Source organism: Piscibacillus salipiscarius JCM 13188 (genome assembly GCF_001311865.1).
GTDB classification, from domain to species: Bacteria; Bacillota; Bacilli; order Bacillales; family Alkalibacillaceae; genus Piscibacillus; species Piscibacillus salipiscarius.
The window spans coordinates 230010-271005 of record NZ_BBCD01000001.1 but is presented as its reverse complement, the minus strand read 5'-3'; the positions used below and the strand labels follow the sequence as shown (position 1 = coordinate 271005).

The following is a 40996-nucleotide window of genomic DNA, read 5'->3' as shown; positions in this document are numbered from 1 at the left end:
TAAATTTTTGTGTTAAACTTTATAATTCCTGCCTCTTTAGCAGAATTAAATAAAATGACTACTAATGGACCTAAGAAAAAGCCTAAAAAGCCAATTAATTGTAACCCTAAGAACATGGCAATATGTAGGTAATGGAGAAAGCCCTATGTGATGTCCCATTACCTTAGGTTCAATTGTACGTCTAATAGCAAGTAAAATGATAGCCAGTACTGCTAATTTCGTTCCTAGTACAAGATCTCCTGTTATAAACATATATAACGACCATGGTCCGAGGATTATAATTGAACCAATAATTGGTATTAAATCTACTAACCAAATAATGATCGACATAATAAATGCAACTTCAGGAGTAATGAGTAATAAACCAATTAGTGAGACAGTAAAGATGATTAGACTTACTAAAAACTGCGCTTTAAGAAAGCCCAATAAAACGTAAGACATTCGAGCGTTCATAAATTTAAATTTCTCTTGTGTTTGTTCAGTCATCATTCCATAAAACTTATTCCTTAAATTAGGTAAATCGAGCATAAACAAGAATAATGCAATTAAATAGACTAGTAAACTTATAAGAAAGTCAGGTATTTTCATAAAAATCTGTGTAATACTTTCAATATAATTATAGTCTTGTAATGTTTGACCATAAGTAGTCAAATTTTCAGTTACACGCTTTTCGACTGAATTTATGAACTCATCTGGCCATTCTTCAGTAAATGCATCGAACTTAGTTCTAAAATCTGTTAATTCAGATTCGACATCGCTTATGTATGACGGGATATTTTCTGTAAGTTTTATAACTTGCCCAACGACTTTGGTAGTTGTGTAAGTACCAATTGTTGCAAGGATTAATATAAATATTAAAAAACAATAGTGACCGAGATTTTTTCTAGAAATACCAAACGCCTAGTGTTAAATCGGACTAATGGGTTTAATATTAATGCCGTTAAGAATGCAAGAATCAGCGGGACTGAAATTGGTAAGATAAAGTAGGCTAGTACTAAGAGTAGTAATATATAAAGAGCTATGGTCCATTGTCGTTTTTGTAATATTTTTGAACAATTAAGCCTAGTCCCCTTTCGCACTAAAATGTTATAGGAAGGGCTGTAAATATAGACAGCCCTTCAAACATCTTTACTTAGCTTCTTCTTCGATAAACTGTTTCAATTGTTCATCCACTTTTGAAAGAATACGTTCAGCTTTTTCAACTACATTCTTTGGAAACCCTTCTTCTTCTCCGTATTCCACACCATGAGGGTAGTGATGCTTACCTAATAGTGGTGTAAGAATTTTAATAACTGCTTTACCTGAATCAACATCGCCTTCAATGGCATAGCCGCTAACACGAAGGTAGTACGTGATATTTTTTTCAGGAGCGTTCATTTTTAAATCATATGTGACGCGTTCATAGTCCCATTGACCCGCTAAAACAAAACCATTTCTTTCCATGATATATGTTAATGGTTGGAGGTCTAATACAGTGTTTTCAATATTATTGTTTTCTAATTTCATTTCCTTCACCTCTACAATAAGTTTCATTAAATTTATCATATTATGAAACCGTCAATTAATCAATTATTTCTAAGTAAATATCGTTAATGTGTAACATTTTATTCAAATATTTAAGTGAATATTTAATGAACACATTTTAATACCCCTAATTATAATAGTATTAGCAGGATCTTTATGTATTAAAAGGGGTGATGAAAGTATGTACCATTTAGATTTACCTGAGGAAGTACGTGAGTTCAAAAATTCGTTCAAACAAGACAAGGCCTTGTTAATGATGTTAGACGTGGTAAATATAATTGGCAAGAATTGTACGATCGCTGGCATGCTAACGGAGAAAGCGATCCATTATGGAATGAATACGAACCAACCGAACCAGACGATAGTAAATCACCTTCAACTGGTAAATTTTCGAACCTATTTGACCTTGTATCTAAACTCGATATTGATCAAGTTGAAAAACAAGTTAGTAATCTATCCAAGACGATAGATCAAGTTCAAGGGTTCTTAAAAAACAAAGCAACCAGAGACCTTATCATCATTATAACCAAAGAAAAACGTTTCTTTTAACATGCAAATTCGATATTGGTAATCTCACCTTCATTTTGGTAAGATAAGTATATGGAGGTGAGTACATGCTCGCTAATATAGAAGTTATTGAAGCACTAGAGCAAGCTGAGAAACTTGGTAAAATGATTACAGAGTCAGAAGACTTTAAAGTATATAAGAATAGAAAAAAGCTTTATACGAAGACCGTGATGCGGTAAAGCTCATGGATGATTTTTCTAAGATGAAGGAACATTATGATGATGTCCAAAGGTTTGGTCGATACCACCCTGATTATAGTAAAATCATGAAAGAGATTAGGGAACAGAAGCGTGACCTAGATATGCATGATACCGTTGCGATTTATAAACAATCTGAAACGCAACTTCAAACCTTGTTAGATGATGTATCGGAAATTATCGCTCAATCAATTAGTCCAAACATAAAAGCACCTAGAGACGGAATAGCCCTAAAAGATAGTGGTTCTGGTTGTGGCTGTGGATCTGGCGGCTCATGTGGTTGCCAAGCCTCTTAATCAAGTAAGGAATGAGGTAGTACTTATGATAACTAAACGCCAAGGAATCGTTGTATGGATCAAACATCCCAAATACGTAAAAAGGCTTCGAAGATATGGACATCTGATTTATGCATCAAGGAAACTGAAGTATGTTTTAATTTACGTTAATCAAGAAGAGCTTGAAGAAGTGACTGAACAAATTAATCGTTTAAACTTTGTCAAAAGGATTGATTTGTCTCATAAGCCATTTGTCGATACAGTTTATCAAAAGAAGTCTCCAATTATAGAGGAAGAGACGGATTATGAAATAAAAGCGTTTACTAAAAAACTGAAGCTGATCAGCTTCAGTTTTTTATTTATAATGTGGTGGAACCAGGCAATGCTCGTTATTTAATAATATGATTTAATCTTAAAACGGCAATCAGTTGTTGATAATAGAGTTCAATTTCATGATAAGTATCTGACGGTGGAACGACTAATTCAATAATGGGCTGGTTCAGTCGTTCACTAATTTCCTTAAAGGCATCAAAACGTACATTAGGCGAATCCTCATTTGGTTTTAGAATGCCTTCTAAACAAATATAAATCGGCTGAAAGTTCCCTTGATTTGTAGGCTTAAATACTGCCGCAATGGAAGTGCGTTCTTCTTCATTTTTGATTGTATGAAAGGCCAATAGGTTTTGAACTCGTTCCGGCATAGCTTCAATTAATGTGAACAACTCATAAAGATCCCCGTAACCTTCACCAAGTTTTATAAATCGCTGTGTCATGTTCATACCTCCTCAAATTCCCACTTAAATGTAGCATGTTTCATTAATTTTGTGAATTAAGATAGTCATGCTTGCATCGTTTTGATAAAATAGTAGTCGACTTGTGTAGAATTTTAAAATGAATAAAAAGTGGTTTTTTCTTCAATCTAACGAATTAAAGAAAACCACACTCTCCGTATTCTAACAGAGAGAGTACAAAAAGGGAGAGGAGAAACCGGAAGAAGGTCTTATGGGGAATGATAAGACTTTCTCCGAGTCGAACGGATTCCTCTTAAATTCCGTTCTAGAAGCTATTATTGCCAATAGAGGGTAAACTATACATTAAAATTTAAAAAAAGTTGGTGATCGTCGTTGAGAGTTATTGCAGGAACACTTAAGGGTCATCCAATTCAAGCAGTGCCTAGTAAAAAAACTAGACCCACAACTGACAAAATTAAGGAAGCATTATTTCAAATCATTGGGCCCTTTTTTGAAGGCGGACGGGCCTTAGATTTATTTGCTGGCAGTGGCAATTTAGGAATTGAGGCAATTAGTAGAGGGATGGAATGGGTCACATTTGTTGACCATCAATATCATGCCATTCAAACGATTAAAAGTAATGTCAAAGACCTTGACATTGAGAAGCATTGTGAAATATTTAGAAATGATGCGTTTAGGGCTATTAAAGCTGCAGGAAAGAGAGATAAAACTTATCACTACATATTTTTAGACCCGCCATATCAAAAAGCAGGTTTTAAGGATATATTAATTGAATTAGATGAACACCAATTGATGGAAGATGGTTGTTTAATCATTTGTGAACACACACAGGATGAGAAATTGCCAGATTCTTTTGAAAGATTTACAATGTTAAGGCAAGATGAATATGGTTCTTTAACTGAACTGACAATATATCGATATGATAAGGGGGATGGGAATGCCTAAAACAGCTATTTGTCCAGGGAGCTTTGACCCAATTACATATGGTCATTTAGATATTATTAGAAGAGGAGCTAAAATCTTTGATCACGTCATTGTAGCAGTCTTTAATAACCAATCTAAATCACCACTATTCTCAGTAGGAGAAAGGTTAGCATTAATTGAAGAGGCCACTAAAGACTTACCTAATGTGTCTTGTGATGTAAGTCAGGGATTACTAGTCGATTATGCAAAAAATAAGCATGTAGATGTAATTTTAAGAGGTTTAAGAGCTGTAAGTGATTTTGAATATGAAATGCAAATTACATCGATGAACCGTAAGTTAAATGAAGATATTGAAACTTTTTTATGATGACAAATAATCAGTACTCTTTCTTAAGTTCAAGTATTGTTAAAGAAGCTGCAAAATATGAATCTGATGTATCAGATTTAGTTCCAGAAAATGTGGCTAAGGCTTTGAAAGAGAAATATCAATCCTAAATGAAAGCCCATAAATTCTGTTTTATGGGCTTTTTTATTTTAAGACTTTCTTAAGCGTGATAATAGATACAAACAGCCAATGACTAATGCTGATAGTGAGATTAAGTAACCATATTGTTCAAGCCAATACCATATATCATACCAGAAGTATTGCTGAGAAATGTTACCCTCTGAATCAACTGTAATATCATGTGGAGAAAATGCGTTTCGATTTAAGTACAACGGTTTAAACAGGGCGATTGTTAACCAAATGGAGAATATAATGTGTAATAGACGGGCGAAAAATATGGTGCGAATTTTATGTCAGTTGTTGATAAAATGCTTGCGACCTGTGCTTGAATAGAAAAACCATTAAACGCAAGAATGGCACTGACAAAAATTAATTGGATTAATAACGTTAAATTATCGGTTTGTGAAATCATTTGAGCACCTAGTGTAATTTCAAATAGACCTGCAATAAAAGGTAAAGATAAAGATTCGGGTATTTGAAATAAACCAAATAACTGGGCTAATGCGGCCCCAACGTAATGGGTGATACCTGTAAGAAATAGTAATTTATTTATGACTGAAAATAATATTATAAATCCACCGACTACAACTAAAGTTTGAATAGAAGAAGACACAGCTTGTCCTAATACATGACCTAAAGGTTCATTCTTTTTAAGTCGTTCGTGATGGAGAGTATTCCAAGCTCTTTTAATAAAAGATTGTCTCTCGTCATCATGTTTCGGTTTGGAACGCTCTTCATTATATTTATAAAATCTCATGCAAACCCAACTAAAATTGCTCCGACATAATGGCTTGCTGCAAGTAATAATCCAGTTTTAGGATCATGAAAAAAGCCTATTGAAATCGCTCCAAAAATAAATAAAGGGTTGGATGCGTTTGTGAAAGAAACTAAACGCTCTGCTTCTGTTTTGGTAAGCACGTCTTCTTGCCTTAACCTTGCCGTAATTTTAGCACCAGAAGGATAACCACTAGCCAATCCCATTCCAAGTACGACTCCTCCTGACCCCGGTATATTAAAGAGAGGTCGCATGAGAGGCTCTAAAACCATTCCAATTACTTTAACTACTCCAAAAGCTAATAATAATTCTGCTATAATAAAAAAAGGAAGCAAGGAAGGGAATACAATTTCAAACCATAAGTTCAACCCTCTTATGGATGCTTCTAGGGATTCATCTGGAAATGTGATCACAGCAAATGCTAAAAATATCGTGCTCATTGAATAAAAGATTGTCCTAATCTTATTTAACACTTGTATTCCTCCTATAGCATTCCTAGCTGTACGAATAGACCATCGCATAGTAAAATAAATGATAAAGAAAACAGATTGTTTCTTTACACTATACGCGAACAGGTCGAGTATATATGCATAGTAGATTATTAATTTTGACAGGAGGCAATACATGAGCCGGCCAAAAATAGGGTTAGCACTTGGGTCAGGAGGAGCAAGGGGCTTCTCGCATTTAGGCGTAATCAAAGTCCTTGAACAACACCAAATTCCTATCGATTATATTGCTGGTAGCAGTATGGGGGCGTTGGTAGGAGCTTTTTATGGTGCTGGACAATCCGTTGATCAAAATGTATCAATTGGCCTTAACTTTCAAACGTAAATATTTTATGGATATCATGGTACCTAAAATGGGTTTAATACAAGGTGAACGAATTAAGTCTTATATTAAAATGTTTACATATAATAAACGATTAGAGGAGTTTAAAACACCTGTGTCAATCGTTGCTACAGATATTTATTCAGGGGAGAAAGTTATTTTTAACGAAGGTGATGCAGCCTCAGCTGTTCGTGCGAGTATATCAATTCCGGGTGTATTCGTACCGGAGAAAATTAATGATCGGTTATTAGTAGATGGGGGCGTCATTGATCGAATTCCTGTTTCTGTTGTTAAGGATATGGGAGCAGATATCGTTATTGCAGTAGACTGTTCAAAATTTGAACAAAATACAGAAGTGTATTCAATATACGATATTATAATGCAGAGCATTGATATCATGCAAAATGAAATTACAAATTACAGAATGGTCGATGCAGATATTGTCATGAGACCTGAAGTTTATTCTTATAGTTCTCGTAACTATTCTCAAATTAAAGAAATAATTGAAAAAGGTGAAGAAGAAGCGGAGAAGCATATTCAGTCGATCAAAAAAGCTATAGAGGATTGGAAGGGTCTTAATGCAAATTAACCGTAAACAATTAATATTATATGCATTTATATTATTAGCAGTTATATTTTTATCAAGTTATAAATTAGATTATTATATATATCAACCCGGTGGGATTTATGCTTTAAATGATGTAGTTGAAGTTGAAAATCGATTTGATAGTGAAGGAGAGCTTCATTTAGTTACCGTTCGAGGCGGACAAGCAACACCTATTTATTATTTATGGGCCAAAATAAGACCTTATTATGAAATTTATGATTTAGAAAAAATAAGACCTGAGGGAATCAGTCAAGAAGAATATATGGATACTCAGCTTCATATTATGGAATCTTCACAAGAAGCAGCGACGGTTTGTAGCTTACCAAGCTGCAGGTAGAGATATTAACATTGAATATAAAGGTGTGTATGTCATGGGTGTAGTGGATGGCATGCCTGCAGATGGAGCTCTAAAACCTGGAGATCAAATTTTAGCAATCAATGATCAGCCAGTTGAGTCATCTCAAGATATTCTTGATTTGATTTCTTCATATCAAAAGGGGATCAAATTCAAGCTAATATCATTAGGAACGACCAAGAAAGAACCGTATCCTTTGATTTAGGAACCTTTCCCAATGAACCAGATCGGGTTGGGATGGGTATATCTCTAGTGACTGATCGTGATGTGACAGTTAATCCAGAAGTAGAATTTGATAGCGGTAGTATAGGTGGTCCGAGTGCAGGGCTTATGATGTCACTAGAAATTTATGATCAACTTACTTCTGAAGATATTACTAAAGGTTATCAAATAGCTGGTACTGGTGAAATTGATTACGAAGGAAATGTTTCAAGAATAGGTGGTATTGATAAAAAGTTGTAGCTGCAGATGATGAAGGGGCAGACATATTTTTTGCACCTAATGAAGACGGAATAAAAGGCTCTAATTATGAAGTGGCAAAACAAACAGCTGAAGAAATCGGAACTAGCATGAAGGTTGTTCCCGTTGATAATTTTCAAGATGCAGTTAACTATCTAGAAAATATCGACCCTAAATAGACATTAGCTTAAGAGGGTGGGACAGAAGAAAGATAACTTATTAAAAAACGAATATTGAGTGTTATTTTGACGCAGCTAAAAATGAAGACGAATATTAGGGATTGATCTCTCCTCTAATATTCGTCTTCTTCTAGATTAATACATACTTTGTCCCAGCCTCTTTGTTTCCCTATATAATAATTGGCCCTGTTAATTCTTGTTTTTTCAGTTGTTGTTTAACCTTTGGTGAGTGAGGAATATAATAAGCATCGGTAGCTTTTTCTTCTAGTACTAACATGGGGTGCTTAAGTTCTTGAATGTTTGAAATTAGAGGTACATTCATATCTTTTTTAATCGTCTGTATGTACTCTCTACCTTTTTGGTTCATACCAAGAATTCTAGTGTAAGGAGCTTGCTTCATTTCACTGTATTTCTCAAGATCTTCTTTAGTTGTATTTGTTAAGAGATGTACAAACATACGCTGTAATCTTGTCCATGTATAACGTTTGGTTTTAAGGAGTGTCATCCAACTGTGGAAATCTGTTGCTTCTTGAACCGTTTGTTTTAAACGATATTCTAAACCTTCAATGACACCTTGTATTTGTCTTAGCTCCTGGTGACTCTTTGTTTGTACTAGTAATTGTAAATAAGGGAAATATAATTCCCAATCATGCCAGTTAGATGTTAGATTTAAATATTCTTTTAGGTGCTCAATCGTTTCAACTGGTAAAGCTTTATAAGCTGAATCTGTAATTGATCTGTCTTTTATGATTTCTTTACGAATACTCGTTGCGCTCGCAATCTCATGTTCAATCTTTTCATCGTGGTAGCCGCTTTTAGTTCGTTTAATTGTTTCAGGTTGAATAGTTGAACCCAATTCTTTAATTGCCTTAACATAACTGAAACCTAAAATATTATTAGGCTGTCCAAGGTCAATTTCTCCTGTTGCTAAATCGATGGTTTGATACGCTTTTTTGCTAGCTTGTGGGAAAGATAGCCCTTGATCTAGTTGTTTATGAAGCTCGTCTGTAAAATGGCTTTTATAGTTTTGATAGTGGTCATATCCTTCTAAGAAAGGCTGAATATTACCAGCTTCACTTCCAAAACACACATAGTCGACATTTAGTTCCGATAATGTTAAAATGGCGCCTCTAGCAAATAAATCAGCATATTGAACTGCAAATGCAAAGGGAAGTTCAACGACGAGATCAACACCACGATTTAGAGCTGCTTTGGTTCTATGGAATTTATCGATGATAGCCGGTTCACCGCGCTGAAGAAATGAACTACTCATCACGGCTATCATAATATCTGCGTTTGTTTTTTCTTTAGATTGCTCGACATGATATACATGTCCATTATGGAATGGGTTATATTCAACAATTAGCCCACATGCTTTCATTTAAAACACCGCCTAAAATTCTTTGATAATTCTAATTTAGAAGGATTAGATGATAAAATCAAGCAGATTTTGATTAAAATAGTTGGTGTTAAGAAAAAATATTGACAAAAGGTTCATTTCCTTTTACAATAACTCTTGTTGCCTTGAGGTGATATTATGAAATTTTCCTTACAAAAAATAAAACGAGAAGCTCCATATGATTTTGAAGATACGGTTAACGTAGATGAATTAGAACGTATGGAAAACGATATTAGGAATATTACAGATGTAAATGTGAAAGGTGACGTATCGGTCCGTAGTGAAACGTATACATTTCGTTACACCATCAAAGGGACGATGACATTACCTTGCGCAAGAACTTTAGTTGATGTTCCGTATGAATTTTCGGTTCAAGCTATTGATCAGTTTACTACGAGTGAATATCAAGCTCAAAATGATGAAGATATTCATTTTATTGATCAAGAAGTGCTTGACTTAATGCCTTATATCAAGGAAAATATTTTATTGGAAGTTCCTTTAAGAGTGTATAGTGATGAGGCAACGATGGATAATATCGTTTCTGAAGGAAGCGGTTGGGATCTTCTTCAAGAAGATGAACATTTAGACTTAAAAGCTAAACACGAAGAAGAAGAACAAGAGAAGGTAGACCCTCGTTTATCTTCATTAAAAATTTTGATGACAAAAAAGATTAATGTAAATATCCCTATAAATTGGGATTACTTTAAGGGAGGTGTAACACATGGCAGTACCAAAGAGAAGAACTTCTAAAAAAGTTAAACGCCAACGTCGTACGCATAAAATTACATGTACCTGGTATGGTAGAATGTTCAAATTGCGGTGAATATACAAAACCTCACCACGTATGTAAATCATGTGGTCACTATGATGGTAAAGAGGTAGTTGAGAAGTAAGGAAGAGATGTCTCATCATTGAGGCATCTTTTTTTTATATTAATAATTAAGGAGAGAATTCAATGGCTGAAAGTTCACTTTATATTGACCCAAAACAGTACGCAGTCATTACATTAAATCGTCCACACAAGTTAAACTCTATTTCTAAAAATACAATTAAAGAGCTGGACAATCACCTGACTGAAGTGACTAATCGTCATGACCTTAAATTCTTAATCATCACTGGTAACGGAGAGAAAGCATTTTGTTCTGGTGGAGATCTAAACGATTTTCATGGAGAGATGTCTGAACAAGAAGCTTATAAGACATTGAAGCCTATGCAAGAAATAATATACAAATTAGCCACTTTACATATTCCAACCATTGCATGGCTAAATGGCTTAGCAAGAGGTGGTGGTCTCGAACTGGCTTCTGCATGCGATTTCAGATTTGCTACACCTAATGCTGACTTCGGCTTTATTCAAGGAAAATTAGGAATAGCAACTGGCTGGGGCGGTGGTACCCTTTTGTATGAACGTATAAACTCTAATCATGCTTTTCAATGGATGATTGAATCAGATATCAAAACAACTAGTGAACTGTTAACGATAGGATTTTTTCAGAAGGAAATAAATGACTTAACCATTTCTGAGAATCATGAAGCCCTGAAGCCATACATTGATCGTAGTGTTGAACAAATGAGACATTGGAAAAAACAAAGGCTGAATTTCATGGAACTTAATTTAATGAAAAAAGAATGGAAGATGAAGTGAGAACTTGTAGTAAGCTTTGGGTTTCAGATGAGCATAAAAGGGCCGTCAAGCAATTTTTATCTAAAAAATAATATACAAATCCTTCTAACCTCTTAATGACTTGCATAGAGTATTATTAAAGTTAATAGAGTTAAGGGGTGTATAGTGATGTCAACGAGGCAGGATGCATGGACGAAAGATGAAGATTTACTTCTAGCTGAGACAGTATTACGTTATATACGAGAAGGTAAAACGCAAATGAAAGCTTTTGAGGAAGTCGGAGAACGGTTATCAAGAACCCCTCAGGCTTGTGGGTTCAGGTGGAATGCAAACTTAAGAAAACAATACAGGCAAGCTATTGATTTAGCAAAACAAAGTCGTAAGAAGCTCAATGATTCTACGGGTTCACTCCCTTCATACCCAAAAATGAAAGCTTTTGATGAAGTGATTAATCAATTAGAGCAGCTCAAAGGTGTTTACTATACTCAAGGCGAAACATCGAAACATAAAAGTTTAGATCCAGAACATACGCAATTGAAACAACAGATTGAACGATATGAACGAATCATCGATGATATATATAACAAGATTAGTGAAGTTAAAAGTAAACAACATAAATAAAAACAATCTTCCATCTAATTTTAAAGATGGAAGATTGTTTTTGTGTATAGGAATTTAATTTGCTTGTTACTCTTCACTAACTTTTTCATCCACACCATCAGGCATCCATATAAATGGGTTTTGACCTAAGTCACGTTCCATATCATAATTGGCAGGCTGAAAACCCATCTTTTCCCAGAACCCTTGGGAATTAATACGAGCATTAGTCTTGATCGGTAGTCCAAAGCTTTTAGCAAAATCAACTAGTTTTTTACCAAAACCCTTGTGACGATAGTTCTCCAATACTTCTAATTTCCATAGTTCTAAATAGTCTTGTTTAGGGTCAAAATAGTAATCATATTTTTGATCGACTTGATATAAGCTCATTCTAGCAACTAAAGAGTTACCATAATAAATACCAAAAACGGGGATTCACTGTTGTTTTCGATCATATTGTGTTGCAAATCTTCTAACATTGATAATTCTTGAATACCATATTCTTTAAACTTTTTAAATTCTTCTAACGTTTTAAAGTTGATTAATAAACGTTCTACCTCGCCTAACATATCTATAAGCCCCCTTATTCATGCTCAATTTTATTATAATATAAATAGGTGGTGTTGAAAATGGAAGCCCTTTAATAATAGTAAGATCAATTTTAAAGGGACATTTAACAATTTTCTGATAAAATAGATAGTATTGAATCTAATGCGGAGTGAATGTAATGGATATTGGTATTATTGGTTTAGGTGCCGTTGGGTTATTCATTTCATCTAAATTGTCTGAACGTCACGATGTAACGGGTTATGTGAGAAACCAAAAGCAGCTAAATGAAATAAGAGAGAATGGTATTCAAATTAATAAAGATCGCTATCAAATTCGTGTTAAAACCATTGAAAGACTGCAGAAACATGACTTGATTATTATCTGTGTCAAACAACCACATTTAGCATACCTAATGCCTATATTAAATAGCTTAGATAAAACGTGTCTATTATTTATTCAAAATGGTTTAAGCCATATACAAATGATTCAAGAACTGAATCATTTTATTATGTTGGGAGTGTGTGAACACGGCGTCTCAAAGGTCAATTCTCATCAAGTTCAATTAAATGGGCTAGGTCAGATTAAAGTGGGTGATTTCCAAGAGCATAATGATGCGAAGCATATTCAACATCAACTATACGCTTCCGATTTTCCTGTTTTTATGATGATGACATCATTCAAACTATGAACGAAAAAGTGATTGTAAATAGCGTTATTAATCCACTTACAGCGTTGTTTGATATAGAGAATGGACAAGTAATCACCAATCCATATTTAAAGAAAATAGCTTATCAACTGTCTAAGGAAGCTTCTGAAGTGCTTGAGATGAACTGCGAAAAGTCCTGGGAAAAGGTGCAGGAAGTTGCTCATAATACAAAGAATAATGTTTCATCAATGTTAGTCGATATAAGGATGAAGCGAACGACTGAAATCGAGTCTATAAATGGATACATTGTGAAACAATCCAAGATTGACGTTCCGACTCAGTCAAATATGTACCATTTAATTAAAGCTAAAGAAATTAATCATTAAAGGAGAGCGTAATGGATTTTTTATCGACACTTATTGCTATACTGGCAACTTTTCCTTATATAACGTTTTATTCTTTTTATAATTATGAAAAAAGTGACGCGGCAGGCAACCAGATCAACTAAATTTGCTGCAGATTTATCAAACTTATTCTTCCTTATAGCAGTTAATGCTATTTTATTTAATTTACTTAATCGGTCTTTTATAGTGTATTTCTTGTTATTGTTTATGCTAGGTGTCATAGTTGTCATCACGATGCAATGGCGTAAAGAACTAGAAATCAACATTATGAGGGCCGTAAGAGTTGTTTGGAGAGCAGGATTTATCATTTTAGTTATTACTTACACCATATTATTACCAATTGGAATCTACATAACTTATTTATAATAAAACATATGAAGTGAAAATGCATGGAATATTCGATACAATAACATACGGAATGAACTAGTGAGCTCGTAAAAGGAAGGTATTAGTCTATGAAATGTCATTCAATTGAACTTAATAATCAATCATCTCTAATAAAAGATTACCGTAATCGTGAAGAAAGCATTTATACTCATTTTCATTATGATCCATATCATTTACAGAATTTCAAAAAACGCTATGAATATTTAATGAGTCAAAATTATCAGCGTGACCAGTTAGCAGATGTCTTGTTAGAGCAGAACGAAAAATGGGGTTTAACTGACGAAATAAAAACAAATAGAAGCTATTCGAAATTCGGACTCTGTTGTTGTTATAGGAGGACAACAAGCGGGAATTTTAACAGGTCCTTTATATACGATTAATAAAATTGTGTCTATTTTACTTCAAGCAAAGGAACAAGAAGAATTTTTAGGTAAGCCTGTTGTTCCGGTGTTTTGGATTGCGGGTGAAGATCACGATTTTGAGGAAATTAATCATATTTTTGCCTATCAAAATTCAAGGTTTAAAAAGCTAAAACTTCAGTCCAATTCACCTGAGAAGACACCAGTTTCAAGCCGGAAAATTGATGTAACTGAATTAAATAACTGGCTAGATGAGGTATTCTCGACATTAAATGAAACATCTTATTCTAAAGAATTATATCAATTAATCAAATCTTCTTATAGTCATGATGATTCCTATGTTGATTTTTTGCGAAATTAATTAACCAATTGTTCCACCAATACGGTCTAGTGCTAGTGGATTCAAATGATTCAAAGTTACGTGAAATAGAGAAAGATTATTTTAAGAAGATCGTATCTAAGCAGAAAGCTATAGCAACATCCGTTGTAAACGAACTTGATGAGTTAAATCGCCAAGGTTATCAAATCAATTTAGATGCAACTACAGAAGATGGACACATCTTTTACCACTTAAATGGTGAAAGGCTGTTACTTGAAGTTGTAGATGGTATATGGAGATCAAAGGATGACTTGGTGTCTTTTGGCACTGATGAGTTGTTATCCGAGATTGATCATCATCCGGAGAGATTTAGTAACAATGTTGTGACCAGACCTATGATGCAAGAGATGGTCTTTCCTGTATTATCGTTTATAGGTGGGCCAGGTGAGATTGGCTACTGGTCAGCTTTAAAGCCAGCATTTGAAGAGGTTGATTTGCAATTTCCAATCATTACACCGCGTCTTTCCATTACATTTTTAGATTCTAAACATAAACAATGGTTAGAACGATTTGGTATTGATATAAGCCAAGTAATTAATGAAGGAACTAATTGGTATAAAATGAACTGGCTAAAGAGACAAACTTCTTCACCTATAGAGGAAATGATTAATCAAGTCAGTCAAGATATTGATACGCTTCACCAACCGGTAAGGGAAGTAGCTTATGAGATCCAAGATGATTTGGGTTCATATGCTGATTCAAATTTGAAAATTATTAAATCAGAACTAAACAAATTAGAAAAACGTATGATGAAAGTAGTCAATGATCAACACAAGCATACAATCGCTCAATTTGAGGAGTTAAATGCTTATTATTACCCTGAGTGTGGTCTCCAAGAAAGAATGTGGAACATCATCCACTTTATGAATGAATTTGGGTTAGAATTACCCAACTTATTAATGAGCACTCCACGAAGATGGGAACAAGATCATTTAGTTGTTGAAATTTAACCACTTGTTCACCACCATCTACCACCTATCAAATTTATAGCTAAAAACCCTGTATTAAAGCATATCCAGAAAGTTTCTGGATATGCTTTTTTAATTTTTTTAGAAAAAATAGTGAAATGATGTGGTAGATAGTGGGGGAATGTGGTAAACTAAATGAAAAGTGGGGCGAAGTCTATGTTCATGGGTGAATTTCAACATAATATAGATACAAAAGGACGAATCATTGTGCCTGCGAAATTTCGTGACGGGCTTGGTGAATCGTTTGTTTTAACACGTGGCTTAGACAACTGTCTATTCGCTTACCCACAAGAAGAATGGCGAGTTTTAGAAGAGAAATTAAAAAAATTACCTTTAACGAAAAAGACGCCCGAGCATTCACACGCTTCTTCTTTTCTGGAGCGGTTGAATGTGAGATTGACAAACAAGGGCGAATTAACATTCCAGCACCACTTAGAAAATTTGCAGATTTAGACAAGGAATGTATCGTCATCGGTGTTTCAAACCGAATTGAATTATGGGCTAAAGAAAAATGGACAGACTATGTGGAAGAATCAGAAGAATCCTTTGCAGACATTGCAGAGAACTTAATGGATTTTGATATTTAAGGCAAAGGGGTGCCGGCATGTTTGAGCACTACAGTGTACTAAATGATGAAGCAATCAAGGGGTTAGACATCAAAGAAAATGGAGTTTATGTGGATTGTACACTTGGGGGAGCAGGACACTCTAGTCAAATTGCAAAACATTTATCTTCAGAGGGAAGGTTAATTGCGTTTGACCAAGATCTTAAAGCAATTAATTATGCCAAACAAGTACTGTCCGATTATGAAGATCGTATTACTTTGGTTCATGACAATTTTGCCAACTTAAGTGAGGCCTTAATTGAATTAGGGGTAGAACATGTTGATGGAATTTTATTTGATTTAGGAGTTTCATCACCCCAATTAGATGAAGCTGAACGTGGATTTAGTTATCAACACGATGCGCCATTAGACATGAGAATGAATCAAGAAAACACGTTAAGTGCTTATGAAGTTGTCAATGAATGGGCATTTGAAGATTTAGTTAGAATTTTTACAAGGTACGGGGAAGAGAAGTTTTCAAAACAAATTGCGAGAAAGATTGAGAAAGCTCGAAGCGCACAACCAATTAAAACGACATATGAATTGGTTGATTTAATTAAAGAAGGTATACCGGCTTTTGCAAGAAGAAAAGGTGGACATCCAGCAAAGAGAGTATTTCAAGCAATTCGAATTGCTGTTAACGATGAATTAGCTGTATTTGAAAAAGCTTTAGATCAAGCGGCAAGACAAGTAAGTATTGGTGGTCGAATCGCTGTTATTACCTTTCATTCTTTAGAGGATCGTATTTGTAAACAATCAATGAAAAAATGGAGTTCTAGTCCTCCAATACCTAAAGATCTTCCAGTAATGCCGGATGAGGTTGAACCACCTTTTAAACTGATTACACGCAAACCAATTGTACCTAGCGAAGATGAGCTTGAAGAAAATAGACGATCGAGATCTGCAAAACTAAGAATTGTTGAGAAAGTAAAAGAATGGGAAGATCAATATTCAATGACTCAGAGGAGGAATTAAACAATGGCGGCAGAACAAATAAGAAAGTATTCAATGATTCCTGATAAAACAACAGAACAACAAAGCCCAAGACCTAAAAAGCAACGTTCTGTTAAAAAGGCTTGGTTTACAAAAGGTGAAAAGTTTCTTTATACAACTGGACTCGTGATTATTGCTATGACAATGATTTTGTGGTTCAGTATTCTTCTTCACTTGATTCAGTCAATCGAGATATTCAGAGAGTCGATTCGAATATTGCGCAGGTCGAGGTTGAAAACAATGCACTGCAAGCAGAGGTAAAAGAACTGAGCAAACCTAGTCGAATCTTAGCTGAAGCAGAGAAGCACGGACTAAGTATAAAGAATTCAAATGTAAAACAAGCGACTCAAACAAACTAAGGGTGTTAAGTCCATGAAAAACTTAAATTACAAAAATGTGATGTCGTTTTTAGTCATATCCTTATTTACGTTAATTTTTCTATTTTTAATCGGCCGTTTTACTTACATCCAGATCACTGGTGAAGTACAATCGGTCGATTTACTTGATTATGCAGAAAAATTTCGTAACACAAGTAGCGTGATGGAAGCAGAGCGTGGTGAAATTTATGACCAAACAGGTATGGTCTTAGCTGGTAATAAAACAGTTTATAATATGTATGCTGTCTTAAGTGAAGAGTATTCCACAAATTCATCAGTTAATTTACATGTTGATGATTTGGAAAAGACAGCCAATCAATTAGCACCAGTTATCGGGATGGAACAAAGCCGTATGCTAGAAATACTTCAAAAAGGAAAGGAAACTGATTCTTTTCAGGTTGAATTTGGACGTTATAGTAAAGGGTTAACAAAAGAAGAAAAAGAAAAAATTGAAAAATTAGACCTGCCAGGAATCTATTTTAATCAAGATACAGAACGTTATTACCCAAATGGTGTATTTGCATCCCGTGTAATTGGGTTTACAGATCAAAAGCTTAATGAGGAAGAGAATAAATATGAAACGATCGGAGCATATGGTGTTGAAAGACGTTATGAGGATCAATTAAGTGGTGAAGATGGTTTTATTAGATCACAACAGGATAAATTTGGATTTAAATTATTAAATGCTGAAGAGCATATTAAACAGCCAGTACATGGAAACAATGTCTACTTAACGATTGATCAAAAGATCCAAACGTTTTAGAAGATGCTATGACGTCTGTTCAAGAAGAATATAATCCAAAACGTATTGTGGCAGCTGTTATGAACCCTCAAACAGGTGAAGTGTTAGCGATGAGTAACAGACCAACTTTTAACCCGAATACTAGAGATGATATTAAGAATTGGTACAATGATGTCATTTCGACTCCTTTCGAACCAGGTTCTACGATGAAAATCTTTACCCTTGCATCGGCGATTGAAGAAGGCGTATATAACGGTCAAGCGACGTATGAATCTGGTAGGTGGAGAATTAATGAAAATTACGATTATATCTCAGACCACAACTATGGAAGAGGATGGGGGACAATTACATATAATCAAGGTGTCCAACATTCTTCTAACGTTGCTTTTGCAAGAATCTTATGGGAACAATTAGGCCCTGAAACGTATTTAGATTATATGTCTAAGTTTCACTTAGATCAGGCAACTGAAATCGATTTAGAAGGTGAAGTAGTCGGTCAATTATCTTACAATTATCCTAGAGAACAGATTAACACTGCAATAGGACAGGGTTCTACTTTTACACCGATTCAAATCATGAAAGGTGCAACGGCCATTGCCAATGAGGGTGAAATGGTTAAGCCTTACGTGACTGAGAAAATAACAAGTCCTGATAGTAAAAAAACCATCTATAAGGCTGAACCTGAAGTGGTTGGAAAACCAATATCAAAGGATACGGCTAAGCAAGTTAGAAATATTCTAGAAACGGTCATCACATCTGAGGACGGAACTGGCCAGGAATATAAACTAGATGGTTATACTTCGTTCGGTAAAACCGGTACAGCTCAGGTGCCATCCCCTAGTGGTGGCTATAAACAAGGTGTCGGAAAATATGTATATTCATTTATAGGAATGGCACCAAAAGACAATCCAAAATTGATGATGTATGTTGCAGTTGAAGAACCAGAAGTTGAGTATAGCTACATGGGATCTGATGCAACGTCATATATTTATAAAACAGTCATGAACAATAGTTTAAATTACCTTGAAATTGAACCTGATCAGAAATCTCAAGATGTCACAAAGCCGGTTAAGTTAACTGACATCTATGAACGTGACGCTAATCAGGTGGTCAGTGAACTAAAGAAAAAAGGGTTAAATGTCACTGTACTAGGAAATGGTGAGAAGATTGTTGATTCAGTTCCTAAACAAAATAAATCAGTCTACCCGAATAAGCGTGTTATTTTAAAAACAAATGGTGAACTGACGATGCCAAATATTACAGGGTGGACACTAAGGGATGTCTTATCATTAGTTGAGCTCGTTGGGATGAGATTAGATTACGTTGGTGAAGGGTTTGTCACAAAACAAAACTTATCGGTTGGGTCTGAAATTTCCGATGAAAGCAGATTGGTGATCGAACTACAGCCTCAACAAAATCCGAATGATGAAGACAGCAAAGAAAACGGATCGAATGAGCCTAACAATGAAGAAAATGATGAACAATAGAATAGATTGATTATTGAAACAGTGGTCTAAATAAAGACGTTTTTTTCATAGTTTTAATACAAGCATAGATGTAAAGGAGAATGCTATCTTGAGACGAATTGCTGCTATTACTGTGAAAAACGTTTGATCACTGTTTTTTATTGATTGCTGTATACTTTTTGATTATGGTAGGAAGGCTTGCATATGTTCAGTTAGTATCTAGTGCAGACATTTTAGAAAAAGCTGAAGAACTATGGAGCAGAGATATCCCGCTATATGCAGAACGTGGTAAAATACTTGATCGTAATGGTGAAGTGTTAGTGGACAACCAGCTAGCGCCTACCTTAGTTGTCGTTCCAAGGCAAATTGAGAATCCAGAAGAGGTTGCTAAAAACTATCTGAAATCATTTCGATTTCAAAAGAAAAAGCTTTGAAACACTTAACAAAGGTCGCATCAGTAGAAATCATTCATCCTGAAGGAAGAAAATTAACTGATGAACAAGCTAACGAAATTAGAATGCTAAATGAACCAGGTGTTTATTTAGCACAGGATTCAAAACGGTCATACCCATATGACGAACAGCTAGCACATGTATTAGGATTTACCGGGATTGATAATCAGGGCTTAATGGGGTTAGAAGCTAGCTATAATGAACAATTAAGCGGAGACAATGGGGCTCTATCATTCTTCTCAGATGCAAAAGGAAGACGGCTAAATCAATTATCTAATCGTTATAGCCCTCCTGAAGATGGGCAGCATCTTTCACTGACGATAGATGCTGAAATTCAAGCCATTGTTGAACGAGAATTAGATATAGCTGAAGCTAAATATAATCCAGATGGTGCCCTAGCAATTGTAATGGACCCAAATAATGCTGAAATATTGGCTATGTCGAGTCGCCCTAATTTTCATCCCGCTAATTATCAATCTGTATCACCAGAGATATACAACCGAAACTTACCTGTTTTTAGTACGTATGAACCAGGTTCGACGTTTAAAATTGTTACTCTAGCATCTGCATTAGAAGAGAACTTAATCGATTTAGATAAAGATACCTACTATGATTCAGGGCATGTTAAAGTAGCTGGTGCACGCATTCGCTGCTGGCATAGTGGGGGGCATGGAAGTCAAACATATTTAGAAGTCGTTAAAAATTCATGCAACCCCGGATTTGTTAACTTAGGTCAGATGCTAGGCGAAGAAAGATTGTTCACCTACATTCGAGAGTTTGGGTTTGGGCAAAAACAGGAATTGATTTACAGGGTGAAAGTAAGGGTATTCTATTCAAAGAAGAGCAAATTGGCCCTGTTGAGCTTGCTACTTCAGCTTTCGGTCAAGGCGTATCCGTAACACCGATTCAGCAAATTACTGCTGTTGCTGCTGCCATTAACGGCGGTTATTTATACGAACCTTATGTGGTCAAAGGTTTAGTTGATCCTGTAACAGGGGAAGAAACTGAAACTAGAGAACCTACACTTAAAGAACAAATTATTAGTGAAGAAACATCTAAAGAGGTTCGTAGAGCGTTAGAGACAGTCGTTGCCAAAGGGACAGGTCGGGGTGCATACTTAGATGGCTATCGGGTAGGCGGTAAGACAGGGACAGCTCAAAAGGTTGGGCCTAATGGTCGTTATCTAGAAAACAACCATATTGTATCATTTATTGGATTTGCACCAGCGGATGATCCACAGTATTTAGTCTATATCGCTGTTGATAATCCTAAAAACACGGTTCAATTCGGTGGTGTTGTATCAAGTCCAATTGGGGGTAAAGTATTAGGAGATATATTAAACGTTAAAGGCATTGAAAACGAGATGGTGGACTTGAAAAGAATATCAATGGCCAGATGCACCAAAGGTTAAAGTTCCAGGTCTAGTTGGGGAAAAAGTCAAAGATATTCGAAGTGCATTATATGATTTAAGGTTAGATGTGCATGGAGAAGGTGATACGGTTATCTCGCAATCACCTGAACCTGGTGTAAAAGTAGATTCAGGTTCTACCATTAGAGTATTTCTAGGAGAATCTGATTAATTCAATTCTTTCATTCTTATCCAAGCTTAAGTCTGCTATAATATTGTTGTAATTTATATTTCTAAAGGTAGGAGATCCTATGCAATTAACAGGACTAATAGACAAATTAAACATCTATAAAACTGAAGACGAACTAAATCATTTAACAATATCTAACATAGAACAAGATTCGAGAAAAGTTAGAGATAACACTTTATTGTTTGTATTAAAGGTGCCCAGGTAGATGGGCACCATTTTATAGCAGATGCAGAAGCTAATGGAGCATGTGCTATTGTTGCAGAAAATTATGTTGAAACTAATTTACCAGTATTTATGTTCCAAGTACTACTAAAGCACTTGCTATATTAGCAGATCAATTTTACGGAAGTCCTAGTCAGAGATTAAACATTATAGGTATTACTGGAACAAACGGGAAAACAACTACCACGTATCTTTTAGATGACATTTTTAAAGAATTTGGTCATAAAACAGCCATTATTGGTACGATTGATATGAAAATAGGTAACCAGACTTATCCTTTAAATAACACAACCCCTGATAGTTTGTTCCTTCATAAACATCTCAATCTGATGAATGAAGAGAATGTCGATACAGTTATTATGGAAGCCTCTTCACATGCCTTACACCAAGGACGTGTTCATGGTGTTCAATTTGACACGGTTGTGTTTACAAACCTAACTCAAGATCATTTAGATTACCACTTAAATATGAATGATTATGCTTATGCAAAATCATTATTATTCTCTCAACTTGGTAATGATTACACTGATAATAAAAATTGCTGTAATTAATGCGGACGATCATTACTCTGAAGTCATGTCCAATGCATCAGCTTTTCCATATATACCTTATGGTCTAGCAGATGATGCTTTTATAAAGGCTACTAATCTTGATTTACAGGCAGATGCTTCTACTTTTGTAATAGAGACGCCTAAAGAGGCAATTCATGTTGAGTCTAAACTAACCGGGAAATTTAATGTGTATAACATATTGGCAGCTGTTTCCGTTGCTTATCACTACCAAATACCGAAAGAACAAATTCAAACTGCTCTAAGAAAGATTGGAGGAGTTCCTGGGCGTTTAGAGAAAGTAGAAATCGGCCAGAACTTTACTGTCATAGTGGATTATGCTCATACTCCAGATTCGTTAGAAAATGTATTACAAACATTAAATGAAATTAAAGAGAACAGGATTATTACAGTGGTAGGATGCGGTGGAGATCGTGATCGTTCTAAGAGACCGAAGATGGCAGATGCGGCTATAAAATATAGTCAGCTATCTTTATTTACCTCAGACAACCCAAGAACTGAGGATCCTAAAAATATTCTTAAAGATATGACTGGCCATTTGAAAGGCGATGAATTTAAAGTCATTATTGATCGTCAAGAAGCTATTAAAGAAGCCATTTGGTCAGCACAAAAAGGTGACATTATACTTATCGCAGGAAAAGGGCATGAGACTTATCAAGAAGTTAATGGTGAAAAGCGACATTTTGATGACCGTGAAGTTGCAAAACAATTTATAGAAGAACGGCAGAAGGAGTCTTAAAGGTATATGGAGAAATTTGATTTAAACTTTCTAGCATCTATATTTCCAAACCATACTGATTATGAAAATAAAGAGATTTATACGATATTTAGAGATAGCCGTGAAAAAGTTCAGCAAGGGTTATTTATCCCAATTGTTGGTGAACGATTTGATTCTCATGAGTTTATTTCACAAGCGATTGAAAATGGTGCCGTAGCGATTTTATCAAGTCGAACTGAACTTACACAGATTCCAGAGGGCTTCCCAGTTTTTATGTGGACGATACGATTGAAGCGCTTCAAACATTAGCCAATCATTATCGTCATCTCGTTAATCCAATTGTAGTCGGGATTACGGGTTCTAACGGTAAAACAACAACTAAAGAAATTGTCGCGAGCTGTTTAGCTGCGAAATATAACGTGTGGAAGACCATAGGTAACTTAAATAATCATATTGGTCTTCCTTTGACTGTTTTAAGTATGGATCGAAACTGTGATGTTCTCGTAGCTGAAATGGGAATGAGTGGATTTGGAGAAATTGAATTATTATCTAAAATCGTTGAACCAGATTTTGGTATTATAACTAATATTGGTGAATCCCATATTGAGCATTTGGGAAGTAGAGAAGGCATTGCGAAAGCGAAGTCTGAAATCACTTGTGGTTTTAAAGAAAACAGTGTCTTTATCTATGACGGTGATGAGCCATTATTAAAAACAATTGAACCAAGACCTTTTAAAGAGATTACTTGCGGATTTTCAAAAGACCTTGACTATGTGATTGATGATATTAATCAGCACAATGACCAAACATCTTTTAGCATCAACAGTGAAGCATTAACAATTCCTTTACTTGGAAACACCAGGCAAAGAACGCCTCATTTGCATATGCATTATGTAAGGAGTTAAAAATCGATGTATCTAGCATTAAACAGCAGCTTAACCAGCTTGAATTACCTTCCATGCGATTTGAGAAGATGGATGCATTGAATGGTTCTACAATCATTAATGATGCTTATAATGCATCCGCAACCTCGATGATTGCCTCTATTGATGTTCTTAAAAACATGAATTATAATAAAAAATTGTGGTTTTGGGAGACATCTTAGAATTAGGTGATTTCTCTAAAGAAGATCATAAAAGGGTTGGTCAATCAATTGATTCGTCTATTGACGAGGTTTTAACGTATGGTGAAGAAAGCAAATATATTCTTGATGGATTAACAGATAACTTTGCGGGGAAATCAAAGCACTTCATAAATCAAGAAGAATTAATTGATGATTTAAAACAAGAGCTAGATGAAAACACCATTGTATTGTTTAAAGCGTCAAGAGGAATTAAATTAGAAGAGGTTGTTAATCAGCTAGTTTAGTGAATTAGAAGGGAAGGGAAGACCATGTTACCACAATCTGTATTACTCATCACTATTGGTATTGCGTTTCTATTCTCTGTACTTATATCTCCAGTTTTAATCCCTTTCTTAAAGCGATTAAAGTTCGGACAAAGTATTAGGGAAGAGGGACCTGAATCACACCAATCTAAATCAGGCACTCCAACTATGGGTGGTGTGCTGATTATTGTATCGATTATCTTCACATCTTTATTTATGATTTGGAGATATGAAGGAACTGAGCTCTCAAGTGAATTTTTTATTTTACTATTTGTTTTAATCGGTTACGGATTAATAGGATTTTTAGATGATTTTATAAAAATTATTAAAAAGCGCAATTTAGGTTTGACATCTAAACAGAAAATGCTGTTTCAAATCTTTATCGCAGTTGTTGTGTATATTGTATTGCATAACCATGGCTACAATACTGCTGTAAGCATTCCAGGTACTGACTTTTCCATGGAATTTGGCTGGTTTTATAGTGTCTTTTACTAGTCATGTTAGTTGGTGCATCTAACGCTGTTAACTTAACAGATGGTTTAGATGGCTTAGTTGCTGGTACAGCATCTATCGCTTTTGCAACATTTGCAATTATTGGTACTTACCAGCACGTTGAACCTGAAATCACTATTTTTTCACTTTCTGTTGTAGGTGCTTTACTAGGTTTCTTGGTGTTTAATAGCCACCCAGCAAAAGTGTTTATGGGAGATACAGGTTCCTTATCAATTGGGGCAATTCTTGCAACCGTTGCTATACTAATGAAGTTAGAGCTACTTTTAGTAATCATCGGTGGTGTATTTGTCATTGAAACAATATCTGTAATGTTACAAGTGACTTATTTCAAATTAACTGGTGGGAAAAGAATCTTTAAAATGACCCCATTGCACCATCACTTTGAACTAACAGGATGGTCTGAATGGCGTGTTGTTGTAACATTTTGGTTCGTGGGTTTTATTTGCGCAGGCCTAGGCTTATTTATTGAGGTGTGGATGTAGTGAAAATATTATCGAATTTTCCTTATCAAAAAGTATTAGTACTTGGGCTGGCTAAAAGCGGAGAAGCAGCCGCGCAATTGTTACTGGATAGCCAAGTACCTTTTAGAATAAATGATCTTACAAAACTAGAAGATAATGAAATCGCACAAAATTCAACTCTGAAGGTGTCGAAGTCATTACTGGTAGTCATCCTTTTGAGGTGTTAGATGGTATTGATTTAGTTATAAAAAAATCCTGGCATTCCATACGATCATGTGATTGTTGAAGAAGCGATTAGAAGAAATATACCGGTAATAACAGAAATTGAGCTATCTTATTACTTAATCGATGGGCCAATCATAGCCATTACTGGTTCAATGGTAAAACGACTACGACTACATTAACTTATGAGCTGTTAAAAGCTGGTGGTTTAGATCCATTAATTGCAGGAAACATTGGGAAAGTAGCAACCAATGTTGCAAGACAACAAAAAGATAAGCAGCCCGTTGTAATGGAGCTATCTTCATTTCAGCTTAAAGCAATCGAAGACTTTAAGCCTGATATTGGTGTGTTGATCAATATTACTGAAGCTCATTTGGATTATCACAAAACAATGGATGATTACGTTAGTTCTAAATTAAATATAACGAAGCATCAAAGTCAAGATGATGTGCTCATTTATAACGCTGATGACGATATCATTAAGGATGGTATTAAACAATCAGAAGCACAATTAACTCCATTTTCAGTTTCAGGTCTTAATCAACATGGACTATATGTTTCTGAAGGTACAATTTATGAGCGGCAAGATCCAATTGTAAAACGGGAGGATATAGCATTACCAGGCGACCATAATTTAGAAAATGTGTTAGTTGGTATAGCTATAGCTAAGCGATTTGCCATTTCAAATCAAAAAATCAAATCTGTTTTAAAAACATTTACAGGTGTTAAACACCGATTACAATATGTAGATACAATCAATGACCGGCAAATATTTAATGATTCAAAAGCGACGAACATACAGGCTACACTTAAGGCCATCAATGCGTTTAATCAACCAATTGTACTAATTGCAGGTGGTTTAGACCGAGGCGTTGAGTTTGATGAGCTCATCCAGTCTTTTAAAAATGTGAAAGGTTGTATTGCTTATGGTCAATCTGCTGATAAAATGTGTGAAGCAGCCATAAGACAAGACTTTCATTCAATATACAAAGTAGACAATTTACAGAAAGCTACTAATAAAGCTTATGAGATTAGTGAACGTGGAGATATTATTTTATTTTCTCCAGCGTGCGCTAGCTGGGATCAGTTTAAATCGTTTGAAGAACGTGGAGACATGTTTATTCAATTGGTGCATAAGCTTTATTAGGGGCTTGTCTACCAATAGCCCCGACTTCATTAAAGGAGTAGGGGTGTTTTTCGTGAATAAAAAAAGTTGAATCTCATATTGATTACGTTTTGTTAACAGCTGTGTTAATTCTATTGCTTATTGGTGTACTAATGGTTTATAGTTCATCATCAGTATGGTCCGATTATAAAATGGGTGATTCCTTTTTATTTAAAGCGACAATTATTATTTGCTTTAATTGGTCTAATCGGAATATGGGTTATGATCAAAATCCCGTATTTTAAATTTGTCAATATGGCTATTACGATTTATATAGCTTGCATCCTATTGCTAATCGCTTTATTTATTCCAGGCGTAGGATTAGTTCGAGGGGGAGCGAATAGTTGGATTGGCGTTGGAGCATTTAGTATTCAGCCAAGTGAATTCATGAAGCTAGGTTTAATATTACTATTCGCTAAAATACTTCCTAAAAAACAACATGATCTCCCTTTTCTTTTTAAAGGTTTCTTCCCTATGTTAGGTCTGATTGTTTTTCCATTTGGATTAATTATGCTACAACCTGATTTAGGGACAGGATTAGTGCTAGTACTTACAGGTATGCTTTTACTTTTTATATCTGGCGCTAAAATAAGCCACTTTGTTAATTTAGCTGTCATAGGTTTAGTTGCCCTTGCAGGTTTAATTATATCCGCCCCTTATCGAATTAATAGAATTGAAGCATTCTTAAATCCTTGGGAAGATCCACTGGGAGATGGTTTCCAGATTATACAATCGCTTTACGCAATAGGCCCAGGTGGTTTAATGGGATTGGGATTCGGGAATAGTATGCAGAAGTATTTTTATTTACCAGAGCCTCAAACTGATTTTATTTTTGCTGTTATTGCAGAAGAGCTTGGCTTGATTGGTGGAGCATTTATTTTGTTTTTATTCTTTGTTGTCGTGTGGCGTGGTATATTAATAGCCATTCATTCTCAAGATTTATCTGCTTCACTAATAGCATTCGGGATTACCTCTATGATTATGGTTCAAGTCATGATCAACATCAGTGTTGTTATTGGTCTAATACCTGTTACAGGAATTACCCTACCACTGCTTAGTTATGGTGGGTCTTCTTTAACCTTAACATTGGTCTCAATCGGCATATTGTTAAATATAAGCCGTTATGCGACAATAAAGTAGGGAAAGCCAAGTAAGTAGAAGATATTTAAAGGATGGTCGTGCTATGCAACATATTGTAGATAAATTAAATGAAAAAGAAGTAGGGAAAGTTTCTTTAGATGAACCTTTAAAAAACATACAACCATTAAGATTGGCGGACCGGCAGATTTGTTCATCCAGCCCAAATCTATTGATGGTTTAAAAGACGCTTTAAAAATACTTAAAGAGAATAATATTCCAATTAGTGTCATTGGACGTGGGTCTAATCTATTGATCCCAGATGAAGGTATTCGCGGTGCAGTTATTCAATTTGGTAAGGGATTAGATCATCTAGAAGTAGACGGAGACCAAATAAAAGTAGGTGGAGGCTACCCACTCGTTAGACTTGCCGCAATTATTAGTCGTGATGAATTAAGCGGCTTTGAATTTGCTGGCGGAATTCCTGGTAGTGTCGGCGGTGCTGTGTATATGAACGCAGGAGCTCATGGTTCAGATATTTCAAAGGTTCTTGTTAAAGCTCATATTTTATTTGAAGATGGCACGACAGAATGGCTATCAAATGAAGAAATGAAATTTAATTATCGAAAATCTGTACTTCAAGATGAGCGTAAAGGCTTCTGTATAGAAGCTATTTTTCAGCTTGAGAAAGGCCATAAAGAGGATATATTAGCCGAATTAAAAAAACATAAGGATTACAGAAGAGAAACTCAGCCATGGGATTACCCTTGCGCAGGTAGTATTTTTAGAAACCCTTTACCAAACCATGCAGGGAAGCTAGTCGAAGATTTAGGACTTAAAGGCTTTCAAATTGGAGGCGCAAAAATTTCAGAGATGCATGGTAATTATTGTTAATGAAGATGACGCTTCTTACAAGGATGTGATGGAGCTCATTCAGCATATTAAAACACAAGTTAAGGAAAATTATGACATTGATATGGTGACAGAAGTCGAAATTCTTTAAATTAAGCAAAATTACCTTATATTAATATCGCTATATTATGCTATAATGTAGTAATAGAATCTATTTTATTAAGGGGAAGCTTTTTGAATGGCAGAAAAAAGTCGTTTCGATCGAAGAACGGATTCCTCAATTAAAACAACTAAGAAAACGCAAAGCAAATCGGCGGTTCTTTACTTATTTAACGTTGATTCTGCTTTTAATCCTAGTTATTGTTTATTTACAATCACCTCTTAGTCACATTAAAACTATTGACGTTCAAGAAAATCGAGTGATTTCAGATGAAGAAATCATTAGCATAAGTGGCTTGTCTATGGATCAATCGTTCTGGTCAATTGACCAGAGTCAGATTGTTCATGATATTGAATCACACCAAGAAATTAGTGACGTCAAAGTGGAGCGTAATTGGTATAATCAAGTCACAATCATCATCAATGAATTTGAAAGAGTAGGATATGTTAAATCTAATAATCTATTTAAACCAATTTTAGAGAACGGAAAAGTCTTAAAAGACACAGAATTAAAAATTCCTAAAGGAGACGCTCCTGTTCTCCACGGCTTTTCCGAGGATGATCGGTTAAGCCGTTTAACAAAGCAATTAGCGGAATTAGATTCTGCAGTTGTTCAATTAATCTCTGAAATCTACTCAGACCCTTCAGATACAAATGAGGATCGTATTAGATTATATACAACAGATGGATTTGAAGTAGTTGCTTCAATTCATAACTTTGAAGAAAAAATGAACCTTTATCCATCTATTTCTTCACAAGTTTCACCAGAGTTAGAAGGGGTATTGTACATAGATGTAGGAGCTTATTTTGAACCTTACGAATCAAGTGATGAAGTTGAGTTAGACACTTCTGAACGTGAACAAGAGTAAACTTGTAATTTTTTGAAGAATCTAGAAGGTATTACGCAAAAAGTATGGAATTAAAACAATTAAGGAATTGAACTTGTTATGAGCCTTAGTCGGAGGTGCGAATGTTGAATCGTAGTGAAATTTTAGTCAGTCTAGATATCGGTACTTCCAAAGTCAAAGTAATTATCGGAGAAGTTTCTAAAGATACGATGAATGTTATTGGAGTTGGAATCGCTGAATCTAAAGGAATGAAAAAAGGTGCCATTGTAGATATTGATCAAACCGTTCATTCTATACAAAATGCAGTAGATCAAGCAGAACGTATGGTGGATATGGAAATCCAGCGAGTGATTGTTAGTATTAATGGAAGTCATATTGATTTACAAGAGTGTCATGGAGTCGTGGCAGTCTCTAGTGAAACACGTGAAATTTCTGATGAAGACATTGAACGTGTTATAGAAGCATCACAAGTTATGTCCATTCCACCTGAGAGGGAAATAGTGGATGTTTATCCGAAACAATTTATTGTAGATGGACAAGATGAAATTACTGACCCAAGAGGAATGATTGGAGTTCGACTTGAAATGCAAGGGACTTTAATCACTTGTGGCAGAACCAATTTACATAATATATTAAAGTGTGTTGAAAGAGCAGGCCTAGAAGTTCAGGATATTTGCTTGCAACCTTTAGCTTCTGGTGAAGTTGCTCTATCTAAAGATGAGAAGAGTTTGGGTGTAGGATTAGTTAACATTGGAGCGGGAAGCACGACAGTTTCTGTATTCTCTGATGGTAATTTAGCCCAAACTTCTGTCATGCCATTAGGTGGGGATAACATCACTAAAGATTTATCTATTGGGTTAAAAACAACAACAGAAGAAGCAGAAATTATTAAAACAAGAATATGGTCATGCTTATTTAAAAGATGCTCTAGAAGACAACACATTTAATGTGACAACAATTGGTAGCAATGAACAACAAACTTTTAGTCAAGTACAAATCACAGAAATTATAGAAGCAAGACTAGGTGAAATATTTCATTTTATAACTCAAGAATTTAGAAGAATGGGTTATCGTGATCTTCCAGGTGGTTATGTGCTTACAGGTGGCGTCATGAGCTTGCCAGGTGCTGACCTACTTGCTAAGGATATTTTCCAAACAAACGTCAGAATTTCAGTGCCAAGTCATATCGGTGTACGTGAACCACACTTCACTGTTGGTTTAGGTACCTTGCAATTTGCCTATCGTAATGCGAAAATACAAGGTAAAGATTATGTTTCAGGAGTTAAAATAGAAGGAAATGAATCATCTAAACCTTCTAAGCCAAAAGTTGAAAAAATTGAAAAGAATGACCCTGAAAAAGTGAGAAGTAAAAACAAAACTAAGGAAAACAAAGATAGTCTCGTGAAAAAACTACAAAACTACTTTTTTGATTAAAATGAGTGATTCCTTCATAAGTCACTGATCTGTAATTTTGAAACAATAGGAGGAACAAAAGATGTTGGATTTCGAATCAAATGTTGACCAATTAGCAAAAATAAAAGTAATCGGTTGCGGTGGTGGCGGAAGCAACGCTGTCAACCGTATGATTGAACATGGTGTTCAAGGTGTTGAATTTATCGCTGTAAACACTGATGCTCAAGCTCTTAATCTATCAAAAGCTGATACGAAGCTTCAAATTGGTGAAAAGTTAACTAGAGGCTTGGGTGCCGGAGCTAATCCTGAAGTGGGTAAAAAAGCAGCTGAAGAAAGTAAAGAATTAATTGAAGAAGCATTAGCGGGTGCAGACATGGTATTCGTAACTGCTGGTATGGGTGGTGGAACAGGAACAGGAGCTGCCCCAGTTATAGCTCAAATTTCTAAGGAATTAGGTGCATTAACAGTTGGAGTCGTTACTCGTCCATTCCTATTTGAAGGTCGTAAACGTTCTACACAGGCGACTACAGGTGTTGATTCACTTAAAGCAAGCGTTGATACATTAATTGTCATTCCAAATGATCGTCTACTTGAAATTGTTGATAAAAACACGCCAATGTTAGAAGCATTCCGCGAGGCGGATAATGTATTACGTCAGGGTGTACAAGGTATTTCTGACTTAATCGCAGTACCAGGTCTAATTAACGTAGACTTTGCAGACGTCAAAACAATCATGGAAGATAAAGGTTCCGCATTAATGGGTATCGGTATTGCCACTGGTGAGAACCGCGCAACCGAAGCAGCGAAAAAGGCAATTTCTTCTCCACTACTAGAAACATCAATCGATGGAGCTCATGGCGTTCTTATGAACATTTCTGGTGGAGCTAACTTAAGCTTATTTGAAGTACAAGAAGCTGCAGAAATTGTGACCTCAGCTGCGGACCAAGAAGTCAATGTTATTTTTGGTTCTGTAATTAATGAGAATCTTAAAGATGAGATTGTTGTAACGGTTATTGCAACTGGTTTTGATGAAACGAAAAAAGAAGACCATAATCAAGGTCCAGTTTATCAACAAAACCTGTTCAGAGCAATTCTTCATTAGGTGGGCAGTCGCAACAACAACAAGCTCCAAGACAGGAGCCAACTAGTCGCAGACCATCTTTTGAAGAGGATACGTTAGATATTCCAACATTCTTAAGAAACAGAAATAGAGATCGATAAGTTTTCTCTCCTTCTTAATTCTAAGAATAGAAAAACTTTAATAATTAAGAGGTTATCCAAAAGTCTCTAAAATAATCAGAGACACCAAACGTGATTTTCAACTATCACGTTGGTGTCTCTCTTTTTTTGGCTTGGGTATCTACTGGGATACTGTCAATTACTATATATTTCATGGGACTGTAAATTAAGTCAATTATTACACTCTTGCAGGTAACGTACACGAGACTCCCAGCGGGAAAAGCGAGGCTAGCGAGATCCATAGAACGGAACAAAGTTGAGTTCGAAGGGGCTCGGAACCACCCGCGGAAAGCGAAATGTATTCAGGTGTGTTGTTCTAAGGTCAATCAATTTGAAGGTAACGATCTTAAAAGAGTCAGGCGTGAAAAGAAGAATTAGGAGTAAAATTCGTCTAATTAGCAGATTAATGATCTTTATTTTCAGTTGATATTATACAGCGGTTTAGTTTCTTGAAATATCTTTATTTAGTTAACAAATTTATTAGACAAAAGCTTTCAAAATTAGATGATAAAAGAGCCGAAAAATTGACATGATTTTCGGCTCTCTTTTTATACTTTTAATAAATAGATTATTGAATGGATTAAATCAAAATTAATATGACTAATTTAACTAGGAGAAGCCTATGCAAATCTACCTGGATTTAATTTGGATACTCAATCTCATATTTGATTGGTTAGTCTTGCTCGTAGTTGCATGGGCTGTCAGGCAACCATTTTCACAATTACGAATCTTTCTTGCTAGCTTATATGCTTCATTAATAGTACCCTTGTCGTTTGTCCAGGGATTGGACTGGCTTAATTGGCCATTAGTTAAATTGGTTTATTCAGTTGGCATTATACTGATAGCGTTTCCTTTTGATTCGATTCGACGCTTTGTCATTTATATGTTTAGTTTTTACTTTATTAATTTTTCAATAGGGGGTGGCTTATTTGCATTACATTACTTCTTGCAATCACAACAAGTTGATTTGCCCTGGTTAAGTCATGTAGCTTACGGCAATATGGTGAGTTGGGTATTTGTTTTAATTTTCTTTCCAATCTTTGTATATTTCACCAAAGATCGATTACAGAAATTATCCGTTATTAAATTGCAACATGAACAGATTTACGATGTCGCGGTACATATAGATGAGCATCGTAATTACTATTTAAAAGGTTTTTATGATACAGGTAATCAATTAACGCACCCACTTACGAATAAACCCATCATGCTGATTGATGAACTAACGGCACAAAACTGGTTTGGTAAACAAAAGGTAGATGAATTGAAAACAAAACCATTCGATCAGCCTGATTTTGAAACACCATTTGAATATATACCACTCAAAAAGCAGGAGGGGATATGGGGTATATTCCTGTTTTTCAAGTGCAAAAAAATTTCCATAAGAGTTCGAGAATTTATCCATTCTTCAAGAAGAGTGTATGTAGGCATTCACTTCGGAGAGTTTTCTAACAGCATGTCATATAATTGTTTACTTCATCCACTGCTATTTCAGTCGAAAAATACTAAGGTTCAACATGTGAAAGGAGTAATCTAATGAAGCGTTTATGGTATCGTATTAAATTTTTCTTCTTAACAATTATCCTAAAACTTAAAGGAAAACCTGATGAAATCTATTATATCGGAGGCAGTGAAGCTCTACCTCCACCTTTATCAAAAGAAGATGAAAAAGAAATGCTTGACCGTGTGGCTAACGGGGATGATACGGCGAAGTCTAAACTGATTGAACATAACTTAAGGTTAGTCGTTTACATTGCCAAGAAATTTGAAAATACGGGCATTCATATTGAAGATTTGATTAGTATTGGTTCTATAGGATTAATAAAAGCTGTTAATACTTTTAACCCTGAGAAAAACATTAAATTAGCAACTTACGCTTCGAGATGTATTGAGAATGAAATTCTGATGTATTTACGAAGAAATAATAAACGAAAGACAGAAATTTCATTTGATGAACCTTTAAATGTGGATTGGGATGGCAATGAGCTTTTATTATCAGATGTTCTGGGTACTGATGAAAATATCATTACGAAGGATTTGGACTTATCTGTTGATAAAAATTTATTAAAATCAGCTTTATCGAAGTTGAACGGTAGAGAGAAACAAATCATGGAGATGCGTTTTGGATTAAGTGGCCATCAAGAACAAACACAAAAAGACGTAGCTGAACAGCTGGGCATATCTCAGTCTTATATTTCCCGCTTGGAGAAAAAGATTATTCGTCGATTGAAAAAGAGTTTAATAAGATGGTTTAATTTTCTTTCCCGTTGTCTTGAACAAAGGTTCAAGATCCAGACGGGATTTTTTGTTTATAAAAAATTATTTGATTTAGACTAATCAATATAGATTGTGACTGGATTTGCCGTATTTTGTCTAAATTGTATAAACCACATATAAAATTATGAAAATAATACATGCCGCATAAAAACTTTCGTTATGGAGACACTTTAAACTGAACATTATCTCCATACGGGAGGGGCATACATGTCAAGACATAAAGTGGAAATATGCGGTGTAGATACATCGAAGTTACCAGTCTTAACGAATGAAGAAATGCGAGAATTATTTAGAAGAATGCAGTCAGGAGAAATGGAAGCTAGAGAAGAATTAGTAAATGGGAACTTAAGATTAGTACTTAGCGTCATTAAACGATTTAACCACAGAGGAGAAAATGTTGATGACCTGTTCCAAGTTGGTTGCATTGGACTAATGAAATCCATTGATAACTTTGACCTTGGACAAAATGTTAAATTTTCAACCTATGCAGTTCCGATGATCATTGGAGAAATCAGAAGATATTTAAGAGATAATAACCCAATTCGAGTGTCAAGGTCATTAAGAGATATAGCTTATAAAGCTTTACAGGTGAAAGAACAGTTAATGAGTAAAACTTCTACAGAGCCAACGACTCAAGAAATTGCACGGGAAATGGACGTGCCTCAGGAAGATGTAGTATTTGCATTAGATGCCATTCAGGATCCGGTATCGTTATTTGAACCGATTTATAACGATGGGAGTGATCCAATTTTCGTACTGGATCAGCTTAGGGATGATAAACAAAAAGACTCTTCTTGGCTTAATGATTTAGCAATTCGTGAAGGCATAAAAGGGTTAAATGACAGAGAGAAGCTGATCATTAATCAAAGGTTTTTTGAAGGGAAAACTCAAATGGAAGTAGCTGAGGAAATCGGTATTTCTCAAGCACAAGTGTCTAGGTTAGAGAAATCAGCCATTAAAGAAATGAATAAAAATGTATTAGAAAATTAGATTTTTACGTAGTCCCGAGATTTTCGGGGCTATTTTTATGTAGACTCATATATGTATGACAAAGGGGTGATGTTCGTGTTATTAACTGAGCTTCAAACAAAGGATATTATTAATGTCGAAAATGGCCAAAAAAATTGGTTATATCAATGATTTAGAAATAGATGTGACGGTAGGTGTCGTCTTAGCACTTGTTGTAACAACTCGTAGTAAGATGTTCGGGCTCTTTGGTCAAGATGAAGAATTGTTAATTCGTTGGTCCAATATTGATACCATTGGAGAAGATGTTATATTAGTTCGTTTACCCCAAGCGAATAGACAAATTGAATGAAGAAAAATGTTGTAATCTATGATAAAATGGGGGTATTACAAGGAGCGGAGTTTAATAATGGAAATATTACAATTAGTTGATGATGTTTTAAAAGTGACACCTTGGAATCAATCAAAAGTACAAGCTGGTTTTTCAACACGAAAAGGTGGCGTGAGTGAATCACCATATCAATCAATGAATTTAGGAATTCATGTAAATGATTCAGAAACAGCAGTTTTAAAGAATCGTGAAATTTTCAGTCAGAAAGCTAATACTGATTTAAGTAGTTGGAAAGCTGTCAACCAAGTACATAGTAATAATATCATGGATTTATCAAAAGAATCTGGGGGACATCAATACAACCATCATCATCCTGAGGTTGATGCGGATGGTATGATAACGAACCAAGTGGGTCAGGTTTTAACTGCTTTTTATGCTGACTGTGTTCCGTTATTATTTAAGTCAAAAGATGACCATTGGATCGGTATTGCTCATGCTGGATGGAAAGGGACTGTCAGCGAAATTGGACCTAAAATGGTTCACTTATTTAATGAAAAAGGAATTGATTCCAAGAATCTCGAGGTCGTTATCGGACCATGTATATCCAAGAACAACTACGAAGTGGATCAGCGTGTTGCCGATCATGTTCCGGAAAAATTTCACTCGGAAGTACTAATGCCAACCAGAGAAGGACATTATTTATTAGACTTAAAACGACTAAATACTTTATTTTTAGTCGACAATGGGGTTAATGAATCCTCAGTTTATATTACTAACTATTGTACATTTAATGATGAAGAATGGTTATTCTCTCATAGAAGAGATCAAGGCAAAACAGGACGAATGATGGCTTATCTTTATAAACAATAAACTACAAGATGTACAAGAGGGGATGGCATATGTCAATTCAATCTAATTTTGAACATATTAAAAATCGAATTTCACAAGCTTGTCGGCGAGTCAATAGAGAAGAAGACGTACAAGTTATTGCAGTTACCAAATATGTAACTGTAGAAACAGCTAAGGAAGCTGTTGATGCAGGGGTAACTGAACTGGGTGAGAATCGAGTAGAGGGTTTTAACGAAAAACACGAGGCAATTGGAGATGCTGTGAATTGGCATTTTATCGGCACGTTACAATCTAGAAAGGTTAAGAATATTATTCAGGATGTTGATTATATTCATTCTTTAGACCGCAGCTCTTTAGCAAAAGAAATTAATAAGAGAAGCGACCGAACTGTGCCATGTTTTGTACAAGTTAATACAAGTGGTGAAGATTCAAAACACGGTTTAAATCCTGAGAACGTAGAATCATTTGTAGAACAATTAAAAGAGTATGAAAATATTAAAGTGGTAGGACTCATGACCATGGCTCCTTTAACAGAAGATGAGCAGCTCATTAGAAATTGTTTTAGAAAATTGAGAGCACTACGAGAACATGTGCAGGCTTTAAATTTAGATTATGCACCATGTACATATTTATCAATGGGAATGAGTAATGATTATGAGATTGCGGCTGAAGAAGGTGCAACTCATATTAGAATAGGTTCAAGTTTAGTAGGCAACGAGACAACATAGGGGGGCTAGCCATGGGATTTAAAGAGAAAATAAATCTTTTTTGAATTTGACGAGTATGAAGAAGTAGATGAACCTGTTCGCAGGCAATCAGAGCAGATGGACACTGAACAAACCGAAACGAAATCTAAAGATAACGTTGTAAGTCTAACATCAATCCAGCAGGATGCTAAGATGGTTCTGTGTGAGCCTCAAGATTACGATGAAACTCAGGAGTTAGCAGATTATCTCAAAAAGCGTCAATCTATTGTTGTGAACCTGCAACGCTTAGATTCGCAAACTGGACGAAGAGTCGTTGATTTCCTAAGTGGTACTGTTTATGCACTAAACGGTAATATTCAAAGGTTAGGTCAACAGACGTTTCTTTGCACACCTGAACACGTCAATATATCAGGAACCATAAGTCAATTGTTTGAAGAAGATGAACAATTTAATAGAAAGTAGGTAAATAGTTATGTTAACGTTAGCTAATATCATTATATTAGGACTAGAAATTTATTCCTTTGCATTAATTGCTTATATTTTAATGTCTTGGTTTCCAGGTGCTAGAGAATCTTCAATTGGTCAGTTTTTAGCCAAAAATTTGTGAACCGTTTTTAGAGCCATTTAGAAAAATCATTCCACCATTAGGTATGATTGATATTTCACCAATTGTTGCGATAATCGTATTGCAGTTAGCCAAGGAAGGCGCAAGAGTCTTATTCTATAGCTTATTATTCTAAGCGTTATAGGAAGGAATAGTTATGGATTTATACCAGCATTTTAGAGCAGAAGAACAAGCATTTATCGATCAAGCATTAGACTGGAAAGAGCAAGTTGAACGTCAGTACAAAATCGTCGTGACAGACTTTTTAGACCCGAGAGAGCAAACTATTTTTGAATCAATCATTGGTAAAAATGATGAACTTAAACTTTCATTTTTCGGTGGATATGATCAGGCAGAGCGTAAGCGAGCAATACTTGCACCTTTTTACGAAGATATAAATGATCGATTATATCAATTAACGGTGTTACAAGGATCTTATCATCAAAAATTTGTCACGCTAAGTCACCGGGACGTATTAGGAACATTGATGTCTTTGGGGATTCAACGAAAAAGGTTGGAGATTTAATTGTTGATGATGGTACATTTCAAATAATTTTAGATAAGGAAATAGCCGTATTTGTTCAAATGCAGTTAACGAAAATAAAAAACACAAGTATTAATCTGTCTGAGATATCATTTGATGAAATTTTGCAGCCTGAACATGAGTGGGAAGAGAAAGATACAACTGTTTCATCTACTAGGCTCGATGTTGTTTTAAAAGAAATTTATCAAATGAGCCGGCAAAAAGCTCAAGATTTTATAAAGAAAGAAGCAGTTAAGGTCAATTATCGCATTGTTAATGATTCTTCATTTAATGTAGAACCTGGTGATCTTATTTCGTTAAAGAAAAAAGGAAGAAGTAAGGTAATTGATATATTAGGGGAAACAAAGAAACAAAAATATATCATGCGAGTTGCGAAATTAAAATAAAAAAATGAAGGATTTATACAGTTATTGTCGAATATTAACAGTAATCTAGCGACGTATGAGTACAATAAAGGGGGCAAAATAATGGGACTAACGCCATTAGATATTCATAATAAAGAATTTACTAGAGGTTTTCGCGGTTATGATGAAGATGAGGTAAATGAATTTCTCGATCAAGTTATTAAAGACTTTGAGAAAGTAATTCGTGATAAGAAGTCTCTAGAAGATAGAGTGGCAGAATTAGAAGATAAAAACAGTCACTTTAATAACATTGAAGAAACGTTAAATCGTTCGATTTTAGTTGCTCAAGAAACAGCAGATGAAGTAAAGAACAACGCGAATAAAGAAGCAAAGTTAATTATTAAGGAAGCAGAGAAAAACGCAGATCGAATTGTAAACGAAGCGTTAGCAAAATCTAGAACGGTAGCAATGGAAATCGAAGAGCTAAAAAAGCAAGCTAAAGTATTCCGTACGAGATTAAAAATGCTAGTTGAAGCGCAATTAGATATAATAGATAATGATGACTGGGAAGATCTATTCCAAGTCGAAACTAATGAAGAAGATGATCATCACATTGGTGAATATTCTACTTCTGAATAATTTTTCTTGACGAAATTCGCATTTTTCCATATAATTTCATATCGTATAAGCATATATTAATTAATTCTAAAACGAAGATGGGAATAGTAATTAAGAGTTCATCGTTTAAGCGAGCTAGGGATGGTGCGAGCCTAGTAACGACCTTTTAATGAAAATCATCCCGGAGTCCCTTTTTGAATGAAGTAGAAAAGGGCGGTTCATTCACGTTACGAATGTCGAGTGGAATAGTTTAAATAACTATTCAATGAGGGTGGTACCGCGAGCTTTTTCGTCCCTATTTTGGGATAAAAAGCTCTTTTTATTTTTAAAGATTTTTGTGAAGAATTGTAAAAGGACGTCTTTAATAACGTTAATAAGTTTGAGGAGGATTTGTATGAGTTATAAGGATACACTGTTAATGCCAAAAACAGAATTCCCAATGCGCGGCAATTTACCAAAACGCGAGCCCGAAATGCAAGAGCGATGGGATCAAGAAAATATTTATCAAAAGGTACAAGAACGAACAAAAGGTCGCCCGTTGTTCGTTTTACACGATGGCCCTCCGTATGCGAACGGTGATCTACACATGGGGCATGCACTTAACAAAATTTTAAAAGATTTTATTGTGCGTTATAAATCTATGTCTGGCTATCATGCACCATATGTTCCGGGGTGGGACACTCATGGTTTACCAATTGAAGTAGCGCTTACAAAGAAAAAGAAAATTAAAACGTAAAGAGATGAGCGTTGCTGAATTTAGGAAGCTATGTGAAGAATATGCTCTTGATCAAATTGACCGTCAACGTGAACAATTTAAGCAACTAGGTGTTCGTGGTGATTGGGATCATCCATATATCACATTAAAACCAGAGTTTGAAGCCCAACAAATACGAGTATTTGGTGAGATGGCTAAACGAGGTTATATTTATAAAGGGAAAAAACCTGTTTACTGGTCACCGTCATCGGAATCAGCTCTAGCAGAAGCGGAAATTGAATATCAGGATAAGCGTTCACCTTCAATCTATGTTGCTTTTGATGTAACAGAAGGTAAAGGCGTTTTAGACGGAGATGAGAAGATCGTTATCTGGACAACAACTCCTTGGACCATTCCAGCTAACTTAGCTATTGCTGTACATCCTGATTTAGAGTATGCAGTTGTCGAAGTAGATAATGCTAAATACGTCATTGCTCATGATTTATTAGAAGAAGTAACCCAAAAACTAGAATGGGAAAACCCATCAGTAGTTAAAACATTAAAAGGTTCTGACTTAGAAAAAGTGGTTACTAGACACCCATTCTATGATCGTGATTCTCTAGTTATTTTAGGGGAACACGTAACAACCGAGTCAGGTACTGGATGTGTACACACGGCACCAGGACACGGTGAAGATGACTTTTGGATTGGTAAACAGTACGGTTTA

35 protein-coding genes, 20 pseudogenes and 1 other annotated feature (1 of these 56 running past the window's edge) are annotated in these 40996 nt (G+C 35.2%); of the genes and pseudogenes, 48 read left to right on the top strand and 7 right to left on the bottom strand.

The window, feature by feature from the left end; all coding sequences use genetic code 11:
- Both ytvI and JCM13188_RS01535 read right to left on the bottom strand, forming a co-directional pair.
- Window positions 1–1046, bottom strand: a pseudogene (ytvI, locus tag JCM13188_RS01540) (sporulation integral membrane protein YtvI); the annotation flags it as partial.
- Between the two features lie 82 nt (window positions 1047–1128).
- The gene (locus JCM13188_RS01535) at window positions 1129–1506 is read right to left on the bottom strand and encodes a YugN family protein (RefSeq protein ID WP_054751638.1); all 378 of its coding nucleotides are present in this window, start codon (window positions 1504–1506) and stop codon (window positions 1129–1131) included.
- Window positions 1507–1758: 252 nt separating this feature from the next.
- Between JCM13188_RS01535 and ylbD the strand changes: the two are divergent.
- The 4 genes and pseudogenes from ylbD to JCM13188_RS01520 all read left to right on the top strand — a co-directional run.
- A pseudogene (gene ylbD / locus JCM13188_RS01530) lies at window positions 1759–2073 on the top strand (spore coat protein YlbD); the annotation flags it as partial.
- Between the two features lie 65 nt (window positions 2074–2138).
- Window positions 2139–2270 carry a hypothetical protein gene (locus JCM13188_RS20205; RefSeq protein ID WP_369404745.1) on the top strand — a complete coding sequence of 44 codons (132 nt, stop codon included), beginning with the start codon at window positions 2139–2141 and terminating at the stop codon, window positions 2268–2270.
- 5 nt (window positions 2271–2275) lie between these two features.
- Window positions 2276–2584 (top strand): YlbF/YmcA family competence regulator, encoded by a 309-nt coding sequence (locus JCM13188_RS01525; RefSeq protein ID WP_369404744.1) that lies wholly within the window; start codon window positions 2276–2278, stop codon window positions 2582–2584.
- 25 nt (window positions 2585–2609) lie between these two features.
- On the top strand, window positions 2610–2960 hold the full coding sequence (locus JCM13188_RS01520) for a YlbG family protein (RefSeq protein ID WP_279401220.1): 351 nt from the start codon (window positions 2610–2612) through the stop codon (window positions 2958–2960).
- On the opposite strand, the gene JCM13188_RS01515 is transcribed toward JCM13188_RS01520, so the two are convergent.
- Window positions 2953–3336, bottom strand: coding sequence for a DUF7147 family protein (locus JCM13188_RS01515; RefSeq protein WP_054751628.1), 384 nt, complete (start codon window positions 3334–3336; stop codon window positions 2953–2955). The genes JCM13188_RS01520 and JCM13188_RS01515 overlap by 8 nt on opposite strands.
- A 351-nt stretch (window positions 3337–3687) precedes the next feature.
- Here JCM13188_RS01515 and rsmD point away from each other — a divergent pair, with 351 nt between their 5' ends.
- Complete coding sequence (rsmD, locus tag JCM13188_RS01510) at window positions 3688–4260, top strand: 16S rRNA (guanine(966)-N(2))-methyltransferase RsmD (RefSeq protein WP_054751627.1); 573 nt, start codon at window positions 3688–3690, stop codon at window positions 4258–4260.
- Window positions 4253–4734: pseudogene (gene coaD / locus JCM13188_RS01505) on the top strand (pantetheine-phosphate adenylyltransferase). Before rsmD ends, coaD begins: the two are co-directional and overlap by 8 nt.
- Before the next feature lie 242 nt (window positions 4735–4976).
- Here the strand turns inward: coaD and JCM13188_RS20200 are convergent.
- Window positions 4977–5501, bottom strand: coding sequence for a nucleoside recognition domain-containing protein (locus tag JCM13188_RS20200; RefSeq protein ID WP_369404743.1), 525 nt, complete (start codon window positions 5499–5501; stop codon window positions 4977–4979).
- Window positions 5498–5992 (bottom strand): nucleoside recognition domain-containing protein, encoded by a 495-nt coding sequence (locus JCM13188_RS20195; RefSeq protein WP_369404742.1) that lies wholly within the window; start codon window positions 5990–5992, stop codon window positions 5498–5500. Before JCM13188_RS20195 ends, JCM13188_RS20200 begins: the two co-directional genes overlap by 4 nt.
- A gap of 151 nt (window positions 5993–6143) precedes the next feature.
- Between JCM13188_RS20195 and JCM13188_RS01495 the strand changes: the two are divergent.
- The 4 genes and pseudogenes from JCM13188_RS01495 (at window position 6144) to JCM13188_RS20180 (ending at window position 7771) form a co-directional block, all read left to right on the top strand.
- Window positions 6144–6936 (top strand): annotated as a pseudogene (locus tag JCM13188_RS01495) (patatin-like phospholipase family protein).
- The gene (locus JCM13188_RS20190; RefSeq protein ID WP_369404741.1) at window positions 6926–7291 is read left to right on the top strand and encodes a hypothetical protein; all 366 of its coding nucleotides are present in this window, start codon (window positions 6926–6928) and stop codon (window positions 7289–7291) included. Before JCM13188_RS01495 ends, JCM13188_RS20190 begins: the two are co-directional and overlap by 11 nt.
- Before the next feature lie 34 nt (window positions 7292–7325).
- Window positions 7326–7514, top strand: coding sequence for a PDZ domain-containing protein (locus JCM13188_RS20185; protein ID WP_369404740.1), 189 nt, complete (start codon window positions 7326–7328; stop codon window positions 7512–7514).
- Window positions 7515–7561: 47 nt separating this feature from the next.
- Window positions 7562–7771 carry a S16 family serine protease gene (locus JCM13188_RS20180; protein ID WP_369404739.1) on the top strand — a complete coding sequence of 70 codons (210 nt, stop codon included), beginning with the start codon at window positions 7562–7564 and terminating at the stop codon, window positions 7769–7771.
- A 345-nt stretch (window positions 7772–8116) separates the two neighbouring features.
- Here JCM13188_RS20180 and JCM13188_RS01485 read toward each other — a convergent pair whose 3' ends face one another.
- A complete protein-coding gene (locus tag JCM13188_RS01485; protein ID WP_054751625.1) occupies window positions 8117–9328 on the bottom strand; it encodes a nucleotidyltransferase in 1212 nt (403 codons plus the stop codon).
- A gap of 156 nt (window positions 9329–9484) precedes the next feature.
- Here JCM13188_RS01485 and JCM13188_RS01480 point away from each other — a divergent pair, with 156 nt between their 5' ends.
- From JCM13188_RS01480 to JCM13188_RS01470, 4 genes and pseudogenes are all read left to right on the top strand, one after another.
- A complete protein-coding gene (locus JCM13188_RS01480) occupies window positions 9485–10096 on the top strand; it encodes a YceD family protein (RefSeq protein WP_279401219.1) in 612 nt (203 codons plus the stop codon).
- A pseudogene (gene rpmF / locus JCM13188_RS17465) lies at window positions 10068–10239 on the top strand (50S ribosomal protein L32). Before JCM13188_RS01480 ends, rpmF begins: the two are co-directional and overlap by 29 nt.
- 62 nt (window positions 10240–10301) lie before the next feature.
- Complete coding sequence (locus JCM13188_RS01475) at window positions 10302–10991, top strand: enoyl-CoA hydratase/isomerase family protein (protein WP_054751624.1); 690 nt, start codon at window positions 10302–10304, stop codon at window positions 10989–10991.
- Between the two features lie 147 nt (window positions 10992–11138).
- Entirely contained in the window at window positions 11139–11591 is a 453-nt protein-coding gene (locus JCM13188_RS01470) for an RsfA family transcriptional regulator (RefSeq protein ID WP_054751621.1), read from the top strand.
- Between the two features lie 66 nt (window positions 11592–11657).
- Here JCM13188_RS01470 and JCM13188_RS01465 read toward each other — a convergent pair.
- A pseudogene (locus tag JCM13188_RS01465) lies at window positions 11658–12136 on the bottom strand (N-acetyltransferase).
- A gap of 158 nt (window positions 12137–12294) precedes the next feature.
- Here JCM13188_RS01465 and JCM13188_RS01460 point away from each other — a divergent pair.
- From JCM13188_RS01460 to ileS, 34 genes and pseudogenes are all read left to right on the top strand, one after another.
- Complete coding sequence (locus JCM13188_RS01460; RefSeq protein ID WP_054751619.1) at window positions 12295–12804, top strand: 2-dehydropantoate 2-reductase N-terminal domain-containing protein; 510 nt, start codon at window positions 12295–12297, stop codon at window positions 12802–12804.
- Complete coding sequence (locus tag JCM13188_RS01455; RefSeq protein ID WP_054751617.1) at window positions 12801–13148, top strand: ketopantoate reductase C-terminal domain-containing protein; 348 nt, start codon at window positions 12801–12803, stop codon at window positions 13146–13148. The genes JCM13188_RS01460 and JCM13188_RS01455 overlap by 4 nt, the downstream gene beginning before the upstream one ends.
- A gap of 69 nt (window positions 13149–13217) precedes the next feature.
- Window positions 13218–13532 (top strand): DUF3397 family protein, encoded by a 315-nt coding sequence (locus tag JCM13188_RS17460; RefSeq protein ID WP_369404763.1) that lies wholly within the window; start codon window positions 13218–13220, stop codon window positions 13530–13532.
- Window positions 13533–13621: 89 nt separating this feature from the next.
- Window positions 13622–15241, top strand: a pseudogene (gene bshC, locus JCM13188_RS20175) (bacillithiol biosynthesis cysteine-adding enzyme BshC).
- Window positions 15242–15415: 174 nt separating this feature from the next.
- A pseudogene (gene mraZ, locus JCM13188_RS01435) lies at window positions 15416–15846 on the top strand (division/cell wall cluster transcriptional repressor MraZ).
- A gap of 17 nt (window positions 15847–15863) precedes the next feature.
- Window positions 15864–16838, top strand: a complete 975-nt coding sequence (gene rsmH / locus JCM13188_RS01430) for a 16S rRNA (cytosine(1402)-N(4))-methyltransferase RsmH (RefSeq protein WP_054751606.1) — start codon at window positions 15864–15866, stop codon at window positions 16836–16838.
- 3 nt (window positions 16839–16841) lie between these two features.
- Entirely contained in the window at window positions 16842–17117 is a 276-nt protein-coding gene (locus JCM13188_RS01425; RefSeq protein ID WP_054751604.1) for a hypothetical protein, read from the top strand.
- The gene (locus JCM13188_RS20170; RefSeq protein ID WP_369404762.1) at window positions 17051–17215 is read left to right on the top strand and encodes a hypothetical protein; all 165 of its coding nucleotides are present in this window, start codon (window positions 17051–17053) and stop codon (window positions 17213–17215) included. The genes JCM13188_RS01425 and JCM13188_RS20170 overlap by 67 nt, the downstream gene beginning before the upstream one ends.
- Before the next feature lie 13 nt (window positions 17216–17228).
- Complete coding sequence (locus JCM13188_RS01420; protein ID WP_054751602.1) at window positions 17229–17996, top strand: penicillin-binding protein 2; 768 nt, start codon at window positions 17229–17231, stop codon at window positions 17994–17996.
- Window positions 17997–18004: 8 nt separating this feature from the next.
- The gene (locus JCM13188_RS01415) at window positions 18005–19462 is read left to right on the top strand and encodes a penicillin-binding protein (RefSeq protein WP_054751600.1); all 1458 of its coding nucleotides are present in this window, start codon (window positions 18005–18007) and stop codon (window positions 19460–19462) included.
- Between the two features lie 140 nt (window positions 19463–19602).
- A pseudogene (locus JCM13188_RS01410) lies at window positions 19603–21473 on the top strand (stage V sporulation protein D).
- Between the two features lie 79 nt (window positions 21474–21552).
- Window positions 21553–23021, top strand: a pseudogene (locus tag JCM13188_RS01405) (UDP-N-acetylmuramoyl-L-alanyl-D-glutamate--2,6-diaminopimelate ligase).
- Window positions 23022–23027: 6 nt separating this feature from the next.
- A complete protein-coding gene (locus JCM13188_RS17455; protein ID WP_279401217.1) occupies window positions 23028–23309 on the top strand; it encodes a Mur ligase domain-containing protein in 282 nt (93 codons plus the stop codon).
- Window positions 23276–23905: a UDP-N-acetylmuramoyl-tripeptide--D-alanyl-D-alanine ligase gene (locus tag JCM13188_RS17450; RefSeq protein WP_279401216.1), complete on the top strand. Its 630-nt coding sequence runs from the start codon at window positions 23276–23278 to the stop codon at window positions 23903–23905. Before JCM13188_RS17455 ends, JCM13188_RS17450 begins: the two co-directional genes overlap by 34 nt.
- Before the next feature lie 184 nt (window positions 23906–24089).
- A complete protein-coding gene (locus tag JCM13188_RS17440; RefSeq protein ID WP_279401215.1) occupies window positions 24090–24368 on the top strand; it encodes a glutamate ligase domain-containing protein in 279 nt (92 codons plus the stop codon).
- 24 nt (window positions 24369–24392) lie between these two features.
- Window positions 24393–25381 (top strand): annotated as a pseudogene (gene mraY / locus JCM13188_RS01395) (phospho-N-acetylmuramoyl-pentapeptide-transferase).
- A pseudogene (murD, locus tag JCM13188_RS01390) lies at window positions 25381–26729 on the top strand (UDP-N-acetylmuramoyl-L-alanine--D-glutamate ligase). Before mraY ends, murD begins: the two co-directional pseudogenes overlap by 1 nt.
- 77 nt (window positions 26730–26806) lie before the next feature.
- Window positions 26807–27887, top strand: a pseudogene (spoVE, locus tag JCM13188_RS01385) (stage V sporulation protein E).
- A gap of 43 nt (window positions 27888–27930) precedes the next feature.
- Window positions 27931–28827: pseudogene (gene murB, locus JCM13188_RS01380) on the top strand (UDP-N-acetylmuramate dehydrogenase).
- A 184-nt stretch (window positions 28828–29011) separates the two neighbouring features.
- Window positions 29012–29704 carry a cell division protein FtsQ/DivIB gene (locus JCM13188_RS01375; protein ID WP_279401214.1) on the top strand — a complete coding sequence of 231 codons (693 nt, stop codon included), beginning with the start codon at window positions 29012–29014 and terminating at the stop codon, window positions 29702–29704.
- Window positions 29705–29808: 104 nt separating this feature from the next.
- A pseudogene (gene ftsA / locus JCM13188_RS01370) lies at window positions 29809–31117 on the top strand (cell division protein FtsA).
- A gap of 61 nt (window positions 31118–31178) precedes the next feature.
- Window positions 31179–32198: a cell division protein FtsZ gene (gene ftsZ / locus JCM13188_RS01365; protein ID WP_439646598.1), complete on the top strand. Its 1020-nt coding sequence runs from the start codon at window positions 31179–31181 to the stop codon at window positions 32196–32198.
- A 759-nt stretch (window positions 32199–32957) separates the two neighbouring features.
- Window positions 32958–33872 carry a sigma-E processing peptidase SpoIIGA gene (spoIIGA, locus tag JCM13188_RS01360; RefSeq protein WP_054751596.1) on the top strand — a complete coding sequence of 305 codons (915 nt, stop codon included), beginning with the start codon at window positions 32958–32960 and terminating at the stop codon, window positions 33870–33872.
- Window positions 33872–34590: pseudogene (sigE, locus tag JCM13188_RS01355) on the top strand (RNA polymerase sporulation sigma factor SigE). Before spoIIGA ends, sigE begins: the two are co-directional and overlap by 1 nt.
- A gap of 229 nt (window positions 34591–34819) precedes the next feature.
- The gene (gene sigG, locus JCM13188_RS01350) at window positions 34820–35602 is read left to right on the top strand and encodes an RNA polymerase sporulation sigma factor SigG (RefSeq protein WP_054751594.1); all 783 of its coding nucleotides are present in this window, start codon (window positions 34820–34822) and stop codon (window positions 35600–35602) included.
- A gap of 69 nt (window positions 35603–35671) precedes the next feature.
- Window positions 35672–35930 (top strand): annotated as a pseudogene (locus tag JCM13188_RS01345) (YlmC/YmxH family sporulation protein).
- Between the two features lie 57 nt (window positions 35931–35987).
- Window positions 35988–36779, top strand: coding sequence for a peptidoglycan editing factor PgeF (gene pgeF, locus JCM13188_RS01340; protein WP_054751592.1), 792 nt, complete (start codon window positions 35988–35990; stop codon window positions 36777–36779).
- Between the two features lie 29 nt (window positions 36780–36808).
- The gene (locus JCM13188_RS01335) at window positions 36809–37486 is read left to right on the top strand and encodes a YggS family pyridoxal phosphate-dependent enzyme (protein WP_054751589.1); all 678 of its coding nucleotides are present in this window, start codon (window positions 36809–36811) and stop codon (window positions 37484–37486) included.
- A 33-nt stretch (window positions 37487–37519) separates the two neighbouring features.
- Complete coding sequence (locus tag JCM13188_RS01330) at window positions 37520–37927, top strand: cell division protein SepF (protein ID WP_054751587.1); 408 nt, start codon at window positions 37520–37522, stop codon at window positions 37925–37927.
- 10 nt (window positions 37928–37937) lie between these two features.
- Window positions 37938–38205: pseudogene (locus tag JCM13188_RS01325) on the top strand (YggT family protein).
- 21 nt (window positions 38206–38226) lie between these two features.
- A pseudogene (locus tag JCM13188_RS20165) lies at window positions 38227–38651 on the top strand (YlmH/Sll1252 family protein); the annotation flags it as partial.
- Window positions 38652–38654: 3 nt separating this feature from the next.
- Window positions 38655–38999 carry a S4 domain-containing protein gene (locus tag JCM13188_RS20160; protein ID WP_369404761.1) on the top strand — a complete coding sequence of 115 codons (345 nt, stop codon included), beginning with the start codon at window positions 38655–38657 and terminating at the stop codon, window positions 38997–38999.
- 81 nt (window positions 39000–39080) lie between these two features.
- Window positions 39081–39596 carry a DivIVA domain-containing protein gene (locus JCM13188_RS01315; RefSeq protein WP_054751584.1) on the top strand — a complete coding sequence of 172 codons (516 nt, stop codon included), beginning with the start codon at window positions 39081–39083 and terminating at the stop codon, window positions 39594–39596.
- A gap of 65 nt (window positions 39597–39661) precedes the next feature.
- Window positions 39662–39875 (top strand) — a binding site (T-box leader).
- Window positions 39876–39969: 94 nt separating this feature from the next.
- A pseudogene (ileS, locus tag JCM13188_RS01310) lies at window positions 39970–40996 on the top strand (isoleucine--tRNA ligase); it runs 1717 nt beyond the window's last position.

Bases quoted from the DNA above. Each gene is read 5' to 3' on its own strand.
- JCM13188_RS01535 (WP_054751638.1), bottom strand. From the start codon at position 1,506: ATGAAATTAGAAAACAATAATATTGAAAACACTGTATTAGACCTCCAA.
- JCM13188_RS20205 (WP_369404745.1), top strand. From the start codon at position 2,139: ATGCTCGCTAATATAGAAGTTATTGAAGCACTAGAGCAAGCTGAGAAA.
- JCM13188_RS01525 (WP_369404744.1), top strand. From the start codon at position 2,276: ATGGATGATTTTTCTAAGATGAAGGAACATTATGATGATGTCCAAAGG.
- JCM13188_RS01520 (WP_279401220.1), top strand. From the start codon at position 2,610: ATGATAACTAAACGCCAAGGAATCGTTGTATGGATCAAACATCCCAAA.
- JCM13188_RS01515 (WP_054751628.1), bottom strand. From the start codon at position 3,336: ATGACACAGCGATTTATAAAACTTGGTGAAGGTTACGGGGATCTTTAT.
- JCM13188_RS20200 (WP_369404743.1), bottom strand. From the start codon at position 5,501: ATGAGATTTTATAAATATAATGAAGAGCGTTCCAAACCGAAACATGAT.
- JCM13188_RS20190 (WP_369404741.1), top strand. From the start codon at position 6,926: ATGCAAATTAACCGTAAACAATTAATATTATATGCATTTATATTATTA.
- JCM13188_RS20185 (WP_369404740.1), top strand. From the start codon at position 7,326: ATGGGTGTAGTGGATGGCATGCCTGCAGATGGAGCTCTAAAACCTGGA.
- JCM13188_RS01485 (WP_054751625.1), bottom strand. From the start codon at position 9,328: ATGAAAGCATGTGGGCTAATTGTTGAATATAACCCATTCCATAATGGA.
- JCM13188_RS01480 (WP_279401219.1), top strand. From the start codon at position 9,485: ATGAAATTTTCCTTACAAAAAATAAAACGAGAAGCTCCATATGATTTT.
- JCM13188_RS01475 (WP_054751624.1), top strand. From the start codon at position 10,302: ATGGCTGAAAGTTCACTTTATATTGACCCAAAACAGTACGCAGTCATT.
- JCM13188_RS01470 (WP_054751621.1), top strand. From the start codon at position 11,139: ATGTCAACGAGGCAGGATGCATGGACGAAAGATGAAGATTTACTTCTA.
- JCM13188_RS01460 (WP_054751619.1), top strand. From the start codon at position 12,295: ATGGATATTGGTATTATTGGTTTAGGTGCCGTTGGGTTATTCATTTCA.
- JCM13188_RS01455 (WP_054751617.1), top strand. From the start codon at position 12,801: ATGAACGAAAAAGTGATTGTAAATAGCGTTATTAATCCACTTACAGCG.
- rsmH (WP_054751606.1), top strand. From the start codon at position 15,864: ATGTTTGAGCACTACAGTGTACTAAATGATGAAGCAATCAAGGGGTTA.
- JCM13188_RS01425 (WP_054751604.1), top strand. From the start codon at position 16,842: ATGGCGGCAGAACAAATAAGAAAGTATTCAATGATTCCTGATAAAACA.
- JCM13188_RS01420 (WP_054751602.1), top strand. From the start codon at position 17,229: ATGAAAAACTTAAATTACAAAAATGTGATGTCGTTTTTAGTCATATCC.
- JCM13188_RS01415 (WP_054751600.1), top strand. From the start codon at position 18,005: ATGACGTCTGTTCAAGAAGAATATAATCCAAAACGTATTGTGGCAGCT.
- JCM13188_RS17455 (WP_279401217.1), top strand. From the start codon at position 23,028: ATGGAGAAATTTGATTTAAACTTTCTAGCATCTATATTTCCAAACCAT.
- ftsZ (WP_439646598.1), top strand. From the start codon at position 31,179: ATGTTGGATTTCGAATCAAATGTTGACCAATTAGCAAAAATAAAAGTA.
- spoIIGA (WP_054751596.1), top strand. From the start codon at position 32,958: ATGCAAATCTACCTGGATTTAATTTGGATACTCAATCTCATATTTGAT.
- sigG (WP_054751594.1), top strand. From the start codon at position 34,820: ATGTCAAGACATAAAGTGGAAATATGCGGTGTAGATACATCGAAGTTA.
- pgeF (WP_054751592.1), top strand. From the start codon at position 35,988: ATGGAAATATTACAATTAGTTGATGATGTTTTAAAAGTGACACCTTGG.
- JCM13188_RS01335 (WP_054751589.1), top strand. From the start codon at position 36,809: ATGTCAATTCAATCTAATTTTGAACATATTAAAAATCGAATTTCACAA.
- JCM13188_RS20160 (WP_369404761.1), top strand. From the start codon at position 38,655: ATGCAGTTAACGAAAATAAAAAACACAAGTATTAATCTGTCTGAGATA.
- JCM13188_RS01315 (WP_054751584.1), top strand. From the start codon at position 39,081: ATGGGACTAACGCCATTAGATATTCATAATAAAGAATTTACTAGAGGT.